A 56,659-nucleotide genomic window follows, 5' to 3' on the forward strand; every position below is an offset into this window, starting at 1 on the left:
ACGCTACTGTGCTACCCGCACCGCCGCGTCCGTCTGGCGGTCGGTGCTGCTGGATCTGGGGCTGGCTGGCGGGGGGCTGGTGGCTGGCTGCGGCCGGCGCTGGCGGCGTGGGGGCGGGTGGTGTGGTGGGGTGGCCCGGAGCGCGGGCTCGCGAATGCCGTGGTTTCGGGGGGAGGTGATTGGCGCGGGCGTACGCGCTTGCCGGCTGGGGGTCGCGCTGGCTGTGGGTCGCGCTGGCTGTGGGTCGCGCTGGCTGTGGGTCGCTCTGGCTGTGGGTCGCGCTGGTCGTGGGTCGCGCTGGTCGTGGGTCGCGCTGGCTGTGGGTCGCGCCGGCGTGGCTGTCTGGTGGGACCGCCCGGCACGGGGGAGCGGGCGGTCCCGTGCGGTACCGGCAGATCCCGGGGGACGGGGAGCGGCGCCGCGCTTCACAGTCTGGTGATCAGGCGACTACGGTCGGAAGGGTTTGGCCGCGTCGTCATAGTCGCCCTGTTTTGGGTAGCAGCGCCGCTGGCGGCCGGCTGGAGATGATCGTCGGCGAGGTGGAGGGCGGGCACGGCATGGCCGATGGACAGATGACTGCGGCGGCGTTCCTGATCGCTGAGCTGCGCCGGGCGCGGGTCCGACGCGGTTGGAGTCAGGACGAGCTGGCCAAGGCGGTCAACTACTCGGCGTCGATGGTCAGCGCCGTCGAGCTGGGTCAGCAGCCGCCCACCGCCAAGTACCTGGAACTCGTCGACCGCGCCCTGGACACCGGCGGCCTCTTCGGCCGGATGTCCACCGAACTGGTCAGCCTGGACCGGGCGCAGCCCTGGCTACGCGGCTGGCAGGCGATCTTCGAGCAGGCGCGCACACTCCGGTGGTATGAGCCCCGCTACGTGCCGGGGCTGTTCCAGACGGAGGCCTACGCGCGGGCGGTCTTCGAGGCGGGCGGCCTGCTCGCTCCCGAAGAGGTCGACCGGCGACTGACCGCCCGGATGGAGCGTCAGGAGGTGCTGCACAGCGAGCGTGCGCCGCAGATCGTGGCGGTGCTGGACGAGGCGGTGCTGCGGCGACGGGTGGGCGGGCGAAAGGTGATGCGCGACCAGACGCTGCACCTGGTCGGCATCGCGACCGGGCACCCCCGGGTCCGGTTGCACGTGGTGCCGCGATCGGCCGAGGAGTATCCAGGGCTTGGTGGACAGTTCGCGCTCGCCGTCCTGCCCGATGGCACGGAGGTGGCCTACCTGGACTGTCAGGTCCGCGGCCAGGAACTGGACCAGCCGAAGGATCTGTTGCGGTTGCAGCGGGTCTGGGAGGCTACCTTGGGCGAAGCCCTGCCCCCGCAGGCATCGATCGAGCTGATGAACGAGGTGGCCGAGTCGTGGAGTTGACCGGTGCTCAATGGCGCAAGAGCAGCCGCAGCAACCAGGACGCCAACTGTGTAGAGGTGGCGACGAATCTTGGGGACGTGGTCGGGGTGCGGGACAGTAAGGACTCGGACGGGCCCGTACTCGTTGTCGACGCGTACTCCTGGCGGCTCTTCGTGGTCGCGCCCCCGCGTTGATCCGACCGCCTCGCCCGCGACGGGGGTCGGTCCTGAGCAGGACGGATGATCCGGGGTATGGGTGACGATGGCGCGGCGGTGCCGGCGGAGACCGAGCGGCTGCGGTTGCGGCGGCTGACCATGGGCGACGTGGACGCGCTGGTCGAGTTGGACAGCGACTCCGAGGTGATGCGTTTCCTCACCGGGGGTGTCGCGACCCCGCTGTCCACAGTGCGTGACGAGCAGTTGCCGAGGCTGCTGGCCCAGTACGACAGGTTCCCCGGGTTGGGGCGGTGGGCGGCGCATGATCGGGAGTCCGGCGAGTTCCTGGGTTGGTTCGCGTTGGACCCGTCAGCGGACGGCACCGAGGCCGAGTTGGGCTATCGGCTGCGCCGCTCGACGTGGGGGCGCGGGCTGGCCACCGAGGGGTCGCTGGGGCTGGTCCGGCACGCCTTCGACGTTGTCGGGGTACGTCGGGTCTGGGCCGAGACGATGGCTGTCAACGAACGCTCCCGGCGGGTGATGGTGAAGGCCGGGCTGCGCTACGTGCGGACCTTTCACCTGCAGTGGGACGACCCGATCCCGGGCACCGAGCAGGGCGAGGTGGAGTACGAGGTGCGAGCCGAGGAGTGGGCGACCGTCGGTCAGGAGCGGCCGGCGGCCCGGCGGGCGCGGTAGGCGGTCACCGCGGCGCGGTTGCCGCAGCCGGCCTCGCAGAACCGCCGGGACCGGTTGCGGGACAGGTCGACGACGACGTTGTCGCAGTCCGGGTATTCGCAGATCCGCAAACGGCTCAGCTCGCCGGTACGGACGAGGTCGGCCATAGCCATGGCGGCTTCGACCGCGATCCGGGTGGCCAGCGGCGCATCGCGGGGAACGGCGTGCAGGTGGTACGGCTCGTCGTCGTGCTCGATGAGCTGGGGCAGCGCCTTGTGTTCCAGCAGCAGGCCGTTGACCACCGCGACGATCTCGGGTGGTTCGGCGTGCCAGATGCGGCGCAGTTGGGGACGCAGCTCCCGTACGGCGCGCAGCTCGGCCTCGGTGTGCTCGTGCCGGCCGCTGTAGGAGTGACGGTCGAAGAACGCGTCCAGCGCCGCGATGTCGGGCAGCAGCTCACCGTCCCGACCTGCGGTGTTGACCAGCGCCGCGGCGGCGATCAGCGAACACTCGGTGTCATGAGCGAATAGCAACTTGACTCCTGTCATGGCTTCCGCCTAGCGTCATCAGTACAAGGATAGTTTGCTCATGACACGGTGCCCATTGCGAGGAGCGCGACATGCACTCACGACCTGCTGCCGGCGTCGGACTTGCGCTGCTCTCCGCAGTCACCTTCGCCACCTCCGGCACCTTCGCGCGATCGCTCATCGAGGCCGGCTGGTCAGCCGAGTCCGCGGTGATCGCCCGGGTCGGGGTGGCCGCCCTGGTGCTGGCGATCCCCGCCCTGCTGTCGCTGCGGGGCAAATGGGACGTGCTGCGAGGCAACGCCGCGGCCATCGGCATGTTCGGGCTCCTCGGGGTGGCGCTGGCCCAGGTGTGCTTCTTCAACGCCGTGCGCTACCTGCCCGTCGGTGTCGCGCTGCTGCTGGAATACCTGGGCATCATCCTCGTCGTGGTCTGGATGTGGCTGCGGCACGGGCAGCCACCCCGCCGGCTCACCGTCGCCGGGTCGGTGGCCGCACTCGCCGGGTTGGCGTTCGTGCTCGACCTCGCCGGCACCGCCGACTTCCACCCGGTGGGCGTGCTCTGGGGGCTTGGCGCGGCGTTCGGCCTGGCCGGATACTTCGTGCTCGCCGGCCGGGTCGACCCCCGACTGCCCTCGGTCGCCATGGCCAGCGGTGGAATGGCCGTCGGCGCCGCCATGCTGCTCCTCGTCGGGCTGACCGGCCTGCTGCCGCTGCACGCCACCTTCGGTGAGGTCACCTTCGCCGGGCAACCCACCAGCTGGTTGGTGCCCATCGCCGGGCTGTCGTTGGTGGCCGCCGTCATCGCGTACCTCACCGGCATCGCCGGCACCCGGATCCTCGGGCCCCGCCTGTCGTCGTTCGTCGGGCTGACCGAGGTGCTCTTCGCGGTGCTGATCGCCTGGCTCATCCTGAACGAGCTGCCCACCGGCTGGCAACTGTTCGGCGGCGCGCTGATCGTCGCCGGCGTCGCCCTGGTACGCCTCGACGAACTGCGCGGGTCGCCCTCGACGCCCGCGCCGGCCACGCCCGAACCCGAACTGGCGCTTGACGGTCGGTGAGGGTTGGCCGGCGGCGTGCTCCTGATGGCTGGCGCGTGCCGGCGGGCGGCGCGCTCCGCGCGGGCGGCGCTCTCCGCGCGGGCGGCGCGCTCCGCGCGGGCGGTGAGAGAGTGGGTTTCGTGCTGACCACTGTGGTGTTCGACGCTGACGAGACGCTGTTGGACCTGCGTCCAGCGGTCACGGGCGGGCTGGTGGCGGTCCTCGACGAGATGCGGCGACGTACCTCGGCGGCGGCCGGGGTGACGCTCGCCGAGCTGGAGTCGGACTGGGGTGCCGTCTTCGGTGAACTGAGCGCCGCCCCGGTGGCGGAGATCCGGCGCGCGGCACTGGCCCGGTCGCTGGCCCGCGCCGAACTGGTCAACCACCTGGACGAGATCGCAGACCTCTTCTTCGGTCGCCGGTTCGCCCTGACCCGCCCGTTCCCGGACGTACCACCGGCGCTGGCCACGCTGCGCGGCCGGTACACGCTGGGCTTCGCCACCAACGGCAACAGCCGCGCCGAGCGGTGCGGGCTCGCCGGCGAGTTCGCCTTCGAGCTGTACGCGCACGAAAACGGCCTGCCCAAGAAGCCAGCCCCGGAGTTCTACGCCGCGGTGGTCGCGGCGGCCGGGGCGCCAGCCGACCAGATCGTGTACGTCGGCGACTCGTGGGAGCACGACGTGCTGGCGCCTCGGCGGGCCGGCCTGCGATCGGTGTGGCTGAACCGGCTCCGCCTGCCCCGCCCCCTCGGCTGCCAGCCCGACGCCGAAGTTTCCAGCATGGCCGAGCTGCCAGCCGCGCTGGCGAATCTTGGTGTCGACGCGGTAGGTGTGTAGGTCGAGGTGGCCAGTGGTGTGTCTGTGCGCCGGGTGACTGTGCGGCCTGTGTCGGTGCGGCCCGTATCGGTGCGGCTCGAACTGACGGGATTCACGGCCATAACGGGCGCTCAACTGGCGTAATCCGGATCGTTGCTGTGTGATGGCTGCCACGTCCCTCAACGAGAGGATCTGATGTGGTGAGCAAGCGCTTCACCGCCCGTACGGTCGCGACCGCGGCTGTGCTGGCACTTACGGCTACGGGGTTGGGTGTGCCGGCCAACGCCGCGCCGAGCAATGCCCGGACCTTCACCGTCGTCGCCGAGGATGGCGTCGCCACTGACACCGCCGTCGCCGCGATCCGCGCAGCTGGCGGCACTGTGGTGTCCCGGTCCGATGAGGTCGGCATGTTCCAGGTCAGCAGCGACCGGGCTGACTTCGCGGCCAGGGCGACCGCCGCACCGACGCTGATCGGGGCCGCCGAGCAGAAGGCCATCGGCCGCAAGCCGAAGCTGGACCGGGTCGAGCAGGAGCACCTGCTGGCCGCTGCCGGTGCTCGTGCCGGTGCTGCCGGTGCTGCCAAGAAGGGCACCAAGCTCGATCCGCTCGATGACAAGCTGTGGGGCTTGGAGATGATCCGGGCCGACAAGGCCCGCAAGATCGAGCCGGGCGACCGTCGGGTGACCGTCGGCGTGCTGGACACCGGCGTCGACGCCAGCAACCCGGACATCGCGCCGAACTTCAACTGGTCGCTGTCGCGCAACTTCGCGCCCGACCTGACCGATGTGGACGGCCCCTGCGAGGTGCCGAGCTGCGTCGACCCGGTCGGCACCGACGACGGCGGGCACGGCACCCACGTGGCCGGCACCATCGGCGCCGCGGCCAACGGTTTCGGTCTCTCTGGCGTCGCCCCGAACGTCTCGCTGGTCGAGCTCAAGGGCGGCCAGGACTCTGGCTACTTCTTCCTCGACCCGGTCGTCAACGCCCTGGTCTACGCCGGCCGGTCCGGGATCGACGTGGTCAACATGTCGTTCTATGTCGACCCGTGGCTCTACAACTGCACCGCCAACCCGGCCGACTCCCCCGAGGACCAGGCCGAGCAGCGGGCCGTCATCAAGGCGATGAAGCGGGCGCTGGTCTTCGCGCACAACAAGGGCGTGACCCTCGTCGGTGCGCTCGGCAACAACAACGAGGACCTGGGTGCTCCGCGCACCGACGTCACGAGCCCCGACTACGGCGCCGACCCTTACCCCCGACCGATCGACAACGAGAGCTGCTGGGACCTCCCCACCGAGGGCCCGCACGTGATCGGCGTTTCGTCGGTTGGCCCGTCCGGCAAGAAGTCGGACTTCTCCAACTACGGCACCGAGCAGATCTCGGTCGCCGCGCCGGGAGGCTGGTTCCGGGACGGCTTCGGCACCGACACCTTCCGTACCGACGCCAACATGATCCTTTCCTCGTACCCGAAGCACGTGCTTCAGGAGGAAGAATCGGTCGACGCCGACGGCAACATCGTCGCCGGCTTCGAGAATTCGGTCTTCAAGCAGTGCAAGGCCAACGGTGAGTGCGGCTACTACACCTACCTCCAGGGCACCTCGATGGCGTCCCCGCACGCCGCCGGTGTCGCCGCGCTGATCGTCAGCCGGCACGGAAAGGCGCAGGGTCGGACTGGCTTCGGGATGTCGCCGGACCAGGTCGAGCAGCACCTCTACCGCACGGCCGCCGAGCACGCGTGCCCGGAGCCGCGCCTCCAGCAGTACCGCAACGAGGGCCGGGACGAGACCTACGACGCGTACTGCGCCGGTGGGGTCAACTTCAACGGCTTCTACGGCTACGGGATCGTCGACGCCTACGCGGCGGTGAAGACCCCGCTCAAGCCGAACGCCCGCCCGTAGCGCACATCGCACTACGGAGGTGGCCCAACCGCCACCACCGTCGGGGCCCGGTCGACACCTCGTCGACCGGGCCCTGCGGTCGTCCGGACCCGTTGTCCCGGGCCGCCGCCGCCCGGCGCTCAACATGATCGACTCGGCTTACTGGAAGGCGCGGTGTTGGTGCCTGAAGGATGGCGCGGTTTCCAGGAAACCGAGGTGATCCTGGTCATTTGGACGATCCCTGTCGCCAGCCGCGGCCGACCAGCGCGTCGCGTACCTCACGAAGCACCGCCGGGAACTCGCCGTGCAGCCGCCGGCTGGTCACGTGCAGGACCAGCCACCCCGCGCCCACCAGCAGATTCAGCCGACGGCGGTCACGGTGCAGCTGCTCCACGTCGGAGTGCCACGTGCCGTCGTACTCCACAGCTACCCGATATTGCGGCCAGGCCAGGTCGGGGTGCAGAACGACGCCGGTGGGCAGGCGCACCGGATGGTGAACGGCTGGGCGCGGCAGCCCACCCAGCACCAACCGCACGCGTAGGTGTGACTCCGGCGGGGACTCGGCGCCGCCGTCGGCCAGGTCGAACACCCAACGTGCTCGTCGTGCGCCCGGCCGGTCAGCGTTACGGGCAGCCATGGCGGCCAGGGTGTCGCGATCGGCCAGCCCCTGCCCGAGCAGCGAATCGACGATGGCGACCGCCCGGACCGGGTCGAGCCAGACAGCCGTCTCCCAGGCGGCCCGGCCGGGGTCCGACCGGGGGATCGGAAGGTCCCGCTCGCTGGGACTGGTCGTCGCCCACCCATCGCCCCGGCCGGCCGCGGCCATGCCCCCTGCTCCGGCGGACACCATGGCCGGGCGGGACAGGTGCCGTGCTGGGCGTCGTGACATCCCGTCGGCAGGTGGGCGGCCTGCTCCCTGAGGCCGCGCCGCATCTCGTGGACGTCCAGCGATCGAGGGTCGTCCTGCGTCTGGTGGTCGTCCTGGGTCCGGTGGTCGTCCTGCGTCTGATTGTTGTCTCGTGCCTGCCGGTCGTCGTGTGGTCGGCACCAACCCCGGGGTCTCACTCGCCGTTACCGGGGTGATGGCGTTCACGTGCACGCGGAGGCCTCGCTGTGGGCCGATCCGCAGTGGTCGGGGCACGAGGACGTGCACATCGTCGGTGAAGCTCGCGGCGTGTTGGACGCCGTGCAGGAAGGCGGCGGACGGGCCGCCGACCACCACGCCGGGTGGGAGCCGGAGGAGGGCGGCGCGACACGCGAGGGCGTGATCACGGTCCAGCCGCGAGTCGGCGTAGATGTCGTGGCGCAACCGCACCCAGGCGGAGTTGCGCAACTGATGTTCGGTGAGCAGGCCGTCCCGGACAGCGTCGGAGCCGCGGAAGACCTGCCAGGCCAGGGCGTTGGGGCGGTGCGGACGTGGTGGCATGCCGAGCAGCCTGCCGACCGCGCACCGGGCACCGAAACCCCTGTGGACAACCCGGCGTGCGGGTGCCGCTGGACCTGTGGACAACCACGAATCCGCCTGCCGATCGTGCTATGACACCGGGCCGATCAGGCATCCGTGCCGCCGACGGGCGGTGATCCACTCGCGTTCCTGAAAGTCGGGCGGTCACCGGGCCTGGGACACCGCGACTTCCGTGAACCCGAGTGGATCAAGGCGGGGTCAGCTGAGGGCGGTGGTGATGGCTCGGGCGGCGGCCAACACCTGGGGGCCGAGCGTGTCGACGTCCAGTGGGGCGAGCGCGACCACGCCGACGCTGGCCTCCAGCCCGGGTACGCCGAGCACTGGTGCAGCCACCCCGTACGCCCCGGCCTGCAACTCACCGCTGCTACTCACCGGCTCTGCCACCCCGGCGCGACCGGCCAGGATCGCCCGGCCGGCAGCTCCCCGGTCCAGTGGATGCCGTGCCCCGGTCCGGTACGCGACGTGGAACGACGTCCAGCTCGGCTCGACCACGGCCAGGGCGACGCCCTCTCCACCTTCGACGACGGTCAGGTGCGCGGTCGCGCCGGCCTGCTCGGCGAGGCGGCGTAGCGCGGGCAGCGCACCCTCGGCGAGCAGCGGCTGGGCCCGTCGGGCCAGGTGCAGCAACCCGGCACCGAGGCGCAGTCGACCTTCTCCGTCGCGGCGCAGCATTCCGTGCCCGGTCAGCGCACTGACCAGCCGGTAGACGGCGGCCCGGCCGATGCCGAGCCGATTGGCGGCCTCGGTGACGGTCAGACCGCCGGAGGCGTCGGCGACCAGGTGCAGCAGCCGCAAGCCCCGGTCCAGCGTCTGCGACGTCTCCCCGCCCCGCCCCGCAACCCCGTCGGCCCGCCTTACGCCAGCATCGGTCGGCCCGGAAGCTCGCTCGGAGGCCGGGTCGGCGGGGGCGGTGGGGTTGGCTGTCGGGTCACCGGAGCCACCGGAGCGTGCGGTCGCATCCACGCCTGGCAGCGTACGTCCCGGCACCGGCGGACCCGGACAGGCACGGACAGCTACCCTTGTACGGTGACGCTACGCCTGTATGACACCGCCACCCGATCGGTGCGGGACTTCGTCCCGCGGGAAGCCGGCAAGGTGGGGGTCTACCTGTGTGGTCTCACCCTTCAGGCCCCGCCGCACATCGGTCACCTTCGCTCCGGCGTCAACTACGACGTGCTGCGTCGTTGGCTGATGGCCGCCGGCTACGAGGTCACCTTCATTCGCAACCTGACCGACATCGACGACAAGATCCTGGTCAAGGCGGGCGAGCAGGGTCGTCCGTTCTGGTCGATCGCGTACGCCAACGAGTTGCTGCTCGCCGAGTCGTACCGGTCGTTGAACGTGCTGGCACCCACCTACGAGCCGCGCGCCACCGGCCACATCCCTGAGATGCATGAGCTGATCACGAAGTTGATCGCCGACGGGCACGCGTACCCGGCGAGTGACGGTTCCGGCGACGTCTACTTCGACGTGGCGTCCTGGCCGGCGTACGGGTCGCTGTCGGGCCAGTCTCCGGACGCCATGCAGTCCGCCGGGGACGCCCCGGATCGGGGCAAGCGGGATCCGCGCGACTTCGCGCTGTGGAAGGGCGCCAAACCGGACGAGCCGGCGGACGCCTACTGGCCCTCACCGTGGGGGCTGGGCCGTCCGGGCTGGCACATCGAGTGCTCGGCGATGTGCTGGCGCTATCTCGGCCCGGAGTTCGACATCCACGGCGGTGGGCTGGATCTGACGTTCCCGCACCACGAGAACGAGATCGCCCAGTCCCAGGCGGCCGGCTTGCCGTTCGCCCGCTACTGGGTGCACCACGGGCTGCTGAGCATCGGCGGGGCCAAGATGGGCAAGTCCGCCGGCAACGCGCTGGGCCTGGCGTACGTGGACTCGCTCGGGGTGCGGCCGGTGGAGCTGCGCTACTACTACGCCGCCGCGCACTACCGCTCGCTGATCGACTACTCGGAGGATTCGCTGCGCGACGCGGCCACCGCGTACCGGCGGATCGAGGGTTTCGTGCAGCGGGCCGCCGAGCGGGTCGGCGCCGGGCAACTCGGGGAGCTGCCCGCCGGCTTCGTCGCGGCGATGGACGACGACCTCAACACGTCCGCCGCGCTGGCCGTGCTACAACAGCACATTCGGGACGGCAACACCGCGCTGAGCGTCGGCGACGATGTGACCGTCCGCACCACGCTGGCCGTGGTGCGGGCAATGCTGGATATTCTCGGGATCGACCCCCTCGACCCGGCCTGGACCGGTGGCGGCCGATCGGACGACCTTCGTGCCGTGGTGGACTCCCTGATCGCGCTGGCCCTGGAGCAGCGTGCGCAGGCGCGGGGCCGCAAGGACTGGACCGCCGCGGACGCCGTGCGTGACCAGCTCAAGCTGGCCGGCGTGGTGGTCGAGGACACCCCCCAGGGCCCCCGTTGGACTATTGGAGAGCAGGACTGATGGCCGGCAACTCGCAGCGCCGTGGCCGGCGACTGACGTCGAAGGCAGGCGCCCCCAAGGGCACCGGCGGCAAGAACAAGGACTCGTTGGCTGGGCGGGGTCGCACCCTGCCGGCGGACGAGCGGCCGTGGCACAAGGGCTACTCGGGCACCGAGAAGCTGCCCCAGCGCACCGCCTGGAAGCAGGACAAGGAGCGCCGCGCGGCGGCCGAGGAGGGGCGCGCCCCCAAGATCGGCCAGCCGGGCAGCAAGGACACCACCTGGGGTCGGGGTGGCGGTCGGGGCGTACCGGGCGGCCGGGGTGCCGCCACCGGCGGACGGAGTGGCAAGCCCACCGGCCGGTCCGGCCCCCGGGTCACGCCGGGGCGCAAGTCCAACCCGTCCAAGGACACCCCGGAGCTGCTGGTCGGGCGTAACCCGGTGCTGGAGGCGCTGCGCGCCAACGTGCCGGCGACGGCGCTCTACACCGCCCAGGGCATCGACATGGACGACCGGATCAACGAGATCATCCGGACCGCCGCCGACCGGGGCATCGCCAACCTGGAGATCAGCCGGGCCGAGTTGGACCGGATGACCGGCGGGGTGCTGCACCAGGGCGTCGGCTTGCAGGTGCCGCCCTTCGCGTACCAGCCGTTCGAGGACATGGTCGCCGCTGCCCTGGAGCAGCAGGCCCCGCTGCTGGTCGCGCTGGACGGTGTCACCGACCCGCGCAACCTGGGCGCCGTGATCCGGTCGGCTGCCGCGTTCGGCGCGCAGGGTGTCTTCGTACCCGAGCGTCGTGCCGCCGGGATCACCGCGACCGCCTGGCGGACCAGCGCCGGCGCGGCCGCGCGGGTGCCGGTTGCACAGGTGACCAACCTGACCCGGTCGCTGAAGGCGTGCCGCGACGCCGGTTTCATGGTCGTCGGCCTGGATGCCGACGGCGACACCGACCTCTACAACCTGGAGGCCGCTGTCGGTCCCCTGGTGGTGGTGGTCGGTTCCGAGGGGCGCGGTCTTTCCCGCCTGGTCGGCGAGACCTGTGACCTGACCGTCAGCATCCCGATGATCTCCGAGGTCGAGTCGCTCAACGCCAGCGTGGCGGCGGCGGTCGCCCTGGCCGAGGTCGCCCGCCGGCGCTCCGTCGAGCTGTAGCGCACGTCGAACGAAGGCCCCTCCCGCCGAGCGCGGGAGGGGCCTTCGTCGTCCGGCGCCCAGGCAGGATGAAGGGCCAATTTTGGTACGACGAAGGGGCGGCCCGCCGAAGCGGACCGCCCCTGTCGGTACGGCGTTACGTCAGATCCGGCCACCGGTGGCGGCGTGGAAGACGTGGCTGCGACCGGCGACCGGCTTGACGAACACGGTGTCACCCATGTTCGGCATGTTGCGCCGGTCGGTGCGGACGACGAAGCGCTCCGAGTTGCCACCCAGCGCGGCGTGGCCGTAGACGTTGGCGTCCGAGCCGAGGTCCTCGACCAGCTCGACAACGACCGGCATGCCGCCCTCGGTCGGGCTGACCAGCTCGCAGTCCTCCGGACGGAAGCCCACGGTGACCTTGCCGTCGCCACCCTCGGCGCGGGCTGCCTCGACCTGCTCGCGGGTCAGCGGAATCTGCAGCTCGGCGAACTCGGCGCCCCGCTCGTTCAGCGGAACGGTCTTGATGTTCATGGCGGGCGAGCCCATGAAGCCGGCGACGAACACGTTGGCCGGGGTGTCGTAGAGCGCCCGCGGGGTGTCCACCTGCTGCAGGACACCGTCGAGCAGCACCGCGACCCGGTGACCCATGGTCATGGCCTCGACCTGGTCGTGCGTGACGTAGACAGTGGTGACGCCCAGCTTGGCCTGCAGGGACGCGATCTGGGTACGGGTCTGCACGCGGAGCTTGGCGTCGAGGTTCGACAGCGGCTCGTCCATGAGGAAGACCTGCGGCTCGCGGACGATCGCCCGACCCATCGCGACACGCTGACGCTGACCACCGGAGAGCGCCTTCGGCTTACGGCTGAGGTACTCCTCCAACTGGAGCAGCCCGGCCGCCTCCTTGACCCGCCGGTCGATCTCCGACTTGGAGGTCTTGCGCAGCTTGAGGGCGAACGCCATGTTCTCGTACACCGTCATGTGCGGGTAGAGGGCGTAGTTCTGGAAGACCATCGCGATGTCGCGGGCCTTCGGGGGAAGGTGAGTGACGTCACGCTGGTCGATGTAGATCGAACCGGCGTCCACGTCCTCCAGGCCGGCGAGCATCCGCAGGCTGGTGGACTTACCGCAACCGGAGGGGCCGACCAGGACGAGGAACTCGCCGTCGCCGATCTCGAGGTCCAGCTCGTTGACGGCGGGACGCTCTTGGCCCGGGTAGACCCGGGACGCCTTGGAATAGGTGACCGTAGCCATGGTGAAGCGCTTCCTTTCACCGGCAGGAACGTGCCGGACGATCCGAGTGAAGGAGCAACCGGCACGTGTCCGTGCCGGTTCAGCGGACGGCGGCGCGGTCGCGGGGGCGCCCGGTCGTCGTCCGTGTCAGTGAACCGTAAACGCGTTTACCCGTGCTGCCAAGGCGGGGGGCCGCCCAGCCCACCAGGCGGGCTACGCATTCCGGTCACTCGGGCACGGTCAGACATCAATCGACACCATGGGAAACGAGTCTGCGTCGGGTTGTTGACGATTCCCGTGCTCGGGAGGCCACGCGATCGGGATATCCGGACGTCAGTCGCTATGCTGACCTCGACGCACGCGCCCCTGTAGCTCAGCTGGCCAGAGCACTCGCCTTGTAAGCGAGATGTCGCCGGTTCGATCCCGGCCGGGGGCTCCAATTACATCAGACGTATCCGAGCGGCACCGTGTGCCTCTGCCGGTCCGCCCTGAGGGGCAACCGGACGTCGACCAGGTTCGCTATCGTGCCTCCGTCCCGCCATCAGGCGGCGGTCCACGGGGGAATCACAATGAAACACCGCACCATTCTGCTCGCGTTGGGTCTGACCGGCGGTCTGTTGTTCGCCGCCGGCTGCACTCCGACGACTGAGCCCACGCGCACCGACGAACCGGTTGCGGCCACCGCCACTGCCACTGCCTCTGCCGCGCCGTCCCCGACGCCCGACGTCCGCGGTGAGCTGGCCGCGGCATTGCAGCGGTCGCAGGGGGCTGCCCACCGGTACGCGGTGCGCGGCAACCTGCCCGAAGGGCAGAAGGTCAACGGCACGGGTGCCTTCGATCCGAAGAAGCGCCGTTTCCAGACCACGATCTCGGTCACCGGTGGGAAGTACCCGTCGGCGGGGAGCCGGATCGTGATCGGCAACGACAGTTACGTGCGGCCGTCCGACGACAAGAACTGGGTGCACGTCGATCTGAAGCGAGTGAAGCGCGACGATCCCTTCCTCCGCTTCGACTGGGTCGACCCGACCGGCCTGAAGGCGTTCACCTCGTCGATCGCCTCGGTGGACCGCGTCGACCCGCGCACCTACACCGGCCGTTTCGACCCGACCGGCAAGGACGCCACGTCGTTCCTCCCCGTGGGCGCACCGAGCATCGTCTCGATCGGCATACGCCTGTCGCCGTTCACGATCACGACCGACGACAAGGGTTGGGTCACCTCGATCAAGGTCGAGCTGAGTCCCAGCGAGGGCCCGAAACTGACGCTGACCACCACCATGAAGGATCACGGAAAGCCCTTGAAGATCAACGCGCCGGCACGCGCTGGTGAGGCCGCCGACTTCTACTACCGCAAGTGACAGCTCAGCCGTACCGAGCCGGTGTCCCTCCTGGCGCACGGTGTCCCACAGGTGTGGGCACACGGGGGTTGTCGGGGTCGGAGACAATCGCCGCCAGTGCTGCAGACCCTGCCGTCCACGTACGGACCGCTGAGGGCGCTGCCGCGAGTCGAGCATTGGCGGAGGGGCGGCAATGAGATACGTCAGCCTTGAACGAACCAGAGACGGCATCTTTCATGATCCCTCGGCATACCTCGAGCAGTTGCCATCGCTTGCTGACTCGTTGCCTGAGGGGGCTCGCAGGTTCGCTATGGAACCCGGCCACTACGACTTCGTTGGCCAGCGCTGTGTCAAGAGCCTGAAGCCCGCGCGGCTGACGTCCGGTGAGACAGGCGGCAGCCGGTGGCTTGAGCTGTACCTCCAGCACAACTGTTGGAAGCACGAGGAAGACCTGACCATTCGCTACCGTGGCGTGCGGAGTCTGACGATCGAGCCGGCTGACCGAGAGTGGGATGTGGCCCAACTCCTCGACGTGATGTTGGACGAGGTGTTGCCGCACGAGCAGGGGTGCCGGCACGAGATCGCCTGTCTCGCCGGCAGGATGATCGTGACGAGTGAGGACCTCACCGCAACCTGGGCGTACGCCGACTGCCGGGAGCGCGAGGCCAACCGGTAGTCGACGCCGCCGGTGGTCCGGCGAGGAACAACGCGGAGCCGCCACCCGAGCGGGCGACGGAGCGCCCGGCGGTAACCTGAGGCCGGAGCAGCGCGGAGCGGGGCGGGGGCCGATGAGTCGGGCGGTGGAGGAGTCGAACCGGGCGATGCTGCGCGCCCGGGACGCGATGGACCGGGCGTACGCCGAGCCTCTGGACATTCCCGCGTTGGCCCGGATCGCGCACGTCTCGCAGGCGCACTTCATCCGTACCTTCCGAGCCACCTTCGGTGAGACCCCGCACCGCTACCTGCAACGCCGCCGGGTGGAGCGGGCGATGTCGTTGTTGGTGGAGACCGACCGGGACGTGACGGACATCTGCTACGCCGTCGGCTTCGGCAGCCTGGGCACGTTCAGTCGGACGTTCCGGCAGATCGTCGGCGACTCGCCCTCGGATTTCCGACGTCAGCGCGTGGCGCCGACCAACGTGCCGTCGTGCTTCACCAAATCCTGGACCCGACCCAGCAGTTTTGGATAAGCCGCAGGTCAGGGCCTACCTCTAGCGTCATGGGCATGACGATGAACGCGATCAGCCGCTCCCAGATCTACGTCCTCGACCAGGACGCCGCGCTTGACTTCTACGTCAACAAGCTCGGCATGGAGGTCAACACCGACCAGGACCTCGGCTTCATGCGGTGGCTCACTGTGAACCTGCCCGGCGACCCGGAGCGCGAGATCCTGTTGGAGAAGCCCGGTCCGCCCGCGCTGGACCCGGCCACCGCCGAGCAGGTCCGGGAGCTGCTCACCAAGGGTGCCCTCGGCGGGTACCTCTTCATGACCACTGACGACGCCCGCAAGACGCACGAGGATCTGGTCGCGAAGGGCGTCGAGATCACCGACGAGCCGACCGAGCGCCCGTACGGGATCGACTTCGGCATCCGGGACCCGTTCGGCAACCGGATCCGCATCGGCCAGATGTTCCCCGGGGCGTAGGGGGCGGGCGATGAGCCAGGCCGCGGCTTTCCCGTGGTACGACCGGCCGCCGTCGGTCGGGACCGCCTGCTGTTGATCGGCGGGGTGCTCGCCGGCCCGATCTTCGTCGGCTCGGCGATCGTGCAGGCGGTCACCTTCGCGCGGGCGGCGTCCGGTCGGACGGACTGAGCCGACGCCCGCAGGACCGGGAGGTACGGGTCGAACTCGTACCTCCCGGTGTGTTGGGGTGGGGCTCATGGTGACCCGGTTGCTGTACCTGACCCGACACGCCGAGCAGGATCTCTCCGAGCCGAGTGGGCCGGAGGCCGGCGAACCGGATACCGGCCTGTCGGAGCGCGGCCGGCGTCAGGCGACCCTGCTGGGCGAACGCCTACGGGCCCGGCGGTTCGCCGCCGTCCACCACGGGCCGCTGCGCCGGGCCGCGCAGACCGCCGCGCTGGTCGCCACGTCGCTACCCCACGTTCCGGTGTACGAGACGGAGCTGGCCGGCGACCACCTCCCACACGACACGGATCCGACCGGCCTGCCGCCCGCGTACGCCGAATTCCTGACGCAGTTCTCGGCGGCCGAGCGGGTCGACGGGCCGCGAGTGACGGCGGACGCGGTGCGGCGGTTCGCCGGCCCGGTCGCCGAGGGGCCCGCCGGCGGCGAACCGGTCCGCGAGCTGGTCGTGACGCACAGCTTCCTGATCGCCTGGCTGGTGCGGCACGCCCTCGACGCGCCGGAGTGGCGGTGGCTGGGCGTGAACACGCACAACGCGGGGCTGACAGTCATCCGGTACAGCGCGGCCGGCCCGCCGAATCTGGTCGCCGTCAACGACGTGGCCCACCTACCGCCGGAGCTGCGTGCGACCGGCCTGCCCCCGGACTATCTGGTGTGAGTGCCGGTGGCCCGTAGCAGCAGCTTGACCACGTCCTGTGTGGCCGGCGGCGGGGGCCCCTCGGCCGGGCAGTCGGCGTACCCGGTCTCGATCGTGCCGACGGTGACCCGGTAGGTGAACACGTCCGCACAGTTGGTCGGGCTTGTCGTCCGGCGCGCCTCGGCGGCCAGTCGGGGGTCGGCGGCCAGAGCTGTTAGGCGGCCGAGGTCGGCGGGGCTGAGCCGACCAAACCGCCGGCTGCCGGCCCGGTCCACGGCGGTCCACTGACCGTCCGGCTCGACGGTCACCACGTCACCGCGCCCGGCGAAGCCGCCGGAGCTTCGCAGCATCACCCGGGTGGCCGCGCCGCTGGCCTGGGGGGCGGTGGTGGGGGCGGTGGTCGGAAGCAGGGTGCCGGTCGGGCCGGGAGCGGTGGTGACCGGGGGCTGGCTCGGGGTGGTGGTGGGGGCGCGTTCGGCGCTGGTGCAGCCGGTCAGGAGGACGACCAGTAGCGCGATGGCGACGCCGGTTGTCGAGGTGGGTCTCATGGTCGTCGGACGCATCGACGGCGGCGTCGGTTCCCTTGTCAAGAGCCTCACCCGAACGGCCATTGTCGATGTCTGGAAGCGGTCCGAGGCGTCCTTCCTCCCTCCTGGTAGCTGAATGTACATGCGTGACTACCCCCGTCACACTCTTCTCCTTCCAGGAGGGCACGTGAAACGAGCTCCTGCCGCCGTCAGCGCACTGCTGCTCACCAGCGGCCTGCTGGCCTGCGTCGTCACCCCGGCGCACGCGGCTCCCCCCACCGCTCCCTCGCCGGACGCCTCCGCCGTGGCCCGAGCGGCAACCGTCCTACGGACGAACCCCGGCGCGGTCCAGGGTTCGAGCGCCGAGTCCTACCGGGTGCACAGCACCAAGCTGGATGCCAGCGGTGCCGCCCACACCCGCTACACCCGCACCTACCGGGGCCTGCGGGTGTACGGCGGTGACTTCGTCATCCACACCGCGCCGAACGGCACGTACGCCGGCAGTTCGGTCGGACTGGCCGCGCCGCTGACCCTCGCCACCTCGGCCAGGACCAGCGCGGCGGCCGCGAAGAAGGCCGCCAGCGACCAGTTCGCCGGCAGGGCCGAGGCGGTGGGCACGCCGGAGTTGTTCGTCGACGCCAGTTCCGGGCAAGGGCGGCTGGCGTGGGAGACGGTGGTCAGCGGGTGGCAGCCCGACGGGCAGACCCCGTCCCGGCTGCATGTCATCACCGATGCCACCACCGGTGCGGCGGTCGGCGCCTACGACGAGATCGAGTCGGTGTCCGGCACTGGCAACAGCCTCTACTCGGCCACGGTCAGCATCGACACGACGCTCTCCGGCAGCACCTACCAGCTGGTCGACCCCTCCCACGGCAACGGGTCGACCTGCGACATGAACAACGGCACGTCGAGCTGCACCACGTTCACCGACGCCGACAACACCTGGGGTACCGGGGCCACCTCGAACCGGCAGTCCGCCGGCGTGGACGCCCACTTCGGCGCCGCCAAGACGTTCGACTACTACAAGAACACGCACGCCCGTAACGGCATCTTCGGCAACGGCACCGGAGTGCCGAGCCGGGTGCACTACGGCAACAACTACGTCAACGCCTTCTGGGACGGCTCGCGGATGACGTACGGCGACGGCTCGGGCAACGCCCGCCCGCTGGTCGCGCTCGACGTGGCAGCCCACGAGATGAGCCACGGCGTGACCGAGAACGTGGTCCCCGGCGGTCTGACCTACTCCGGTGAGGCCGGCGGCCTGAACGAGGCGACCAGCGACATCTCCGGCAACATGGTCGAGTTCTACGCCAACACCTCGGCCGACCCGGGCGACTACCAGGTCGGCGAGAAGATCAACATCAATGGCAACGGTACGCCCCTGCGCTACATGTACAACCCGTCGCTGGACGGCTCGTCCGACAGTTGCTGGTCGAGCAGCACGAAGAACAAGGACGTGCACTACTCGTCCGGCGTCGCCAACCACTTCTACTTCAACCTCGCCGAGGGCACCGGCGCCACCGCGTACGGCACCTCACCGGTCTGCGGATCCGCCCCCGCGGTCGCCGGCATCGGCCGGGCCAAGGCCGAGAGGATCTGGTTCCGAGCGTTGGACGTCTACTTCACCTCCAACACGTCGTACGTGAACACCGCCAACCCGGCGAACACCGCCCGTGCCTACAGCCTGCGGGCGGCCACCGACCTGCACGGCAGTTGCTCCACCGAGTACAAGGCCGTGCAGGCCGCCTGGACCGCAGTGAACGTCGCCGGCAACGACGCGCCCTGCTCGACCGGCAACGACTTCTCCGTGGCACTGTCACCGACCGCCGGCTCGGTGAACCCGGGCAGCTCGGTCTCCACCACCGTCTCGACCGCCACCACCAGCGGCTCGGCGCAGACGGTGACGTTCTCCGCGTCCGGCCTGCCCAGCGGGGCGACCGCCGCGTTCAGCCCCGCCTCGGTGAACTCGGGCGGCTCCTCCACCCTCACCATCAGCACCTCGGCGAGCACACCGCCGGGCACCTACTCGGTCACTGTCAACGGCGCGGGGTCGGTCACCCGCAGCGCCACCTACCGGCTCACCGTGAACGGCACCGGAGGCGGCTGCACCGCGCCGGGGCAGAAGCTGGCCAACCCGGGCTTCGAGTCCGGTGCGACCGGCTGGTCGGCCAGCTCCGGCGTGATCACCAGCGCCAGCAGCCAGCCTGCCCGCACCGGGACGTACAAGGCATGGCTGAGCGGCTACGGCACCAGCCACACCGACACGCTCGCCCAGTCGGTGAGCCTGCCGAGCGGCTGCTCGTCGTACACGGTCAGCTTCTGGTTGCACATCGACTCGGCCGAGACCACCACCAGCGTCGCGTACGACACGCTGCGCGTGCAGGTGCTGAACTCGGGCGGAACGGTGCTGGCCACACTGGCGACCTACTCGAACCTGAACAAGGCCACCGGTTACAGCCAGAAGTCGTTCTCGCTGGCGGCGTACGTCGGCCAGACCGTCAACCTGAGGTTCACCGGCACCGAGGATTCCTCACTGCAGACGTCCTTCGTGGTCGACGACACGGCGGTCACCGTCTCCTGACCTGACCTGACCTGACCTGACCTGACGGCCCGGCGGCCACCCCTCACGGTGGTCGCCGGTCCGGTTTCCTGGCAATCTTGGACAGTTTCCGTTAGCGCATGACGGAAACTGTCCAAGATTGCTTGGCAGTCCGCGTGACCTGACCCGTCGCCGCGCCGTTATGGTCGCCGCACGCGTGCATGGCGTCGGCTCGCCAGATCGGCGCCGTCGGGCGGTGGCGCGGGAAGGGGCGGACGTGTCGGACGCGGAGTTGACAGTCGAGGTGACCGGACCGGTCGCGACTGTGGTGATCCACAACCCGGCTCGGCGCAACGCGATGACCGCCGCCATGTGGCGTCAGCTTCCCGAACTGCTCGACCGGCTGGAGCCCGACCCCGACGTACGGGCGTTGGTGCTCACCGGCGCCGGCGACGCCTTCTGCGCGGGAGCCGACCTCGGCGACCTGGCCGAGTTGCTGGACGCCGGTGACGCCAGCATCGCGGTGGCTGCCGAGGACCGGCTGGCCCGGTTCGCCAAGCCGACGATCGCGGCCGTCCGGGGTGCCTGCGTCGGCGGTGGGGCTCAACTCGCTGTCGCCTGCGATCTGCGGATCGCCGCCGCCGACGCCCGTTTCGGCGTACCGCCGGCCCGGCTCGGGCTGGTCTACCCGGCACCGACGACGCGCCGGCTGGCCCGGCTGGTCGGCCCGTCCGCCGCCAAGCTCCTGCTGTTCACCGCCGAACTGATCGACGCCGAGCGCGCCCTGCGAATCGGCCTGGTCGACGAGGTGCTGCCGGCCGACCGGCTCGCCGAACGGGTGGAGGAACTGACCGCGACGATCGCCCAGCGGTCTCCGCTGAGCATCGCCGCCGCGAAGGAGATCATCGACGAGCGGGCCGAGGCTGCGCGGATCGCCTGGTGGCACCGGAAGGTGACGAGCACCGGCGAGGCCCGGGAGGGGGTCGCGGCGATCGCCGAACGCCGGCAGCCCCGCTTCGCCTGGCGGCCACCGACCGACCACTGACCGCGTTTCAGTCCGACGCGTCGATGGGTAATGCCGGTCCACCACTGGTGATCGGGGGCCATGATGCACACGGGGACCACCAGCCCGACAGGCATCGAGCAGGGGCGACGCCGGCATCGGTGGCTGCTTCCCGTTGCCCTGTCATCCGTCATGGCCGGCGCGCTCGCGGTCGGTGTCGTGATCGGTGGTCAGGACACCGGCATCTTCGACGGAGAAGCGCCGCGCTGGGCCAGCGACCTCGGACGTGTTCTGGTGTTTCTCGGAGTCATCGTCGAGGTGGCCGCTCTCGTCTGGGTCGTACGCACCGGGCGCTACCGAGCGGCACGGCAGTCTCCGTTGCTGACCTTGAGTTGGTCGCACCGTCGGCGGCTGACGAGGCAGGTTCGACGCGGCACACCCGAGACCGACGAAGACCCGGCCCTCCTCGTGGAGACCGCCCGACAGTTCGCCGGCCAGCGCTGGTTTGTGGTGCTGGCCGCCGGGTTGGCGATGACGAGCGTTGGTCAGGCATTCGTGGGGTTCGCGCCGTTCTTCGCGGTGATCGGCGGGTTGCTGCTGGTGATCTGGGCGGTGCTGATCGTGTCGGTCTTCCGGAACGCCCACCGGGGTGAGGCCTTTCTGCGGGACCACCCGGATCTGAGCGGACGCTAGCTGCAAGCCGGTCCCACTCATCGCGAGATTTCGATCCCGGGTACCCGGATCTCAGGCCGGTACGGCAGGCTGTCCGTCGTGCAGCGTGATCAGTTGCTCGCGGGCCGCTACCGGCTCCTGGAGCGCCTCGGCAGTGGCGGCATGTCGGAGGTGTATCGGGCGTACGACGAGGTGCTCGAACGGGACGTGGCGGTGAAGGTGCTGATCGCCTCGGACACCAACGCCCGACAGCGGATCCGAGGCGAGGCCAAGGCTGCGGCCCGGCTGTCGCATCCCCACGTCACGAGCGTCTACGACTACGGCGAGTCGGCGCTGGACGGAGCGCAGGTCCCGTTCGTGGTGATGGAGTTGCTCGGCGGTCACACCCTCGAACACCGGTTGGTGGCCGGGCCGTTGCCGCCGCGCGCCGGTCTGCGGGTGTGCGCCGAGGTGGCCTCGGCCCTCACCGCCGCGCACGAGCAGGGGTTGGTGCACCGCGACATCAAGCCGGGCAACGTGATGCTCACACCGACCGGCGCGAAGGTGCTCGACTTCGGCATCGCGGCTGCCGCTGGCGCGCCGGAGATCGACTTCGAGGGCCGGCTGCTGGGTACGCCGGCGTACCTGGCGCCGGAGCGATTGCAGGCCGGCGAGGTGCTGCCGGCCAGCGACGTGTACGCCCTCGGCCTGCTGCTGTACCGGGTGCTCACCGGCCGATTGCCCTGGCCCGCCGAGGCGCAGACCGGGATGCTCCGCGCGCACACGCCCGTCGAGCCGGACCCGCTGCCCCCGATCGACTGTGTGCCGCCCGAGGTGCACCGGCTCTTTCGCTGGTGCCTGGCCGGCGACCCCGCCGACCGGCCGTCGGCCGCCGACGCCGCCCGCATATTGCTCGCCGCCGCCAGCGGGGCGGCCCCCGAGGCGGCTGCCGTTGCCGCTGCCTCCGCCGCGAATGTCGCCGAGGTGACCGGCCCCGAGCCGACCGACGCCACCACCAGGGCCACACCGACCGGCACCGAGCCGGCCGGGGCCGCGCAGACCGGGGCCGCGCAGACCGGGGCCGCGCCGACCGGGGCCGCGCCGACCGGCGATTCGGCGGCGCGGATGAGGCGCGGGCCGTGGCGTCGGGGGCGGGCCATCCTGACTGTCGGCGGAGCCGTGATCGCCGCGGTGGCGCTCGCCGGGTCGCTCGGCGACTTCAGCAATCGTCGACAGGGGCAGAGCGCCGCGCCGGCCGGCAGTGGCCCGGGCACCACCACTGTGGGGATGCCCAGCACGGAGGAGCCGACCGGCGCGGCCGAGGCCAGACCGTCCGTCGTACCGCCGACCAGGAACACCGCGCCGGCTACCCGGATCAGCCCCCCGTCCGGTCCGGGCGGGCCGGTGGTCCCGGGCCCGACGCCCGCCACTTCTGGCCCGAGCCCGACCACTGCCGCGCCGACTTCCACCGCTGCCGCCGGTGTACCCGTCGGCGCGCGTGGCGGGACGGTCACCGCTCGCTGCGTGGGGAAGTCGGTCGAGGTGCTCACTGTGGTGCTCGCGCCCGATTTCCGGGTCGAGGACTACGACAGGGGGCCCGCCAAGCAGATCGTTGTCGAGCTGACCTCCGCGGCGCACAGCAGTGAGATCCGGGTGCAGTGCCCCAGCGGCCAGCTGAAGTCGAAGGTCAAGGAACGCGCCGCCTGAACGGGGCCGGCGGGTGCCGCGCCCGGGACGTACCCGGGACGCGGCCCCCCGTTCCCGCCGGCCGGTCCGTCACCGCCCGGCCAGCGCCGCCCAGCCCGGGTTACCCGGCTCCCGGCGCAGCGGCATGCCCGCCTCCGCCGGCGTCCGATCCCCCTTGCGCTGGTTGCAGGCGTAGCAGGCGGCGGTGGTGTTCCGCCAGGTGTTCCGGCCACCGCGCGAGCGGGGCAGGATGTGGTCGATGGTGGAGGCCGGGCCGCCGCAGTACGCGCAGCACCTGTCGTCGCGGCGCAGCACACCGGCGCGCGACCAGGCCGGCCCGGAGTTGAACCTCCACCGGGTGACCACGAAGCGGACCAGCCGCACCACCCGGGGCATCGGGAAGACCCCGATCACCCGGTCCGGCTCGGCCTCGTGGATCTCGGCCACCCGACGGCAGAGCATGCGGACGGCGTGTTGGACGGTGACCCGGTGCAGCGGGCCGAGGTCGGCGTTGATGACGAGGACGGCGTCCACCGGGACTCCTTTCCAGAGGTGACGGACAGCAAGAAGCCGCCCGGTCCGGCTGTCGGACGGGGCGGCTCAGCGCGTACGGGTACGCGTCAGTCGGGCCGGCCCGCCCGGGGACCTTCCGCTCGGTAACCGTCGTCGGGCAGCGTCGACGGCACGGTGGTGACGTGCGACATCGTCATGAGCTGCTCCCGCGGTGGTGGTTGACCTTGCGCGCTCACGGTAGGTCGACGGGGGAGACAGGGGCAACGTATTTCGATCGGCCGGGCTCGTCGGGACGCCGCTGGCGACGGGTGCGGGGAGCCGCCTTGGCCGAGACCTGGGCTGTGGTCAGCGGTCGATTCAGCCGCAGCGCCATCCGAGCGGTGAGTTCGCTGTCCAGCAGCGGCCGGTTCACCTCACCGGCGACTGCTAGCGCGGGCCCGGATACCGACCGCCAGATCGCCGCCAGCCCGGCGCCGAGGCCCACCAGGGCCACTGTTGCCCTGGTGGTCGGTGAGCCGGCGGCCGCGGCGGCACTCACTCCGACGACCGCGAAGAGCACCAACAGCAGGGGTACGAGCACCGGCCAGAAGATGCCGCGCGCCGCCTGGGCCACCAGTCGGCGGTCCCGGATGATCAAGTTTCTGGCGACCACCGCGTAGTCCTCCTCGTCGAGCAGGTCGCGCGGGTGCAGGCCGCCGGTGAGCACGTCGCGCCAGAGGTCGCCCTGGCCGCGTAGCGCCCGGCTCAGGGTGGCGGGCGTCGGCTCGGTCGGGTCCCCGTGGCCGGCACTGTCGACAGCGCTCGCCCAGGCGGCCAGCGAGCGGCGCACCACCGCTGCCGAGTACGGCGGCAGCACACTGGCCAACTCGTCCAGCCACCTGCTGATCTGGACCTGCCGGCCGCCGAACTGCCGCAGCAACTGCGTGACGTCGCCGGCTCGGACGGTGTCGGCCACCGAACGGCCCAGTCGGTAGGCCAGCCCGACCCGGTGGTTGGCGGCCATCGCCCAGCGCAGCACCTCCACGTTGAGGTCGTCGAGGGCGAGCAGCAGCGGCACCGGGTCGGCGGAGTCGGGCTGGCCCAGGTCGGGGAGCAGGGCTCTGGCGGCCGACGTGTCGGGTACCGGCCCGGTGTGCCGGGTGAGGTCGGCGATCTGAGCGAGGGCGACGTCCACCCCGTCGAGGTACATCCGCATCCGACGGTGGACGGACATCTCGGTGAGGTTGGAGAGTTTGGCCGGCGGTACTGCAGGGCGAGCCTCGACGAAGGCGCGGGGCTCCGCGTGCTGCCCGTGGTGGTAGGCGTCCGCCATCCACCATCCCAGCCGGAGCGCGGTGACGATGCAGGCGCGCTCGTCGCGGATCAGCGGGTACGCGTCGTCGTGGCCGATCTCGTCGATCGGCGACTCGTTCTCCGCGCCGGCGCGGTGCAGTGGTGACATCTCCCGCTGCCCTCCCGCCCGGCCGATCGACGGTTGATCATTCGAGCGTACGGCAGCCTACGGTGGCTTATGTTGTGTTTTGTCGATTTGGCCTGCCGGCCAGCAGCCCACGCGGCCGGATCGAGCGCACCGGCTCGGCCGCGCCACCCTCGGCGCGCAGGATGTGGTTCGCGGCGATGATCCCGGTCGCGGCCGAGCGTTCCATCAACGCGCTCGGGAAGTCCGTGGCGATGCCGTCGCCGGCCAGGTAGAGGCCGTTCGCGTCGGTGCGTACCCCCGGACGCCACGCGTGGCTGCCCGGCGTGAACGCCGGCGCCTGCGCCTCCACCCGGGCCCGCAGCTCGCGGACCCGCAGGTCGCCCGCCTCCGGCCAGAGCGCGACCAGTTCGCGGCGCATCCGCTCGGCCAACTCCTCGGCCGGCACGCCGGGCTCGCAGGCGTACGCGTGCAGCTCGACGACCGACCCACCGGTCTGCTGCGCCCAGCGCCGCGGCTCGTTCTCCAGCCGGTGGTAGAGCGTCACCGAGTCCAGAGTGGGCTGGCGGGACACGCCGCTGAACACCGCCCGCTCGGCGGCCACGTCCCCGTCACACCAGTAGCGCGCCACCGCGTACGGCGGGCCGGGGACACCGAAGGCCGGCATCCGTGCCGCCAGCTCGGGTGCCTGCTCGGCCACGTCCGGGGAGGCCGCCACCAGCGCGGCGAGCGCCGGCGGGTCGACGGCGAGCACGACATGACCCGCCGGATGGCTGCCGCCGTCGGTGGTCGTCACCCGCCAGCCCTCGGCGTCGCGGTGCACCCCGGTGGCGGCGCAGTTGGTGAGGACCCGGCCGCCGTGCTTCTCCACGTGCCGGGTCAGCGGCTCCCAGATCGCCGTGGCGTAGTCCTCGTCGGGGCAGTCGAAGGCCAGACCCTCCGGGTTGCCGAGCAGATAGAAGTGGAACTGGGCGACCATCTCGGCGGCCGACATCTCCGCCTCGTGGTTGAAGAACGAGTGCGAGAAGACCTCGAACAGCATCGCCCGCGCCCGGTCCGGCAGTCGCAGCGACGCCAGCAGCTCGTCGGCGGTGCTGTCGTCCAGGTCGGCGTAGGTGCGCACCGGGTCGTAGCTGAGCAGCGGCAGCGCCGCGTCCCGGTCCATCAGCCGCAGGTCGGCCAGGCGCAGGCTGGGGCTGCGCAGCAGCAGCGCCAGCAGGTTCGCCGGCGGCGCGGGCGGCAACTTGCCGAACTCCTCGGTCGGCCACTGCTCGCTGAGAATCGGGTAGCCCGGAATCGGCTTGAGAAAGCCGAGGTCAGGATCGATCCGGCGGAGGATGGACCGCCAGTTGTAGTACTGCCGGAAGAACGCGTGGAAGCCGTGCTCGTTCTGCTGGTGGCCGTCGGCGAGCGCCTCCGGCCAGGCGCCCAGTCGACCGCCGAGGGTCGGTGCCGCCTCCAGCACCGTGACCGCCACACCCCGCTCGGCCAACACCACAGCCGCCGACATCCCGGCGATGCCGCCACCCACCACCAGCGCCGTCGTCGGTCGCGGCACCCGGTCGGCGCCACCGCCGCCCGGGTCCACCTGGTGCTGCCGTACGCCGATCAGCCGACCTACCACTTGCGACAGCGCCATGGGCCCAGTCTGCCCCACCGTGGATCAGTCGGCTGGTAAGCAACGGCGGGGACGGTCGGAGGCCGGCCAGACGTACTCCAGATCCTCCGGCACGTCGTCGCCGAACAGCGGGCGGTAGTGCGTCGGGTCCTTGCGCAGCAGCGACGAGCGGTGACTCAGGTGCAGGTCGTCGCGGCCCAGCCACGGTGGCAGCTCACCGGCTCGGGCCAGCTCGTCCTGGCTCCGAACGACGCCGGCCCCGCAGGCTGCCGCGAGGTCGACGGTCATCGTGGTGGCGCAGGTGTCGGCCCGCCCCGGTTCGGTCCAGACCGCGCACATGTCCAGCCCGTACCGGACGAGCGCCTCCTCGTACCCGGCCCACATCTTCACCGCCGGGTGGTTGCGCCAGCCGTACCCGGGTCGGGTGAGTCCACGCAGCACCTGGATGGCCTCCACCCGCTGCTTGCCGAGCCGCTTCTGATCCAGCGTGCGGGCGCTGGCCAGAAAGCCCGGGTACGGGAGGAACGTCTGCATGTCGCTGCTCTACCCGTCGCCGGGACGGACATACCTGCTCGCGGGATGATCCGGACGGGGTCGCCCACCGTGGCCGTGCTGATTACGATCCGGGCATGGCGGAGCCGTGGCGGGACCGGGCGCGACGGGCGGTCGAGTGGAACTGGCGGCTGCGGTCCGTCGGTGATCCGCGCCCGCACTACGTGATCTGTGGCAAGGACGCGCTCGCCTACTACGTGGCCCGGGCGATGCTCGAATCCGAGCTGCCGGCGGGCGGGGCCCGGGTGACAGTCGTGGTGCCGGAGCGTTACCGCAGCAACGGGCCGGACGTGGCCGGGCTGCGCGGCGTCCGGGTGGTCCGCTCGGACCGGCTGGACGTGGCCACCTTCGAGGCCGCCGGTCTGGCCGGCGCGACCGGGCTGGCCCTCTTGCACCAGGACGACGTGGGCAACCTGCACGCCGCGCTCTGCGCCCAGGCTGTCGACCAGCGGGTCCGCCAGGTGCTGCGGATGTTCAACGGCACCCTCGCCGACGGCGTACGCAAGCTGCTCAAGGCCCCGGTCGAGGTGCTCTCCGACGCCGAGATGGCCGCGCCGGCGTTCGTGGCCGCCGCGCTCAACGAGGTCGACCCGAGTTCCTTCCAGCATCGGGACAAGACACTGCGGGTGGCGCGTCGGGCCGACGTCCGACAGCAGGACGTGGTCTGCGCGTTGGCGCACCTCAGCGAGGCGCAGGGGGTGGAGCTGCTGCCGGCCGAGCAGGCCGGCGCCGACCTGGTGCTCGCCGAGGCGACCGGTCAGCCACCGGCCACCGAGGTCGCCGCCCGCCGGTTGGTCCGGGCGCGTCGGCGGCGTCGTCCGGTAGCTGTGGTGCTGGGGGCGGTACGTGGCTTCGCCACTCGCAAGATCGGCATCGCGGTGATGGCGGTGCTCGCGCTGATCGCGGTGCTGGGGGCGCTGATCTCCCGGGCCGAGGACGTCTCTCCGCTGGAGGCGCTGTACCTGACGCTGGTCACCACGCTCAGCGGCGCCGACCCGGACACCACGAAGGCGGCGGACGCCCAGATCATGCAGGTGGTGCTCAACCTGGCCGGGTTGGCGCTGATCCCACTGATCACCGCCGTCGTGGTGGACGGCATCGTCAACGCCCGGCTGGCCCTGCACACCGGCCGCCTGCAACCCGCGCGGGTCGGGCATGTGGTGGTGATCGGCCTGGGCAACGTCGGCACCCGGGTGATGGCGCAGCTGCGCGAGTACGACGTCGAGGTGGTGGCGATCGACAAGGATCCGGAGCCACGCGGCGCCGCCCTGGCCCGCCAACTGGAGGTGCCGCTGATCGTCGGCGACGCCGCGTTGCCGGAGACACTCGTCGCCGCTTCGGTGGCCGACTGTCAGGCGCTGGTGGTGGCGTCCACCGACGACGTGGCCAACCTGGAGGCGGCGCTCGCTGCCCGCGACCTCCGCGCCGACCTGCGCGTGGTGCTTCGGCTCTTCGACGGTGACTTCGCCGAACGGGTGGAGGAGACCTTCGCGCTCGGCGTGTCCCGTTCGGTCTCCTACCTGGCCGCCCCGGCCTTCATCGGGGCGCTCACCGAACGCGCCGTGATCACCACCATCCCCGTCGACCGGCACGCGTTGCCGGTCGCCGAGGTGCCGGTCGCCGCCGGCTCCGAGCTGGACGGCCGACCGCTGGGTGTGGTCAACCGGGACGGGCAGGTCCGGCTGATCGCCCGCACCCCGGCCGGTGGTGCCAAGACCATCTGGTGGAAGGACCTGGACCCCCGGCAGGTGATCTTCGCCGGCGACCGGCTGACAGTCGTCGCCCGGCGACGCGGGTTGGACTGGCTGACGCGCCAATGCGCACCGCCGGCCCACCCCGTCCCGGTCCCCCGACCGGCCGGGGCGGTCCACGGCGGGGTGCACACCCCGGCGGCGGCGTCTCCCGCGGTGCCGGGCCAGACGGACCCCGGGGTCGGCGTGGCGCACCCCGTTGCGCCAGCCGGGGGCGCTTCCTCGACAATCGCTGGCGGCCCGCCGGACGACTTCGAGCCGACCCGCCGTCATGACGAGGCCGGTGAGGTGAGCTGACACCCCCGGCGCAGCCGACCATTCGACGCGGAGGTGTTCCTTGGGCAAGGAGACTGAGCCCACTCGTCGTACTGAAGCTGGAGCAGCGTCTAACGAGAGCTTCGACGGTCAGCGGCTGCGCACGGTCCTTACCGCACTGGAACCGTGGCAGCGTGTTGCGTTCGCGGTTAGTTGCGTCGAGGTTCTGGTGCCGTCCTACACAAAGTTCAGCGAACCGGACCAGGTCGGTGACGCTGACCTCGTCCGGGCCAGCGTCGATGTTGTCTGGTCGGCCTTGGCGGGTAATCAGCCGGCCGTGCACCATTCCGAGTTGCCGGCAGGCCGAGGCTCTCACAATTCTCGGACACCCGGCCGGCGACCGGACAGCAGTCGCTGAGCTTCGCGCCGCTGCTCGACGAACTCCAGTTGGTGGTGTCCTGTAACTGCGGTGGGACGACGATGTGTTAGCGGCGATCCGACTTTGTCGGGGCGTACGTTGTGCGTACACTCGGGTGGTGAGTGCGAAGGCGGAGCGGCTGCACCTGCGGGTGGATGAGCAGCAGAAGGCGTTGCTGGAGGCGGCCAGTCAAGCCGCCGGGGACAGCGTCTCGACGTTCGTGTTGAAGGCGGCGACCGAGGCCGCGGCGGATGTGCTCGCCGACCGGCGGGCGTTCCTGCTCGACGAGGACGCCTGGCGGGTCTTCGACGAGGCGTTGCAGGGGCCAGCCCAGGACGTCGCCGGGCTGCGGGAACTGTTGACCGGCCCGACGGTGCTCGACCCGCCGACTGATGGTGCGCCACTGTGAGTTCCCGCTTCTCGGCGGTCGAGCCGCTGTCGGCCGAGTTCGCGGTGACCGGGTTCGACTGCGGATCCCGCGCGCAATCGGTGTGGCTGGTCGAGCATGCCCTGCAAGCCCATCGAGCGGGCTCGTCCCGGGTGTACGCGGTGCGGGACAACGAGCACCCCGATCAGCGAGTGGCCGGCTACTACGCCCTGGCTGCCGGCAGCGTCGCCCCCGCCGATGCCTCGCCTCGCCTGCAGCAGGGGGCCGGCCGCTACCACCAACCGGTGGTGATCCTGACTCGGCTCGGGGTCGACCGCAGCGCCCAGGGCGTCGGACTGGGCCGAGCCCTGGTGGTCGACGCACTGCGGCGGATAGCCGCCGCCTCCGAGGTCATCGGCGTACGTGCGGTGCTCATTCACTGTGAGACGGAAGCCGCCCGCGACTTCTATCAGGGGCTGGCGAAGTTTGAGGCCAGCCCTACCGACCCCATGCACCTGTTGCTGCTGATGAAGGACCTTCGCCGCGCGGTCAACGGCTGATCGGTCAGCCGGAACCGGCCGGAGCTGAGCGACAATCGACGGCATGCGTTTCCGCATCCTGGGGCCGACCCAGGTCGTGCTGGCCGACGGGCGAGAGGTCCCCGTGGGCGGTCCGCGGCTGCGCGCCCTGCTGGCGCTCCTCCTGCTCGACGCGGGTCGGGTGGTCTCCCCGGAGCGCCTGATCGACGGCCTGTACGGGGAGCATCCGCCCCGGGGTGCTGCCAACGCGCTCCAGTCCCAGGTGTCGCGGCTACGCCAGGCCCTGCCCGCCGGGCACGACCCGGTCGAGTTTCACCCGTCCGGTTACCGCCTGGCCGTGGACCCCGACGATGTCGACGCGTACCGGTTCGAACGGCTCGCCGGGGTGGGACGCCGCGCGCTCGTCGACGGCGACTGGCCCCGGGCGGCGACGGTGTTGCGCGAGGCGCTGGAGCTGTGGCGTGGTCCCGCCCTGGCCGATGCCATCGGCGCAGCCGGCGTGCCCGCCCAGGCGGCCCGGCTGGACGAACTGCGGTTGGCCGCCATCGAGGATCGGGTCGAGGCGGATCTGGCGTTGGGCGCACAGAGCGCGCTGATCGCGGAGTTGCGGGAGTTGGTCGTCGCGCATCCCCTGCGGGAGCGCTCGCGGAGCCAGCTCATGCGTGCCCTGGCGGCACTGGGTAGGCCGGCGGAGGCGCTGGCAGAGTTCGAGGACGCTCGGCACACGCTGGCCGATCAGCTCGGCGTCGACCCATCGGCGGAACTGGCTGCCGTTCACCTGGCGGTGCTGCGTGGGCAGGAACGCCTGTCGGCCGAATCGGTGCTGCCGAGTCAACTCACCACCTTCGTCGGACGCGAGGAGGAGCTCAAGCGCATCGGCGACCTGCTCGGCGAGCGACGGCTCGTCACCCTCACCGGCCCCGGGGGCGCGGGCAAGACGCGCCTGGCGATCGAGGCCGCGGGCCGGGTCGACGGGGAGGTCCGCTTCGTCGAGCTGGCCGGCCTGGCCGACGGGTCGGACGTTCCGCAGGCGGTGCTGAGCGCGCTCGGCCTGCGCGACGCGGGCCTGCGCGGTCCGGCCGAGCCGGGCTGGCAGACCGTCGACCGGTTGGTCGAGGCGCTCGTCGAGCGGCGACTGCTGCTGGTGCTCGACAACTGTGAGCACGTCCTCGTCGACGCGGCCCGGCTGGCGGCCCGGTTGCTGAGCGCGTGCCCGGCGTTGCGCGTCCTGGCCACCAGTCGGGAGCCGCTCGGGCTGGCCGGTGAGGCGCTGTGCCCGCTGTCCGGGCTCACAGTGCCACCGCTCGGCGCGTCCGCGTTGGACGCCGACGACTACGCGGCGGTCGGTCTCTTCGCCCAACGGGCCGCCGACGTCGCCCCCGACTTCACCGTCACGCCGGCCAACGTCGAGATGGTGCTGCGGATCTGTCGCGGCCTGGACGGCCTGCCGTTGGCGATCGAATTGGCCGCCGCGCGGCTGCGCGCGTTGTCCGTCGCCGAGGTGGCCGCCCGTCTCGACGATCGGTTCCGGCTGTTGTCGACGGGCAACCGGGCCGTGTCGCCGCGACACCGCACCCTGCGGGCGGTGGTCGAGTGGAGTTGGGATCTGCTCGACGACGCCGAACGGGAAGTGGCCCGACGACTGACCGTCTTCGCCGGTGGGGCCACGCTGGAGGCGGCCGAGCGGGTCTGCGGCCTGCCCACCGCCGAGTTCGTCGACGCGCTCACCGGTCTGGTCGACAAGTCCTTCGTGGAGATGACCGGCGGCCGGTACCGGATGCTCGAAACGGTGCGGGCCTTCTGCGCCGAGCGTCTCGCCGAGGCCGGCGAGGCCGACCAACTCCGTCGCGCACACACCGCGTACTTCCTGGAGTTCGCCTGGACCGCCAGCGACCACCTCCGGTGTGTCGAACAGCTGCACTGGCTACGACTGCTGGACGCGGAGCGGGACAACCTGCACGCGGCGTTGCGCCGGGCCACCGCGGCCGGTGACGCGTCCGACGCGGCCGGGATGGTCGCGGCCCTGTCGTTCTACTGGTGGCTGCGCGGCATGCGCGGGGAAGGGGCGCGGCTCGCCGGCGACGTTCTCGAACTGCTCGGCACCGAGGCGCCGCCGGGGCTGGGCGAGGAGTTCGCCCTCTGCGTCTACAACGCCTCCCTGACCGGCTCCGGCCCTCTGCCGTCCCTCGGGACGCAGCGGTCCGTGATCCGCAGCCTCGACCGGCCGCCCCGCCAGCCCTTCCTGCTGTACCTGTCGGGGATCTCGACCGGACCGCCGTCCGGCGGTGCCGAGGATGTCGACGAGCTGATGGGGGAGCTGCGCCGGCTGGTCGGCCCGGACCCGTGGATCAACGCGCTCGGCGCGATGGGCAGCGGCTCGGCGCTGATGTGGAGCGACCAACGGGACCGGGCCAGGGCCGCGCTGGCCACCGCGCTCGACGGCTTCCGCGGCACCGGGGACCGGTGGGGCACCATGATCACGCTCGGTGCGCTCGGCGAACTGGCCGCCTGGCAGGGCGATGCGGAGACCGCGGGCGCCCACATGGACGAGGCCATGGGATTGGTCGAGGCGCTCGGGTCGGCCGTCGACCAGGCCGACATGCTGCGTACCCGGGGCGAGACAAGGCTGCGCGCCGGTGACCTCGCGGCGGCGCACGACGACTTCGCCGGTGCCCTGCTCCTCGCGCAGCGCAGCGGCGCGCCCGAGTTCGTGGCCAGCGCCCGGCTCGGTCTCGCCCAGGTGGCCCGGGTGCGCGGGGACCTGGCTGCGGCGAGGCTGTACTGCGAGGAGGCGTTGGCCGGTGGGCTCACCGGCTGGTACGTCGGCGAGGCCGCCCGTGCGGAGATCATTCTCGTCCTGAAGGAGATCACCGAGGCGGAGAAGGCCGGTGCGCCGCCGTCAGCGGACGGTGCGTGATCCGTCAGCGCCCGGCCGCATCGTGGGGGCATGACGACATTCGAGGTGGTCGCCGAGGGTCTGGGCAAGCGGTACGGCCCGACCCGCGCGCTCGACACGTTCGACCTGACGGTGCCGCCCGGCACGGTCCACGGACTGCTGGGACCGAACGGCGCTGGCAAGACGACTGCCGTACGGATCCTCACCACGCTGCTGCGCTTCGACACGGGACGGGCCACAGTGGCCGGGTACGACGTGGCGCGCCGGCCGGACGAGGTGCGCGCCCGGATCGGGCTGACCGGGCAGTACGCAGCGGTCGACGAGATCCTCAGCGGCCGGCAGAACCTGGAGCTGTTCGGCCGGTTGTTCCGGCTCGGCCGACGGGAGGCCCGCCGACGCGCCGGTGAGCTGCTGGAACGGTTCGGGCTCGACGAGGCGGCGAGTCGTTCCGCCGGTGAGTACTCGGGTGGGATGCGTCGCCGACTGGACCTTGCCGCGAGCCTGATCCGTACGCCGCGGGTGCTGTTCCTGGACGAGCCGACGACCGGCCTGGACCCGCGCAGCCGCAACCAGGTGTGGGACCTGGTCCGCGGTCTCGTGGCGGACGGGACGACGGTGCTGCTCACCACGCAGTACCTGGAGGAGGCCGATCAGCTCGCCGACCGGATCTCGGTGATCGACGCCGGCCGGGTGGTGGCCGAGGGTTCGCCCGACCAGCTGAAGGCGATGACCGGTGGCGACCGGATCGAGGTGGTGGTCCGCGACGCGGCCGAGCTGAGCCAGGCGGCCCGTCTCGTCGCGCCGATCTGCGGTGCGGAGCCCGAACTCGACAGGGAGGTCCGACGCCTCAGCGCGCCGGTGCTCGATCGCGTCGCCGGCCTGGTCGACGTGGTTCGCGCGCTGGACGACGCCGGGATCGCTGTCGAGGACATCGGTCTGCGGCGCGCGACGTTGGACGAGGCGTTCCTGCACCTGACCGGGCACCGGCCGGACGACACCCGCGAGCCCGTGGCGGCCGGACGAACTGGGGAGAGGGCATGACCACCGCGATCGCTGACGGCTGGACGATGACCAGGCGGAACATGACCCACGTGGTCCGCGCTCCGGAGGAGCTGATCCTCTACTTCTCGCTGCCGATCATGTTCGTGCTGGTCTTCGGGTACGTGTTCGGCAGCGGCATGCAGGTGGCCGGTGGCGGCGACTACCGCGAGTTCCTGCTGCCCGGGGTCTTCGTGATGACGATGCTCTACGGGCTGGGGGCCACCGCGACCGGCGTGGCGCTCGACCTCAGCCGGGGCGTGGTCGACCGGTTCCGGTCGATGCCGATGGCACGGTCCGCCCTGATGACCGGTCGCAGCGCCGCCGACCTGCTGCGCGCCCTGTTGGAGATGTCCACCCTCCTGGTGTGTGGCCTGCTCGTCGGGTGGCAGTGGCGGCAGGGTGTCGGCAAGGCGATGCTCGCCGTCGGCCTCCTCCTGCTGCTGCGAATCGCGATCACCTGGGTCGGGATCTACCTGGCGTTGCTGGTCCGCAACCCGGACACGGTCGGCGTGATCGTCTTCCCGGCGGCGTTCCCGTTGAGCGCGATCTCCAACGTCTTCGTGTCGCCCGAGCTGATGCCCCCGGTCATCGGGACGATCTCGGAGTGGAATCCGTTGTCGGCCACCGTCGCGGCGATCCGTGAACTGTTCGGCAACCCGGGCCTGGGTGGCGACTCCTGGCCGGCGGAGCACGCGATGCTGTTGGCGGTGCTGTGGCCGGTGCTGCTGATCGCGACGTTCGCCCCGCTGGCCGTGCGCCGCTACCAGCGGTTGAGCCGTTGACTCCGGCCGTCGGCCTCGGTCAGCGGCGGGCCGGCAGCGCGTAGAAGGCGGCACCGACGGCGAGCACACCGAAGCCGACGAGAACGCTGCCCAGCGGCAGGTTGACCGCCAGCAGCAGACAACCGAAGAGCCCCAGACCGGCCAGCACCCGGACCGGCAACCGTCGGTCCGGGTCGCGGCCCAGTGTGAGCGCAGCGGCGTTGGTGATCGCGTAGTAGACCAGCACCGTGCAGCTGGAGAAGCCGATCGCGTCGCGTACGTCGCCGAGCAGCACCACCACGATCACCACGGCGGCGACCGCCAGTTCGGCGCGGTGCGGCACCTGGTGCACCGGGTGCACGGCGGCCAGCGCGCCGGGCAGGTCACGGCGGCGGGCCATGGCGAGGGTGGTCCGACCGACCCCGGCGACCAGGGACAGCAGCACCCCGACGACCGCGACGGTGGCACCGGCGCGGACCACCCATGCCAGGTCGGGCAGCCCGGCGGCGGTCACCACGTCGACCAGGGGCGCTGCGGAGTCGGCCAGCCGGTCGGCGCCGAGCACGCCGAGGGCGACCACGGCCAGCACCAGGTAGATCACGAGCACCACTCCGAGCGCCAGCGGCACCGCGCGCGGGATGGTCCGCTGCGGGTCGCGGACCTCCTCGCCCAGCGTGGCGATCCGGGCGTACCCGGCGAAGGCGAAGAACAGCAACCCGGCGGCGGTGAGCACGCCCCGCGCCGAACCGCCGGGCTCGCCGAGCCGGTCCAGATGCACAGGCCCACCGACCAGGCCGACGACGGCGACCAACGCCAGCACCGCCAGCACCAGCGCGACCAACGCCCTGGTCACTGTGGCGGTCTTGCCGATGCCGCGCAGGTTCACTGCGGTCACCGCGAGCACCGCGCCGACGGCTACCAGCCGGGCCTGCCCCGGCCAGAGGTACGCCCCGACGGTCAACGCCATCGCGGCGCAACTCGCCGTCTTCCCGACCACGAAGCCCCAGCCGGCCACGAATCCGGCGAACGGCCCGAGGCGCTCCCGGCCGTAGACGTAGGTGCCGCCGGACTCCGGGTAACGGGCCGCGAGCCGCGCCGAACTTGTCGCGTTGCAGAAGGCGACGAAGCCGGCCAGCACCAGCGCGGGCAGCAGACCGGCACCGCCGGCCGCCGCCACCGCCGGGCCGAAGACCACGAAGACGCCCGCACCCAGCATCGAGCCCAGCCCGATGACAACCGCATCGGGTACGCCCAGCCGCCGCGCCAGTTGATCCACGAACCAGAACCTAGGGGTACGAGGTGAACGGGCGATCCCACTCGCGTAACCGGCCGGGGAGCGGCACGCCGTCCCAGGGTGCCCGGTGCAGCAGACGGTCCAGGAGCAGGCCCAGCAGCAGCCCGGCCACCGAGTCGGTCAGCCAGTGCCAGCCGAGGTAGGTGGTGGTGGTGAGGACGACCAGCGGCGGCACGACGCGGATCACTGTGACGAGCCGGGTCGGCAGGTGGCGGCCGAAGCTGCGGGCCAGCGGGGCGAGCAGCAGCGCGATGACCCCGTACCAGACGATCGCGTTGGCGACGTGCCCCGACGGGTAGGACTGGGCGAACCGCACCGGCAGGTCGTCGTGGAACAGCGGCAGGGTCTGCTCGGGTGTCAGGAACGGCTCCTTGACGCTGGCGCTCGGTGCCGCCCGCGCGGTCCAGATCTTGAGTGGGCCGATCGTCAGGTTGGTCAGCACGAACGCGACCACCGGAGGCAGGATCGGTCGCACCGACCGCAGCCGGACGGCCAGCAGCACGCCCAGCCCGGCGGCGATCAACGTCAGTGGGGTGCCCTGGCCGAGGAAGTTCAGCACCCGGGCGACCCAGTACGCGGCGGCCGGCCGGTGCCCGTCGGCCCAGTCGGCGACCGCCCGGTCCAATCCCAAGAACTGGTCTGCGGCGAGCGCCACCGTCAACCCGACCAGACCGACAAGCAGGAGCGCGTCGAACCACCAGCCGGCCGGGCGGACGGGCCGTAGCCGCAGGTCACGTCGTACCGCTGTGGGTTTGAGCACGCGACCACGCTACCGGCCCGGCGCGAGGCCGGGGTGTGCGGCGCTGTGGGCCCAACCACGATCAGGGGCGGATGCGGGGGGCGACCAGTCATGCTTGTGCCCGTGCGGATCACGTCTGCCCTCGTGGACCCGGCGCTGCTCGACCTGCCCTGGTCGACACCGCTGGAGGAGTGGCCTGCCCAACACCTGGTGGCGCTGCCGCAGGGCATCTCCCGGCACATCGTCCGTTTTGTCCGCTTGGGCGACTACGTGTACGCGTTCAAGGAGACCCGCGAGCGGATCGCCGAGCGGGAGTACGACCTGCTCCGGGCCCTGGAGCGGATCGACTTTCCCTCGGTCGAGGCGGTGGCTGTCGTCGCCGACCGGCAGACCGAGGACGGGGAGCCGCTCGAATCGGTGCTGATCACCCGGCATCTGCAGTTCTCACTGCCGTACCGGGCGCTCTTCTCACACACCCTTCGACCGGAGACGATGAGCCGGCTGCTCGACGCGCTCGCCGCCCTGATCGTGCGGATGCACCTGACCGGCTTCTTCTGGGGCGACTGCTCGCTGTCTAACACGCTGTTCCGGCGGGACGCTGGCGCCTTCGCCGCCTACCTGGTGGACGCGGAGACGGGTGCCCTGCACAACAAGCTCTCCAACGGTCAGCGCGGCGAGGACCTGGAGATCGCCCGGGTGAACATCTTCGGTGAGGCGCTGGACCTGCAGGCCGCCGGTCTGCTGCACGAGTCCATCGACCCGGAGGTGGTCTGCGAGGAGGTCGTGCAGCGCTACGAGCGGCTCTGGCACGAGATCACCTACGAGCAGGCGATCGAGCGGGAGGCCCGGCACGACATCGAGGGCCGGATCCGCCGCCTCAACGAGTTGGGTTTCGACGTCGCCGAGGTGGCCATGTCGTCAATCGACGACGGGCGGTTCCTGGTTCGGCCGAAGGTCGTCGACGCCGGCTACCACACCCGACGGCTGCTGCGGCTGACCGGCCTGGACGCCGAGGAGAACCAGGCCCGCAAGCTGCTCAACGACCTGGACGCCTACCGCGCGGAGAGCGACCTGATGGACGAGCAGCAGGCCGCCCACCGCTGGCTCACCGAGGTCTTCGAGCCGGTGGTCCGTGCCGTCCCCGCGCACCTGCGCCGCAAGCTGGAGCCGCAGGAGCTGTTCGCCCAGATCATCGAGCACAAGTGGCTGCTCTCCGAGAAGGCGGGCCGGGACGTCGGCATGCGCCACGCCGTCCAGTCGTACCTGTCCGACGTGCTGGTGCACCGCCCCGACGAGCAGGCCATCCTCGGCGTCGAGGTCCCCGCCATCGGTTGAGCTGGGCCTCCGCCTGCTCCCCGTGGCGTTGGGAGTATGTGCTGGGGGCCTTTGGAGCTGATGTCGCAAACGAGTCGGCGCGGGGCCGCCTCACGTCCGGTCGTCGATCCTGTCGGTACGAGGCTGATGGTCGGCACGAGGCCGATGTCGTAAGCGATTCAGCTCCAAAGGCTCCGCGTCGCACCTCGGCTCGGCCGAGACGACCCGGCGGATGCGAGCGGCGACGGGTGCCCCCGTCACTCCACCCAGGAGCCGCCGCGCAGCACCCGCACCACGTTGAGGTCGTCGTCGAGCACCACCAGGTCGGCGCGGAGGCCCACCTGGAGGGACCCGACCCGGTCACCCAGGCCGATGGCCCGCGCCGGGGTGGTCGCCACCATCCGTGCGGCGTCGGCGATCGGGATTCCGGCGTTCACGGCGTGCCGCAGCGCGGCGTCCATTGTCAGCGTGCTGCCGGCGATAGCGCCGTCGCGGGCGAGTCGGGCCACCCCGTCGGCGACGGTGACGGCCTGGCCGCCCAGCTCGTACTCGCCGTCGGGCATGCCGGCGGCGGCCATCGCGTCGGTGATCAGCGCGGCGCGGTCCGGGCCGGCGGTCGCGGTGGCGAAGGTCAGCATGCCGTCGTGCAGGTGAATCCCGTCGGCGACCAGCTCGCAGATCACAGTGGGCGCGTCGAGCAGGGCCACCACCGGCCCCGGCTCACGGTGGTGCACCGGCCGCATGCCGTTGAACAGGTGGGTGCCGACGCTGGCGCCGGCGGCGACCGCGGCGCGGGTCTGCTCGTACGTGGCGTCGGTGTGGCCCACCGCCGCCACCACCCGCTGCGCGGCGAGCAGCTTGATCGCCTCCAGCGCGCCGTCGCGCTCCGGGGCGAGGGTGACCATGCGGATCGCGCCCCGGCCCAGCTTGATCAGCTCGGTCAGCTCGTCGGTCGACGGGTCGCGCAGGTACTCCGGGTTCTGCGCGCCGCAACGGGCGGCCGACAGGTACGGCCCCTCGAAGTGGACCCCCGCCAACACGCCCTCCTCGACCAACGGGGCGAACGCCTCGGTGGCCGTACGCATCAGCGGAAAGGGCGCGCTGACCAGGCTGGCCAGCAGCGTGGTGGTGCCGTGGGCGAGGTGGAAGTCGGCCGCCGCGCGGGCCTCGTCCGCGTCCCCGGTGGTGAAGGTGTGCCCGCCACCGCCGTGCGTGTGCATGTCCACGAAGCCGGGCACGATCCAGTGCCCGTCGCGCACCGACGGATATTCGGCCACCGCTGTGATCCGATCACCGTCCCACTCGACACAGCCCTGCCGGACGACTCCGGTCGGGGTCACCACTCGGCCGTTCACCCGTACGGTCATCGCTTCTCCCGATTGTCACGGACACCCACGGCGTCCAGGGCGAGCAGGGCGGCACCGAGGCAACCGGCCTCGTCGCCGAGGGCTGCCGCGACCAGTCGCGGCTCCCGGTGGAAGGTCATCCGTTCGTGCAGCGCGGCCCGCAGCGGGGTCAGCAGCCGGTCCCCGGCCTGGGCCAGGCCGCCGCCCAGCACGATCGTCGCCACGTCGAACAGCGCCTGCCCGCTGGCGAGGCCGTCGGCGAGCGCCTCGACCGCCTCCTGCCAGACCTGGCCGGCGAGCTGTTCGCCGGCTGCGGCCCGCTCGGCCACCTCGGCCGCGGTCACCGGGGCGTCCGCGGTGTCGCCGGCCAGTTCGGCGTAGCGGCGGCCGATGGCGGCGGCCGACGCGACCGCCTCCAGGCAGCCGGGGCGGCCGCAGCCGCAGCGCGGACCGTCGGGCCGAACCAAAATGTGGCCGATCTCCCCGGCGGCGCCGTGGGCCCCCACCGCGGCCGTGCCGTCCACGACGTGCGCGGCGGCGATGCCGGTGCCGATGGCCACGAACAGCACGTGCCCGGTGCCGCGTCCGGCGCCGAGCCGGGCCTCGGCGAGACCACCGACACGCACGTCGTGGCCGAGCGCCGCCGGCAGGCCGAGCCGTCGCACCGTCAGGTCCCGCAGGGGTACGTCCCGGAAGCCCACGTTCGCCGACCACACCGCGACGCCGCGTGACTCGTCCACGACCCCGGGCACGGCGATGCCGACAGCGATCGGGGTGAGCCCGTCGGCGCGGGCCTTGTCGGCCAGCCCGCCGGCCACGTCCAGGATGGTGCCGACCACGGCGGCCGGGCCACGCGCGGCCTCGGTGGGGTGTCGTTCGGTGCGCACCACGACGCCGTCCGGTCGGACCAGGGCGCACTTCATGCCGGTGCCGCCGACGTCCAGCGCAACGACCACGCGGTCGCTCACGGCGCCAGCTCGGTTCGCGACCGCGGGGCTCGCAACCCCGGCTCACTCCTCGCGCTCACGCCAACACCACGGACCGGGTCAGGTGGCGGGGCGCGTCCGGGTCGAGGCCCCGGCTGGTGGCCAGCGCGACAGCGAAGCGCTGCGCCAGGATCAGGTCGGCCATCGGGTCGACCGGGGTTCGGCCGGCGGACCAGCTGCCCAGCACCGTGCGCCAGCCGTGCGTGCGGCTGTGCACGAAGGCCGCGCCGGTGGCCGCCACGTCCTCGGGCAGCCCGTCGGGCAGCTCACCGAACGCCCAGACCAGCCGGCCCGGCGCGGCGACCGAGATGGGCCCGTGCCGGTAGTCCATCGCCGGGTACGCCTCGGCCCAGAAGGTGGCCGCCTCGCGGCACTTCAGCGCCGCCTCCTGGGCCAGCCCGATCGTCCACCCCCGACCGAGGAAGGTGACCTGCTCGATGGTGGCCGGGTCGATCGGCAGCGGAGATCGCACCGCCACCTCGGCGTCGGCGGCGAGCGCTGTCACCGGGTCGCCGAGCTGGGCCCGGAGCAGTGCCAGCGCGGTGGTCGCGAAGCGGGTCTGCACCACCGACCGTTCGTCGGCGAAGGGCAGGGCCACGGTGGCGGCGGCCAGCTCGACCGCCGGGGACGTGGGGTCGCCGACGATGACTGTGGTGGGTGTCCGTCCGCGCAGCGCGGCGAGCAGTTCCAGCACCTCTGTGGTGGTGCCGGAACGGGTGATCGCGATCAGCCGGTCGTAGCGGCGGTCGGCGGGAAACTCGGACGCCTGGAACGCGTCGGTCTCACCCTGGCCGGCCTGCTCGCGGCGGGCCGCGTACGCCATCGCCATGAACCACGACGTGCCGCAACCGACGACGGCGACCCGTTCCCCGGGGCGTGGCAGGTCACCGCGTACGACCTCGGCCAGCCCGGCCGCCTCCCGCCAGCAGTCGGGTTGGCTCGCGATCTCCGCGTCCACGTACGCCATGGGAAACTCCTCGCAGGGCCGACCGGTGCGCAATACGGCTCGTTAGACCCGCATTTCGCGCGTTATTCTGCGCGAACGTGGGTGACCATGGCAACCGGCCGGCCGATCGCGCAGGTCAGTCTTTTGCGCCAGCCTAGTTTCGCGCACTAGTGTGCACGCAATCAATCACCGTCCGTGCAGTTGCTGGGAGGGCCCCCGCAGTGGACCGGTACGCCAGATGGAACGCCCTGCTCGAAATGCTGACCGACAACGGCCGGGTCAGCGTCGAGGCGGCAGCCGAGCGGCTGGACGTCTCCCAGGCCACCATCCGGCGTGACTTCGACCAGCTCGCGCAGCAGCAAATGATCACGAGGACCCGGGGTGGCGCGGTCGCCAACGGCGTGTCGTACGACCTGCCGCTGCGCTACAAGACGGCCAAGCACTCGGCCGAGAAGCAGCGGATCGGGGCGGCCGCCGCCGCGCTCGTCACGCCGGGCACCGTGGTCGGCCTGAACGGCGGCACCACCAGCACCGAGGTGGCGAGGGCTCTCGCCGTCCGACCGGATCTGAACACCAGCGCCGAGGGTGCCCAGCTCACAGTGGTGACAAATGCGCTGAACATCGCCAACGAGCTGCTGGTCCGATCCCGGATGAAGGTGGTCGTGGCCGGCGGCGTGGTGCGCCCGAAGTCGTTCGAGCTGGTCGGCCCGCTGGGTGGGGCGCTGCTGCGCGAGGTCACCCTGGACGTCGCCCTACTCGGCGTGGACGCGATCGACCCGCAGCTCGGCGCCGCCGCCCACCACGAGGGGGAGGCGGCGATGAACAACCTGATGGTGGCCCGCGCCAAGCGTGTCGTGATCATCGCGGACTCGTCCAAGCTGGGCGGTCACGCCTTCGCCCGGATCTGCCCGGTCGAGCGGGTGGAGACGCTGGTGACCGACTCCGGTGCCGCGCCGGAGGTGGTTGACGCGTTCCGCGCCGCCGGCGTACAGGTCATCTGCGCCTGAGGGGTCACGCTGCGTCGATGAACTAGCCTGATCGGCGCGTCGATGCATACCGCGTATTGCGCGCTTCTGCATACCGCGTATGGTGTCGGCTGTCACGCCCACCCATCGGGGGAGGTGCAGCTTGCCAGCTGTCCTGGAGATCGAAGGTCTACGTAAGACGTACAAGAGTCGTCGACGCGGCACCCGCAATGCGCTCGACGGCTTCGACATGCGGGTCGACGCGGGGCAGGTGCACGGCTTCCTGGGTCCCAACGGGTCCGGCAAGACCACCACGCTGCGTACGCTGCTCGGCCTGATCCGGCCCGACGGTGGCCGGATGGCGCTGCTCGGGCACGAGGTTCCCGACGCGCTGCCCACTGTCGCCGGCCAGGTCGGCGCGATCGTGGAGAGCCCGCAGTTCTTCCCGCACTTCACGGCCCGGGACACGCTGTCCCTGCTCGCGGGGGCAGGCGAGGTGCCGGCGGTCAGGGTCGACGAGGTGCTGGAACTCGTCGGGCTGCGCGACCGGTCCGGCGAGCGGGTCAAGACGTACTCGTTGGGCATGAAACAGCGGCTCGCCGTGGCCTCGGCCCTGCTGAAGAACCCGAAGCTGCTCATCCTCGACGAGCCGGCCAACGGCCTCGACCCGGGCGGCATCCGGGAGATGCGCACGCTGATGCGTACCCTCGCCGAGTCCGGAATGACAGTGGTGCTGTCCAGTCACATCCTCGGTGAGATCCAGCTGATCTGCGACTCGGTCACCATCATCTCGCTGGGCCGGCGGGTCGCGTTCGGCCCGGTCGACGAGGTGCTCGCGCAGCACTCTTCAGGTGCGGTCCGGATCCGGCTGGAGGCGGTCAGCGACCTGCCGGTGGCCACCGAGGCGCTCACCCAGGCCGGGATCCGGGTCACCGGTCACCCGGACCACCTGATGCTGGCCGGCGTCGACAAGCCGGCGTCGGTGACCCGGCTGCTCGCCGAGAAGAACCTCTACGTCAGTGAGTTGGCGCCGATCGCCGTCGACCTGGAGAGCGTCTTCCTCGAACTGACCGCCACCGCGCCGGTACCCGGCCAGCACCGGCAGGTCGACGAGTCCATGAAGGTCGGTGGGACGGGTCAGCCCGGTCCCGCCGGGGGAGGGTGGGGCGCGTGAGCCTCTTTCGTACCGAGCTGCGCCGGCTCAGCAAGCGGCGTTTCACCCGCTACATGACACTGCTCGGCCTGCTGGTGCTGGCCGCGGTGGTGGTCGGGGTGTTCTTCACCAACCAGAAGATCGACGCCGGCCAGCTCGCCAGGGCCGAGCGTCAGGCCGACCAGCAGTACCAGGAGCAGGTGCGCTGGAGCGAGCAGGAGCGCGTCGCGTGTGCGCAGGCCAAGGCCTCCGGCACGGCGACCGAAGGCCGCTACCCGGACGACTGCTCGGTGATCACTCCGCCGCCCCGGGAGGAGATCAAGGCTGAGTGGTTCCTGCCGTCGACGTTCGACTTCAAGGAGACGTTCGACGAGACACTGATCCCGTTCGCGGCGATCCTCGCCCTGGTCGGGTTCGTCATCGGCGCGTCCTTCGTCGGTGCCGAGTGGAGCACCGGCGGCATGATGAACCTGTTGCTCTGGCGGCCGAAGCGGCTCACCGTACTGCTCACCAAGCTGGCCGCCCTGCTCACCGGCATCCTGGCGGTGACGCTGCCTGCCGCGGTGCTGTGGTTTGCCGGGTTCTGGGCGATCGCCAACCTCCGGGGCAGCACCGAGAAGATGACCTCGGGGGTCTGGCAGTCGTTCATGCTGACCGGCGTACGCGGTGTGGTGCTGGTGTTGGTGCTCACCACCATCGGCTTCGCCCTCGCCTCGCTCGGTCGGCACACAGCGATGGCCCTCGGTGGCGTGGTGGCGGTGATGGTGGTCGGCCAGTTCGGCCTGGGCATCCTGCTCTCCATGGCCGGCGTGCGGTTCGCCGAGGCGTGGCTGCTGCCCACCTACGCGGTGGCCTGGATGACGAAGACGGTCAAGCTGGAGGACTGGAACGCCTGCAACGCGACCTACTACGGGGAGTGCAAGCCGGCCACGATGGAGATCACCTGGCAGCAGTCCTCCGTCCTGCTCTCGGTCGGGGTGGTGGTGATCCTCGGGGCGGCGCTCTGGGCGATGCGTCGCCGCGACATCTCCTGACCTGACCGAAGTGACGCGGCGCGGTCGGCCCGGCCGTCGGGGTTCCCGGCGGTGAGGACCGGCCGCGCCGCCTGCTGCGTCCCTGGTCGCCGCTGACTAGGCTGAACGACATGTCCGCCGACACCACCCCGGCCGCCCCCGAGCCGTCCATCGACGCTCGTCCGGGTGAGGTCGCGGGTGCTGCCGGGCCGACAGTCCCGAACCCCCGACCGGCGCCGCCCATCGAGACCACCGACGAGCTGGCACCACCCGCCGACGAGTCGGCGCAGCCCACTGATCCCGCTGATCCGGCGGCGGGGCTGACCGAGCGGGAGCGCGCCATCCTCGCCTTCGAGCAGCAGTGGTGGCGGCACGCCGGCGCCAAGGAGCAGGCCGTCCGGGACACCTTCGGGATCTCGTCGACCCGGTACTACCAACTGCTCAACGGCCTGCTGGACAATCCGGCAGCCCTGGCCGCCGACCCCGTGCTGATCAGCCGACTCCGCCGGTTGCGCTCGTCGCGCGCCCGTAACCGCCGCCGTTAACCGCGCGCTCCGCGCTCCGCGCGCTCCCGCGCGCTCCCGCGCGCTCCCGCGCAATCCCGCGATCTTGCACTTACTGTCGTCGATTCGCGTCTTTTGTGCGTCTTTGTCGGGACACAAAGTGCAAGATCGCAGCGTTTGTCGCCTGCAGGAATGTCGCCAGGCCCAAGGGGTACGCGGGGAGCGCTCCGGGGCGCCGGCAGGTGGCCGGAGGCGACGGAGGGAGCGACAAATGACCGCCACCAACCGCAGGTGGGAGCACCGGTGATGCAGGTACGCTCCGCGTCCGCGCCGTCCCCGGGTCGGCCGGTCAACGAGGATCTGGTCTTCCGGTTCGGCCCGCTGGTCGGTGTCCTGGACGGCGCGACGGTGCCGGACGGCTTCGACACCGGTTGCGTGCACGGGCCCGAGTGGTACGTCCGGCACCTGGCGGCCCGGATCGGCGTCGCCGAGGCGGTACGCCCGGCCGCCCGGCTGACCAGCAATCTGGCCGCGGCGATCCTCGCGGTGCGCGCCGACCACGGCGGGCAGTGCGACCTCGACCACCCGGGCACCCCGTCCAGCACTGTCTGCCTCCTGCGGGACTGCGGCGACCAGGTGGACTACCTGGTGCTCTGCGACAGCCCGCTCGTCCTCGACGCCGGCGGGCAGGTCAGCGTGGTCACCGACAACCGGCTGGACGCGGCGATGGCGGAGCTGCGGGAGACAGTGGCCGTCGTGCCGGGCGGCGCGGCGGACCCGGTCACCCGGTTCCGGCACGCCGTGAGCGTCCAGCGGGAGCGGATGAACCGCACCCACGGCTACTGGGTGGCGGCCTCCGACCCGGACGCGGCCTTCCACGCGGTCACCGGGACCGCGCCCCGACACGGTCCGGGGGCACTACGGCGGGCGGCGCTGCTCAGTGACGGCGCGTCCAGCGCGGTGGAGCAGTTCGCGTTGACCGACTGGACCGGTCTGCTGGACCTGCTGAGCGCCGACGGTCCGGGCGCGTTGATCGACAGGGTGCGGGACGCCGAGCGCGACCATCCCGATCGGCTTCGCCGGCACAAGCCCACCGACGACGCGTCGGTGGTGTTCTGCGAGTTCGGGTAGGCGTTTCGGGCCGGTGACACCCGGTCGGGTGACAACAGAGCGTGATGTGGAACACCCGGGCCGCCCGACCGGCCGGTACCGCTGTCCGGACCGCCAGTGGATGGCCAATGGGGTGGACTTCGGCCGATGAGGGCGGCAGACTGCGGCACGTGGCGGGTGCGGTCCGGCTGGAGCCGGTGGACGAACGGAACCTGGAGCCGTTGCTCTCCGTAGCGGCTGCGGAGGCGGAGCCGGGTGATGTGATGCCCCCGGTCGAGGCACCCGCCGGCTGGTCGCTCGCCCGTCGCGAGGCGTTCCGCGAATTCCATCGGGCAAGCTTCGGCGGGCTGGACGGCCCAACCGGCTCGCAGATGTACGCCATCCTCGTCGGCGGCGAGGTGATGGGCATGGTCCGGATGACGCGCTGTGATGAGCCGCGCACCGTGGATACCGGGATGTGGCTCGGCCGGTCGGCACGGGGGCAGGGGATCGGCGCGGCCGCCCTACGGGAGCTGCTGAACGCCGCCGCTCGGGCGGGCATGCGGGCCGTGGTGGCCGAGACGACCCCGGACAACATCGGCGCGGTCGCCGTCTTGGAGAAGTGTGGCGCGAAACTCCGCGAGGACGACGGCACGGTACGCGCCGAAATCTGCCTCGATTCGACGCCGCCCGCCTTCTGAGCTGCCCGTCGGGGCCGACGAAAGGTTGTGCTGGTCTGATCACTCCCGGTTGGCGGCGTACGCGGCCAGGCCGGCGACCTGCGCCGGGTCCAGCGACGGTCGAACCCGGGCCCGCGCTGTCGACACGTGCTCGGCGGTGACAGTGGCGGCGGCGAGCGACTCCCGCATCGCGGCCAGCGCCGCCTCGCGAATCAGCGCCGCACAGTCCGCGGCGGAGAAGCCGGTCAGCTCGTCACCGAGAGCCGGCAGGTCGACGTCCGGTGCCAGCGGCACCTGCCGGGACGCGGCCCGCAGGATCTCCGCACGGGCGGGCCCGTCCGGCGGCGGCACGTAGACCAGCCGCTCCAACCGGCCCGGCCGCAGCAACGCCGGGTCGACCAGGTCCGGCCGGTTCGTCGCACCGACCACCACCACGTTGCGCAGCGTCTCCACCCCGTCCAACTCGGTGAGCAGGGCGGCGACCACCCGGTCCGTGGTGCCCCCGTCGGTGGCCTGGCCGCGTACCGGCGCCAGCGCGTCCACCTCGTCCAGGAAGATCAGCGTGGGGGCCGCTTCCCGGGCCCGACGGAACAGCTCGCGAACCGCGCGTTCGCTCTCACCGACCCACTTGGAGAGCAGTTCCGCCCCCTTGACCGACAGCACGTTGGCCCGCCCCGACCCGGCCAGCGCGGTGACCAGGTAGGTCTTGCCGCAGCCCGGCGGCCCGTAGAGCAGCACGCCGCGCGGCGGCTGCACGCCGAGCCGGGCAAAGGTGTCCGGGTAGGTCAGCGGCCACAGCACCGACTCGGTCAGCGTCTGTTTGACCTCGTCCAGGCCACCCACGTCGTCCAGTGTCACCGAGGCCAGATCCAGCGTGGACGCCGCCATCGTGGTGGGCCGGACCACCTCCCGGGCGGCGGTGAAGTCGGCCATCGACACCGTCGGGGTCTCGGCGGACTTCTGCCGCAGCGCCGCGCGTACCCCGGCCTCCCGGACCAGTGCGGCCAGGTCCGCAGCGACGAACCCGGGGGTACGCGCGGCCACCTCGTCGAGCCGGACGTCGTCGGCCAACGGCACCTGCCGGGTCAGCACTGTGAGCTGCTCGCGGCGCAGCGCCTGATCCGGGAGCGGGACGCTGATCCGCAGCGACAGCAGGTCGGGCGCGCGAAGCGCGGAGTCGACCGCCTCCGGTCGGCCGGTCGTGCAGACCACTGCGACGCCGGCCCGAATGCTCTCCGCGAGCACCTGACGGAACACCGTCGCCACCGGACCGGGGTCGTCAGCGGGTGCGAGCGCCTCGACGTCGGTGACCAGCAGTACCGCCGGGCCTTCGGCCCGTGCCGCCGATGCCGCGACGCGCAACCGCTCGGCGGCGGCCTGACTGGTCAACGCGGCCACCTCCGGCGCCCAGAGCGGGTGAACGCGTGCACCGACCCGGGCGGCCACGGCCCGGACCAGCGCCGACTTCCCGGAGCCCGCCGGGCCGACGAGCAACACCCCCAACGAGATGGTGGTGCCCAGTCGACCCAGCACCTCCCGGTGGTGGAAGCCGAGGTCCAGCAGTTCGGTCAGTTCCTCGGCCTGGGCCCGCAGCCCGGGCAACTCGTCCACGTCGGGCGCGTCCTCCGCCGCAACGGTGTCGGCGCTCGTACCCGGCCGGGTCGACGTGGCGCCGGCCGGGGCGGGCCCGCCGTGGGTCGTCGCACCGTGCTCCCAGGCAACAGACGTGTCCATGGTGACCATGGCGCCGGTCGCCGGCTCGACAGTGACCACGCTGAGCAGCGTGCTGGTCCAGGCGAAACCGACGGTGTTGGCGAGGCTGCGTCGTGCCGCCTCGACCAGGCTGCGGACCGAGGCGTCCGGCAGCACGTCCTGCGGCAGCAGCGACACGTCGTCCCCGGCGGTGAGCACCTTGCCCAGCAGGGCCAGCCGGAGCATCTCCGGGCTGACCGCCGCGACGACCCCCGCCGGCCCGGCCAGGACGACCCGGCTCGCCGAGACCAACGGCACCGGGCTCACCCGCACCTGACCGCCGTCGCGCAGACCCAGGTTGCCCAACGTCAGGTCGTCGGCGTACAGCAGGGCGCTGCTCGCGCCCGGCCCGGCCGCCGCGGCGATCCCGGCCGTCTCGCGGCGGCCGACAAGGCGGACCGGGTCGCCGGGGCGCAGCCCCAGCGCTGTCAGCGCCTCCGGGTGCAGGCGCACGATGCCCCGTCGGGCGTCGAGCGCCGCCGGCCGCAGGCTCGCCGTCAGGGTCAGGTCGGGTTGCGCCACTGCCCGACCGTAGCCGCCGTCAGCCAGCCCCGCCGGTCAGCGCCGCGGATCCAGCTCGTCCAACAGCGTCGGGTCGCTTCGGATCAGCTCGGCCAACCGGGCCGCCGGGTCCGGCGTCAACCCGTCCGGACCGGGTGCCCAGGCGGGCACCGTCCGGCCGGACAGCGGCCAGGCCGGCGGGGGTTCCACGGGCGTCGGCGGGGCAACGGGTCCGACAGTGACGGCAGGCCCGTCCCAGGAGACCCGCATCGCGTACGTCCGCCCGGCGTGCTCCACCTGCACTGTCACCGCCAGCCCGGGGTACGCCCCGACGACCTGGCGGACCGCCTCGGCCACCTCCTCGACCGGCCCCCAGCCGGCCACCTCGCTCGGAGTCTCCACCCCCGCGTGCCGGCCCGACCGGGCGTTGCGGGTGTCACCGCCGAGGCCGGGCGGGCTCGACGGTGCTGTGGTGTCGTCACGGTCGGCGGCCCGACGGCGTGACGCCTCCACACGTCGGGCCAGCCGGGCCAGCGTCTCGTCCAGGTCGCCCCTCACCAGATCACCTCTTCCCGCCACGGCCGGAGCTGGTCGGCTCAGGCCCTCCTGTCCCGGGTAGCGCGGTCCAGCGCGCGGTCCAGGACGACAAGTAGTGCGTCCCGCACCGAGAGCCGGTCGCGGGCATCGAACTGCACCAGGGGCACATGGTCACCGATGGCCAGCGCCCAACGGATCTCGCCGAGTTCCAGGGCCAGCCGCCCGTCGAAGGCGTTGACCCCGACGACGAACGGCAGCCCGGCCCGCTCGAAGAAGTCGATGGCCGGGAAGCAGTCGTCCAGTCGGGCGCTGTCCACCACCACCAGCGCGCCGAGCGCTCCCCGGGCCAGGTCGTCCCACATGAAGCCGAACCGGGTCTGCCCCGGCGTGCCGAACAGGTAGAGCTTCAGGCTGCGGTCGATCGTCACGCAGCCGAAGTCCATCGCCACAGTGGTGGTGGTCTTGGTGGACCGGGCACCCGGGTCGTCCACGCCGATCCCGGCGGTGGTCATCTCGGCCTCAGTGGTCAGTGGCGCGATCTCGGAGATCGCACCCACTGTGGTGGTCTTGCCCACCCCGAACCCACCGGCCACCAGGATCTTGACCGGGATCGGCGGTGCGGCCGGCTTACCGGACGGAGGTGACGTCGACCCCGCGCCGGCCGGGGGCCGGTACGGAGGCGGCGCGGTCGGCGGGGGACCGGCCCGCCCGACTATCGGCCCGGTGCCCGGGGACATGCCGTAACGGGCGGCGGCGCTGTTCGCGGCGACCCCGCCGAGCGGGGCGACCGGCCATTCAGGAGATCGCACGGAGTCCATCAATCACTCGCAGGATGAGATCGGGGTCGACAGCGTCGTCGGTGTCGGTCACGTGCACGTCCAGGTGCCCGGCGGCGCGTAGATCGCCGACCAGGACCCGCGTCACGCCGAAGTGCAGTCGGGCGCGGGCCGAGATCTCGGCCACCGAGATCGGCTCGAGGCAGAGCGCGATGATGGTCTGAAGTTCCGGTGCCAGCAGCGCGCCGGGTGGGCCGGCCCACCAGCCGCTGTCCATGCGGGCGGTCACCTGGGTCTCCAGCCCGATCGCCGGGTCGGCGCCCGCGACCCGCCCGGAGGTGAGCACGAACGGGCGGGGACCGGTGGGTTGGTCCCCGTCCGGCTCCGGCTCGGGCAGCGCCGGTGTCGCCGCCGCGCCCACCCCGGTCGGGGGTGACGTGCGCAGGTACGGTCGGATCCGAACCCTCGGGTCCGGATCCGGATCCTCGCCGGCGACGTCGGGGGTCACTGCTGAACGGCGTTCTTCAACTCGACGATCAGTCGCGGGGTCAGGGCGCCACCGGCCCGCCCGGCGAAGAGCGTCATCTCGTACGCGACGGTGCCCAGGTTCGCCGAACGGTCGGCGACCACCCCGAGCACGGAACCACTGCTGATCGCGCTGATCAGCAGGTAGCCGTCGGCCATGTCGACGATCACCCGGTTCAGGCCGCCGAGGGCGTACCAACTGGCGGCCCCACCGGCGAGGCTGGTCATTCCGGACACGACGGCGGCCAACCGCTCCGCGTTGGACCGATCCTTGATCGCCGACATGGCCATCAGCAGACCGTCCGAGGAGACCGCGATCGCCTCCAGGACCCCGGCGGTGCTGGAGGTGAAGGAGTCCAGCAGCCAGTTGAACGTACGGGCCTCCGGGCTGAGGTCCCCATTGGCGCTGGGCTGACTCTGGTCGACATTGTCGTGCAGGAAGGGGCTGGTCACCGTGATGATCCTTCTTCGTTCCGGTGGTCGGGGCTGACTTCGCGGAGAGCGCGGGCGACGCCCGCCTCGAACTCGCTGATGAGGTCGCGGACCTCGTTCGGGTCACCGAGGTTGGTGCTGGGCGGTTGGCAGACCGGGATGGCGGTGAGGTTCGCTCCCGGCACCCGTCGGCTCAACCGGGGCCGCTCCGGTGCGGCATCGGTCGAGCCACCACCACGCGGCACCGTGGGGCCGGCGCCTCCCGGGGTGCTGGGTAGGTCGACGGTCGTGCCCAAGTCCACCACGGCCGCCCCGGCCCCGGCCGACGGGTCGCTGGCCGTCCGCGCCGACGCGCCGTCGAGGCCCGGCGCCACGTGCAGTTCGGCGCGGCGTACACCGGCTTGGAAGGCCTCGACCAGCGCGCGGGCCGCGGCGGGGTCCGCGCTGGTGGCGTCCACCGGCCGGGTCGTCGGGGCGGTGGCGTGCAGTGTGGCCCCGGGCACCCGCTGCCGCACCCGTGGCCCGCCCGGCTTGCCCACCGGTTCCGGGTTCTGGGGTTCGGGAACGGCCTGCTCCGGCTGGCCCCTACCGAACGCGTTCCAGGACGGGCCGGCGTCCAGGCTGAGGGTGGCCCGGCTCAGCAGATCCGAGTCGAAGCGGGCCGGCGCGGCGACGGCCACCGCGCTGGGCCGCGCTTCGTGCTCGGGGTGGGGCGTCGCCGTCGTACGCCGGTCCCGATCCGGCACCGCGGCGCGGGCCACTGTGGCCCCGGCACGGTCGGCGCGGCGTAGCACCAGCGACGTCGAAGGGATCTCCAGCTGCGCGGTCACCCCTCCGCCGCCGGTGGCGGCCAGGGCGACCTGCCAGCCGTGCCGGCGGGCCAACCGGCCCACCACGAAGAGACCGAGCACCTCGGTCGGGGCCAGGTCGAGCCGTTCCCGGCGGGTGAGCCGGGCGTTCTCCTCGGCCATGCGTTGCTCGCTCATGCCGATGCCGTGGTCCACCACCGTGAGCCGTGCGCCGAGGCCGGACGTCTCGGCGGCCACCAGTACCCGGGTGTGCGGCGGAGAGAAGACCGTGGCGTTCTCCATCAGCTCGGCCAGCGCCAGGACGAGGTCACCGACCACCGCCGGAGCGGCCGAGACACCCGCCGGCACCTGCACCTCCACCCGGGTGTAGTCCTCGATCTCACCGAGCGCCAACCGGACCACGTCGGCCAGCGGCACCGGCGCGGTGTGCGCGTCGGCCCCGGCCGAGCCGGAGAGCACCACGAGGCTGCCGGCGTTGCGCCGCAACCGGCTGGAGATGTGGTCGAGTCGGTACAGGTGCTCCAGGCGGCCCGGGTCGGCCTCCTGCTGCTCCAGCCGGTCGATCAGCGCGATCTGCCGACCCACCAGGTTCTGGGTACGCCGTCCGACGTGGCCGAACATCTGCGCCACGTTGCGTCGGCCGGCGACCTGCCGTTCGACCAGTTGCGCCGCGGTGTTCTGCACCCTGTCGAAGGCCCGCGCCAGGTCGCCGATCTCGTCGTTGGCGCGGATGTCCACCGGCTCCAGCCGGACCGCATGGTGTCTTTCCGCCTCGTCGTCGGTGACCCGGACCAGCTCCGCCTCGGCGACCCGGGCGACCCGGTCGGCCGAGCGGGTGAGTCGGGTCAGCGGTCGGGCCACCGTCCGCGCCACCGCCACGCTGAGCAGCACGACCAGCGTCAGGATCAACGCCGCCGCGGCGCCGACCAGGTACGCGGCGGTCAGCGCGCGCCGCTGCTCGGCCGTCACCTCGGCGAGCACGTCGGCGATCAGCTTCTTCTCGACGAACTGGCCGAGCCGGATCATCGTGCGGACGGCCGGGAACAGGGCCTCGATCGTCACATCGCTGACCGCGGCCGCCGGATCGCGGGCGCTCCTGATCAGGAAGTCGGGTTGGGTACGCGCGGCCACGGCGGCGTCGTTGAGCTGGGCCACCTTGAGCTGCTCGGGCGTGATCAGGCTGCGGAAGCGCGAGTTGTCGACCATGAGCGCGGCGATGCACGCCACGTACCCGGCGGTGGTTTCCGGTGTGCCGATCGCCTTGACCAACAGGCTCAGGGTGGCGCAGGTCCCCAGGCCCTCGTCGGCGCGGAGCAGCCCGTCGAGGGCGAGCACCTGACGGCCCGGCAACGTGTCGGTGTCCACCCCGACCACCAGCCGCAGCGACTCGATGATCCCCTTGTTGACCGGGCCGAACGCGTCCATCACCTGACCCGGTTTGGCGGCTCGGGCCAGGACTGCCGTGCGCAGCTCGACGAGGCTGGACACGCCGTCGAGGGCGCTGTCGACCTCGTCGGTCAGCGCGTCGCTCCGCGCCGCCCGCAGGTCGGCCACCCGGTCGTCCACGTCGGCGGACTTACGGACCAGCTCACCGCGTTCGACCCGGCCGAGCAGGAAGCCGACGGAGAGGATGCGTTCCTGCTGCAGGTCCTGGACCAGGCTGCCGACCCGGCTGGCGAGCCGGACGCGTTCGGCGGTGTCGCCGGCCCGCTGTGCCGCGGTGATCCGGTCGAGCATCACCGGCACGGCCAGGCCGACCATGCTGAGCAGCGGAATCACCACGAGCAGCGCGAGCTTGCCGCGGATCCGGAGCCTACCGAGCAGCATCGAACGCCCCCCACTGTGCGGTCTCCGGGTCACGGGCCACGCCGACCGGTTGCAGCGCACGCGGTTCGTCGGTCGGCGGTTGCCACGGGTCGCGCTGCGGCGGGGTGTCGGGACTCTCCGCGTGGGTAGCGGCCAGGGCGGCCCGCCGTTGTGCCCGGCGACCGGCGGCGACCAGCATCGCCGCGAGCCAGCCCAGCAGCAGGACGGCGATGACACCCGCCCCGGCGGTCAGCCAGCGGTCCCGGTCGAGCCGGTCGATGCGCTCGGCCAGCAGGGAGTCCAGCTCGGTGAGGATGACCGGCTGAAGTTGGCGGGCGGAGCGGTGCGAGCTGACCGCTGCGGCACTCAACTGGCCCGGGTCGACCACGCCGGTCTCCTTGGCTGGCAGGGAGTACCCGGCGAGCGCCTCCACCGAACGCTGGTAGGTGTCCAGCGGGGTCAGCACGTTGGCGCCGAGGTCGGTGCTCTCCGAACCGTCCACGGCCGAGCGCAGGTTGTCGACGAGGTCCGCGGCAGGGGTCAGGGCGGACACCCGCAGGCCGGTCAGCTCCAGCAGGCCGCGCGGTCGCTCGGCGGCCGGCCGACGGCTGACGAGCGTGGCCAGGTCGGCCAGCCGACCGGCGCCGACCACCGCCTCGGGCAGCTCCTGGCCGGCGCTGTCCTGGAGGAAGAACGAGTCGGCTTCGGGGTCACGGACCAGCCCGGAGCTCTCCCGGACCTTCCGGTGCAGGGCCAGCAGCAGGTCGGAGACCTCGCCGTACGCGGTGTAGGCGGCCTCGGGATCGGTGGCGCTGCGGCCGCGCAGTGCCTCCAGCTTGGCCCGTACGCCGGCCCAGCGTTCCTGGCTGAGCAGTTCCCCGCCGATGCGGGCGTCCACAGCGGCGGCCTTCTCGACAGCCCCGTTCAACGCCTCCCGGGCCACAGGGCGGCCGTTCACCGCGTTGGACTGGGCCTCCACGAGGGCGTCGGTGACCGCCGCCAGCGCGGTGAGGTACTGCACGCCGAGCCGTTCCCGGGCGGCGAGGTCCCGGTCGTCGGTGACCTGCCGCCAGTTCGACGTGACGAGCAGGCCCAACGGCGCCAGCAGTGCTCCGATGAGCAGCAGGGGCAGCAGCCGGCCCAGCGTGGACGGCCGTCGACGGGCCCGCGGCGCGGGGACTGTCATGTGTGTCTCCTCCGGCGTGGGGCGCTGATCGGCGCGGCGTCGGGCTGGCCGACAAGTCCCGTGCACCGGACCGGAAAACTAATCGAACCCCCGCCTGGTCAGACCTCACTCGGCGAGTCAGGTTCGCGTCACTTCGAGCCATGTCACCATTTGTCCGCGTTACCGCCACGCTCTGTGTCCGCTGTGGGTGTGACATGGAGGGATCGAGGTGGATATCCGTGGAAGATCGGAATTCACGGGATCCGAACTCAACTCGCTGTGCCGCGTCGGACGTTGCGCGCTCGCACCCCACCGCGCACCGATCGGGGCAACCGGACGGACGTACGGCGGATCTCAGCCAACGCTCAGGCTGCGGGCCGTACCGTGTGCCGCATGACATCGCCGTCGCCGGCCGCGTGGTTCCGGCGTGCCCTGCCCACCCGCCGCCGGGCGATCGCCGCCGCGGTGGTCGTCGTGCTGTTGGCCGCCGCCGTGACCTGGGCGGTGTGGCCACAGGGACCGGGCGTACGCACCGAGAGCGCGATGCTCACCGTCCGCTCCGGACCGTCCGGTGACCAACCGGTGAACCTGGACACCACCCTCTACCTGCCGGACGACGCCTCGTCCGGTCGGAAGGTGCCGGCGGTGCTGCTGGCGCACGGCTTCGGCGGCACGAAGGAGTCGGTGCGCTCCGACGCGGAGGAGTTCGCCGGGCGCGGCTACGCGGTGCTGACCTGGACCGCGCGGGGTTTCGGCCGCAGCGGCGGTGAGATCCACCTGGACAACCCGGACTACGAGGTACGCGACGCCGAGCGGCTGCTGGACTGGCTGGCCGCGCGGCCGGAGGTGCGCACCGACGCCGCCGGCGACCCGAAGGTCGGTGTGGTCGGTGGCTCGTACGGCGGTGGGTTGGCGTTGCTGTTGGCCGCCCAGGACCGCCGGGTCGACGCGATCGTGCCCATGATCACTTGGAACGATCTTTCCCGTGCGTTCCTGCCGGAGAGCACCGGCGCAGCGCCGACCGAGGGTGTGTTCAAGAAGGGCTGGGCCGGCCTCTTCTTCGGCGGGGGCGGCAACGTGGGCTCCGGCCCGGCCGGGCTCTCCGGCGCGACCGCCGCCCAGCCGCAGGGCGCACCGGCCTCGGCCGGCCCGCCCAGCCCCGGGCCGGGCGCCGGCCCCGGCACCGGTCCCGGTGGCGCCCCGGCCGGTGCCGCCGACCCGTCCTGCGGTCGGTTCGCCGCCGACGTCTGCGCCGCGTACCTGCGGATCGCC

General features: G+C 71.8%; 55 protein-coding genes and 1 tRNA gene (1 of these 56 cut by a window edge). 35 read left to right on the forward strand and 21 right to left on the reverse strand.

Going from position 1 to position 56,659, the window contains the following annotated elements; all coding sequences use genetic code 11:
* Window positions 1–557: 557 nt before the first annotated feature.
* From NIE111_RS03675 to NIE111_RS03685, 3 genes are read left to right on the forward strand one after another with little or no spacing between them, the layout of a single operon-like run.
* Entirely contained in the window at window positions 558–1,370 is an 813-nt protein-coding gene (locus NIE111_RS03675) for a helix-turn-helix domain-containing protein (protein ID WP_238683139.1), read from the forward strand.
* Window positions 1,361–1,543, forward strand: a complete 183-nt coding sequence (locus tag NIE111_RS03680) for a DUF397 domain-containing protein (RefSeq protein WP_238683033.1) — start codon at window positions 1,361–1,363, stop codon at window positions 1,541–1,543. The genes NIE111_RS03675 and NIE111_RS03680 overlap by 10 nt, the downstream gene beginning before the upstream one ends.
* Window positions 1,544–1,600: 57 nt before the next feature.
* Window positions 1,601–2,200 carry a GNAT family N-acetyltransferase gene (locus NIE111_RS03685; protein WP_238683034.1) on the forward strand — a complete coding sequence of 200 codons (600 nt, stop codon included), beginning with the start codon at window positions 1,601–1,603 and terminating at the stop codon, window positions 2,198–2,200.
* Here the strand turns inward: NIE111_RS03685 and NIE111_RS03690 are convergent.
* Window positions 2,167–2,712, reverse strand: a complete 546-nt coding sequence (locus NIE111_RS03690) for a CGNR zinc finger domain-containing protein (RefSeq protein WP_238683035.1) — start codon at window positions 2,710–2,712, stop codon at window positions 2,167–2,169. The two genes, NIE111_RS03685 and NIE111_RS03690, sit on opposite strands and share 34 nt — an antisense overlap.
* A gap of 86 nt (window positions 2,713–2,798) precedes the next feature.
* Between NIE111_RS03690 and NIE111_RS03695 the strand changes: the two genes are divergently transcribed.
* From NIE111_RS03695 to NIE111_RS03705, 3 genes are all read left to right on the forward strand, one after another.
* Window positions 2,799–3,764 carry an EamA family transporter gene (locus NIE111_RS03695; RefSeq protein WP_238683036.1) on the forward strand — a complete coding sequence of 322 codons (966 nt, stop codon included), beginning with the start codon at window positions 2,799–2,801 and terminating at the stop codon, window positions 3,762–3,764.
* Window positions 3,765–3,883: 119 nt separating this feature from the next.
* Window positions 3,884–4,579 (forward strand): HAD family hydrolase, encoded by a 696-nt coding sequence (locus tag NIE111_RS03700; RefSeq protein ID WP_238683037.1) that lies wholly within the window; start codon window positions 3,884–3,886, stop codon window positions 4,577–4,579.
* A gap of 179 nt (window positions 4,580–4,758) precedes the next feature.
* The gene (locus tag NIE111_RS03705) at window positions 4,759–6,453 is read left to right on the forward strand and encodes a S8 family serine peptidase (RefSeq protein ID WP_238683038.1); all 1,695 of its coding nucleotides are present in this window, start codon (window positions 4,759–4,761) and stop codon (window positions 6,451–6,453) included.
* A gap of 205 nt (window positions 6,454–6,658) precedes the next feature.
* Here the strand turns inward: NIE111_RS03705 and NIE111_RS03710 are convergent, their stop codons facing one another.
* On the reverse strand, window positions 6,659–7,258 hold the full coding sequence (locus NIE111_RS03710) for an endonuclease domain-containing protein (protein WP_238683039.1): 600 nt from the start codon (window positions 7,256–7,258) through the stop codon (window positions 6,659–6,661).
* 267 nt (window positions 7,259–7,525) lie between these two features.
* Between NIE111_RS03710 and NIE111_RS03715 the strand changes: the two genes are divergently transcribed.
* The gene (locus NIE111_RS03715; RefSeq protein WP_238683040.1) at window positions 7,526–7,972 is read left to right on the forward strand and encodes a hypothetical protein; all 447 of its coding nucleotides are present in this window, start codon (window positions 7,526–7,528) and stop codon (window positions 7,970–7,972) included.
* A 123-nt stretch (window positions 7,973–8,095) separates the two neighbouring features.
* Here the strand turns inward: NIE111_RS03715 and NIE111_RS03720 are convergent, their stop codons facing one another.
* A complete protein-coding gene (locus tag NIE111_RS03720) occupies window positions 8,096–8,704 on the reverse strand; it encodes an IclR family transcriptional regulator (protein ID WP_238683140.1) in 609 nt (202 codons plus the stop codon).
* Between the two features lie 219 nt (window positions 8,705–8,923).
* Between NIE111_RS03720 and cysS the strand changes: the two genes are divergently transcribed.
* Window positions 8,924–10,339: a cysteine--tRNA ligase gene (cysS, locus tag NIE111_RS03725; protein ID WP_238683041.1), complete on the forward strand. Its 1,416-nt coding sequence runs from the start codon at window positions 8,924–8,926 to the stop codon at window positions 10,337–10,339.
* Window positions 10,339–11,472, forward strand: a complete 1,134-nt coding sequence (rlmB, locus tag NIE111_RS03730) for a 23S rRNA (guanosine(2251)-2'-O)-methyltransferase RlmB (protein WP_238683042.1) — start codon at window positions 10,339–10,341, stop codon at window positions 11,470–11,472. The genes cysS and rlmB overlap by 1 nt, the downstream gene beginning before the upstream one ends.
* Window positions 11,473–11,613: 141 nt before the next feature.
* Here rlmB and NIE111_RS03735 read toward each other — a convergent pair whose 3' ends face one another.
* Window positions 11,614–12,705, reverse strand: a complete 1,092-nt coding sequence (locus NIE111_RS03735; protein ID WP_091403085.1) for an ABC transporter ATP-binding protein — start codon at window positions 12,703–12,705, stop codon at window positions 11,614–11,616.
* 341 nt (window positions 12,706–13,046) lie between these two features.
* Here NIE111_RS03735 and NIE111_RS03740 point away from each other — a divergent pair.
* The 7 genes from NIE111_RS03740 (at window position 13,047) to NIE111_RS03765 (ending at window position 16,543) form a co-directional block, all read left to right on the forward strand.
* A tRNA-Thr gene (locus tag NIE111_RS03740) sits at window positions 13,047–13,123 on the forward strand.
* Between the two features lie 130 nt (window positions 13,124–13,253).
* A complete protein-coding gene (locus NIE111_RS03745) occupies window positions 13,254–14,039 on the forward strand; it encodes a hypothetical protein (protein ID WP_238683043.1) in 786 nt (261 codons plus the stop codon).
* A 172-nt stretch (window positions 14,040–14,211) separates the two neighbouring features.
* Window positions 14,212–14,694 carry a hypothetical protein gene (locus NIE111_RS03750; protein ID WP_238683044.1) on the forward strand — a complete coding sequence of 161 codons (483 nt, stop codon included), beginning with the start codon at window positions 14,212–14,214 and terminating at the stop codon, window positions 14,692–14,694.
* Window positions 14,695–14,806: 112 nt separating this feature from the next.
* The gene (locus tag NIE111_RS03755) at window positions 14,807–15,208 is read left to right on the forward strand and encodes a helix-turn-helix domain-containing protein (protein WP_238683045.1); all 402 of its coding nucleotides are present in this window, start codon (window positions 14,807–14,809) and stop codon (window positions 15,206–15,208) included.
* Window positions 15,209–15,243: 35 nt separating this feature from the next.
* Window positions 15,244–15,663, forward strand: a complete 420-nt coding sequence (locus NIE111_RS03760) for a VOC family protein (RefSeq protein WP_210780869.1) — start codon at window positions 15,244–15,246, stop codon at window positions 15,661–15,663.
* Window positions 15,664–15,696: 33 nt separating this feature from the next.
* On the forward strand, window positions 15,697–15,831 hold the full coding sequence (locus tag NIE111_RS31890; protein WP_274530622.1) for a hypothetical protein: 135 nt from the start codon (window positions 15,697–15,699) through the stop codon (window positions 15,829–15,831).
* Window positions 15,832–15,898: 67 nt separating this feature from the next.
* Window positions 15,899–16,543, forward strand: a complete 645-nt coding sequence (locus NIE111_RS03765; protein ID WP_238683046.1) for a histidine phosphatase family protein — start codon at window positions 15,899–15,901, stop codon at window positions 16,541–16,543.
* Here NIE111_RS03765 and NIE111_RS03770 read toward each other — a convergent pair.
* A complete protein-coding gene (locus NIE111_RS03770; RefSeq protein ID WP_238683047.1) occupies window positions 16,531–17,085 on the reverse strand; it encodes a hypothetical protein in 555 nt (184 codons plus the stop codon). The two genes, NIE111_RS03765 and NIE111_RS03770, sit on opposite strands and share 13 nt — an antisense overlap.
* A 151-nt stretch (window positions 17,086–17,236) precedes the next feature.
* Between NIE111_RS03770 and NIE111_RS03775 the strand changes: the two genes are divergently transcribed.
* From NIE111_RS03775 to NIE111_RS03790, 4 genes are all read left to right on the forward strand, one after another.
* Window positions 17,237–19,630, forward strand: coding sequence for a M4 family metallopeptidase (locus tag NIE111_RS03775; protein ID WP_238683048.1), 2,394 nt, complete (start codon window positions 17,237–17,239; stop codon window positions 19,628–19,630).
* A 235-nt stretch (window positions 19,631–19,865) separates the two neighbouring features.
* Window positions 19,866–20,633, forward strand: coding sequence for an enoyl-CoA hydratase/isomerase family protein (locus NIE111_RS03780; protein ID WP_238683049.1), 768 nt, complete (start codon window positions 19,866–19,868; stop codon window positions 20,631–20,633).
* A 150-nt stretch (window positions 20,634–20,783) separates the two neighbouring features.
* Entirely contained in the window at window positions 20,784–21,284 is a 501-nt protein-coding gene (locus tag NIE111_RS03785) for a hypothetical protein (RefSeq protein ID WP_238683050.1), read from the forward strand.
* A 78-nt stretch (window positions 21,285–21,362) separates the two neighbouring features.
* Window positions 21,363–22,949, forward strand: coding sequence for a serine/threonine-protein kinase (locus NIE111_RS03790; protein ID WP_238683051.1), 1,587 nt, complete (start codon window positions 21,363–21,365; stop codon window positions 22,947–22,949).
* 69 nt (window positions 22,950–23,018) lie between these two features.
* Here the strand turns inward: NIE111_RS03790 and NIE111_RS03795 are convergent, their stop codons facing one another.
* The 4 genes from NIE111_RS03795 to NIE111_RS03810 form a co-directional block, all read right to left on the reverse strand.
* Window positions 23,019–23,462: an HNH endonuclease gene (locus NIE111_RS03795; protein WP_238683052.1), complete on the reverse strand. Its 444-nt coding sequence runs from the start codon at window positions 23,460–23,462 to the stop codon at window positions 23,019–23,021.
* 211 nt (window positions 23,463–23,673) lie between these two features.
* A complete protein-coding gene (locus NIE111_RS03800) occupies window positions 23,674–24,882 on the reverse strand; it encodes a hypothetical protein (RefSeq protein WP_238683053.1) in 1,209 nt (402 codons plus the stop codon).
* A 67-nt stretch (window positions 24,883–24,949) separates the two neighbouring features.
* Window positions 24,950–26,497 carry an FAD-dependent oxidoreductase gene (locus tag NIE111_RS03805; RefSeq protein WP_238683054.1) on the reverse strand — a complete coding sequence of 516 codons (1,548 nt, stop codon included), beginning with the start codon at window positions 26,495–26,497 and terminating at the stop codon, window positions 24,950–24,952.
* Between the two features lie 24 nt (window positions 26,498–26,521).
* Window positions 26,522–27,010, reverse strand: coding sequence for an MSMEG_6728 family protein (locus tag NIE111_RS03810; RefSeq protein ID WP_238683055.1), 489 nt, complete (start codon window positions 27,008–27,010; stop codon window positions 26,522–26,524).
* 95 nt (window positions 27,011–27,105) lie between these two features.
* Between NIE111_RS03810 and NIE111_RS03815 the strand changes: the two genes are divergently transcribed.
* From NIE111_RS03815 to NIE111_RS03840, 7 genes are all read left to right on the forward strand, one after another.
* Complete coding sequence (locus NIE111_RS03815) at window positions 27,106–29,076, forward strand: potassium channel family protein (RefSeq protein WP_238683056.1); 1,971 nt, start codon at window positions 27,106–27,108, stop codon at window positions 29,074–29,076.
* Window positions 29,077–29,116: 40 nt separating this feature from the next.
* Entirely contained in the window at window positions 29,117–29,452 is a 336-nt protein-coding gene (locus tag NIE111_RS32375; RefSeq protein ID WP_372488276.1) for a DUF416 family protein, read from the forward strand.
* A 118-nt stretch (window positions 29,453–29,570) separates the two neighbouring features.
* Window positions 29,571–29,861 (forward strand): type II toxin-antitoxin system TacA family antitoxin, encoded by a 291-nt coding sequence (locus NIE111_RS03820; protein ID WP_238683057.1) that lies wholly within the window; start codon window positions 29,571–29,573, stop codon window positions 29,859–29,861.
* A complete protein-coding gene (locus NIE111_RS03825; protein WP_238683058.1) occupies window positions 29,858–30,379 on the forward strand; it encodes a GNAT family N-acetyltransferase in 522 nt (173 codons plus the stop codon). The genes NIE111_RS03820 and NIE111_RS03825 overlap by 4 nt, the downstream gene beginning before the upstream one ends.
* A gap of 43 nt (window positions 30,380–30,422) precedes the next feature.
* Window positions 30,423–33,275: an AfsR/SARP family transcriptional regulator gene (locus tag NIE111_RS03830; RefSeq protein WP_238683059.1), complete on the forward strand. Its 2,853-nt coding sequence runs from the start codon at window positions 30,423–30,425 to the stop codon at window positions 33,273–33,275.
* A gap of 30 nt (window positions 33,276–33,305) precedes the next feature.
* Window positions 33,306–34,295: an ATP-binding cassette domain-containing protein gene (locus NIE111_RS03835; protein WP_238683060.1), complete on the forward strand. Its 990-nt coding sequence runs from the start codon at window positions 33,306–33,308 to the stop codon at window positions 34,293–34,295.
* Window positions 34,292–35,077 (forward strand): ABC transporter permease, encoded by a 786-nt coding sequence (locus NIE111_RS03840; protein WP_238683061.1) that lies wholly within the window; start codon window positions 34,292–34,294, stop codon window positions 35,075–35,077. Before NIE111_RS03835 ends, NIE111_RS03840 begins: the two co-directional genes overlap by 4 nt.
* Window positions 35,078–35,096: 19 nt before the next feature.
* On the opposite strand, the gene NIE111_RS03845 is transcribed toward NIE111_RS03840, so the two are convergent.
* Complete coding sequence (locus NIE111_RS03845) at window positions 35,097–36,332, reverse strand: APC family permease (RefSeq protein ID WP_238683062.1); 1,236 nt, start codon at window positions 36,330–36,332, stop codon at window positions 35,097–35,099.
* Between the two features lie 10 nt (window positions 36,333–36,342).
* Complete coding sequence (locus NIE111_RS03850) at window positions 36,343–37,080, reverse strand: phosphatase PAP2 family protein (protein ID WP_238683141.1); 738 nt, start codon at window positions 37,078–37,080, stop codon at window positions 36,343–36,345.
* Window positions 37,081–37,200: 120 nt separating this feature from the next.
* Here NIE111_RS03850 and NIE111_RS03855 point away from each other — a divergent pair, with 120 nt between their 5' ends.
* Window positions 37,201–38,424, forward strand: a complete 1,224-nt coding sequence (locus tag NIE111_RS03855; protein WP_238683063.1) for a DUF4032 domain-containing protein — start codon at window positions 37,201–37,203, stop codon at window positions 38,422–38,424.
* 236 nt (window positions 38,425–38,660) lie between these two features.
* Here the strand turns inward: NIE111_RS03855 and nagA are convergent, their stop codons facing one another.
* Genes nagA through NIE111_RS03870 form a run of 3 tightly spaced genes read right to left on the reverse strand, consistent with a single transcriptional unit; the run spans window position 38,661 to window position 41,702 of the window.
* Window positions 38,661–39,770, reverse strand: coding sequence for an N-acetylglucosamine-6-phosphate deacetylase (gene nagA, locus NIE111_RS03860; protein ID WP_238683064.1), 1,110 nt, complete (start codon window positions 39,768–39,770; stop codon window positions 38,661–38,663).
* Complete coding sequence (locus tag NIE111_RS03865) at window positions 39,767–40,717, reverse strand: ROK family protein (protein WP_308193622.1); 951 nt, start codon at window positions 40,715–40,717, stop codon at window positions 39,767–39,769. Before NIE111_RS03865 ends, nagA begins: the two co-directional genes overlap by 4 nt.
* A 55-nt stretch (window positions 40,718–40,772) precedes the next feature.
* On the reverse strand, window positions 40,773–41,702 hold the full coding sequence (locus NIE111_RS03870) for an SIS domain-containing protein (RefSeq protein WP_238683065.1): 930 nt from the start codon (window positions 41,700–41,702) through the stop codon (window positions 40,773–40,775).
* A gap of 200 nt (window positions 41,703–41,902) precedes the next feature.
* Between NIE111_RS03870 and NIE111_RS03875 the strand changes: the two genes are divergently transcribed.
* The 6 genes from NIE111_RS03875 (at window position 41,903) to NIE111_RS03900 (ending at window position 47,105) form a co-directional block, all read left to right on the forward strand.
* Window positions 41,903–42,688: a DeoR/GlpR family DNA-binding transcription regulator gene (locus NIE111_RS03875; protein WP_091403015.1), complete on the forward strand. Its 786-nt coding sequence runs from the start codon at window positions 41,903–41,905 to the stop codon at window positions 42,686–42,688.
* A gap of 121 nt (window positions 42,689–42,809) precedes the next feature.
* On the forward strand, window positions 42,810–43,820 hold the full coding sequence (locus NIE111_RS03880) for an ABC transporter ATP-binding protein (protein WP_091403013.1): 1,011 nt from the start codon (window positions 42,810–42,812) through the stop codon (window positions 43,818–43,820).
* The gene (locus NIE111_RS03885; RefSeq protein WP_238683066.1) at window positions 43,817–44,833 is read left to right on the forward strand and encodes an ABC transporter permease subunit; all 1,017 of its coding nucleotides are present in this window, start codon (window positions 43,817–43,819) and stop codon (window positions 44,831–44,833) included. The genes NIE111_RS03880 and NIE111_RS03885 overlap by 4 nt, the downstream gene beginning before the upstream one ends.
* Before the next feature lie 110 nt (window positions 44,834–44,943).
* Entirely contained in the window at window positions 44,944–45,357 is a 414-nt protein-coding gene (locus NIE111_RS03890; protein ID WP_238683067.1) for a DUF3263 domain-containing protein, read from the forward strand.
* Between the two features lie 264 nt (window positions 45,358–45,621).
* Entirely contained in the window at window positions 45,622–46,446 is an 825-nt protein-coding gene (locus tag NIE111_RS03895; RefSeq protein ID WP_238683068.1) for a hypothetical protein, read from the forward strand.
* Window positions 46,447–46,595: 149 nt separating this feature from the next.
* Entirely contained in the window at window positions 46,596–47,105 is a 510-nt protein-coding gene (locus tag NIE111_RS03900; RefSeq protein WP_238683069.1) for a GNAT family N-acetyltransferase, read from the forward strand.
* A gap of 39 nt (window positions 47,106–47,144) precedes the next feature.
* Here the strand turns inward: NIE111_RS03900 and NIE111_RS03905 are convergent, their stop codons facing one another.
* From NIE111_RS03905 to NIE111_RS03935, 7 genes are read right to left on the reverse strand one after another with little or no spacing between them, the layout of a single operon-like run.
* The gene (locus tag NIE111_RS03905; RefSeq protein WP_238683070.1) at window positions 47,145–49,358 is read right to left on the reverse strand and encodes an AAA family ATPase; all 2,214 of its coding nucleotides are present in this window, start codon (window positions 49,356–49,358) and stop codon (window positions 47,145–47,147) included.
* Window positions 49,359–49,394: 36 nt separating this feature from the next.
* Window positions 49,395–49,895: a hypothetical protein gene (locus NIE111_RS03910; RefSeq protein ID WP_238683071.1), complete on the reverse strand. Its 501-nt coding sequence runs from the start codon at window positions 49,893–49,895 to the stop codon at window positions 49,395–49,397.
* Between the two features lie 38 nt (window positions 49,896–49,933).
* Window positions 49,934–50,692 (reverse strand): GTP-binding protein, encoded by a 759-nt coding sequence (locus NIE111_RS03915; protein WP_238683072.1) that lies wholly within the window; start codon window positions 50,690–50,692, stop codon window positions 49,934–49,936.
* Window positions 50,670–51,158: a DUF742 domain-containing protein gene (locus tag NIE111_RS03920; RefSeq protein WP_238683073.1), complete on the reverse strand. Its 489-nt coding sequence runs from the start codon at window positions 51,156–51,158 to the stop codon at window positions 50,670–50,672. The genes NIE111_RS03915 and NIE111_RS03920 overlap by 23 nt, the downstream gene beginning before the upstream one ends.
* Entirely contained in the window at window positions 51,155–51,628 is a 474-nt protein-coding gene (locus NIE111_RS03925; protein WP_091402960.1) for a roadblock/LC7 domain-containing protein, read from the reverse strand. Before NIE111_RS03925 ends, NIE111_RS03920 begins: the two co-directional genes overlap by 4 nt.
* Window positions 51,625–54,243: a sensor histidine kinase gene (locus NIE111_RS03930; RefSeq protein WP_238683074.1), complete on the reverse strand. Its 2,619-nt coding sequence runs from the start codon at window positions 54,241–54,243 to the stop codon at window positions 51,625–51,627. The genes NIE111_RS03925 and NIE111_RS03930 overlap by 4 nt, the downstream gene beginning before the upstream one ends.
* Window positions 54,230–55,408 (reverse strand): hypothetical protein, encoded by a 1,179-nt coding sequence (locus NIE111_RS03935; RefSeq protein WP_238683075.1) that lies wholly within the window; start codon window positions 55,406–55,408, stop codon window positions 54,230–54,232. Before NIE111_RS03935 ends, NIE111_RS03930 begins: the two co-directional genes overlap by 14 nt.
* Window positions 55,409–55,780: 372 nt before the next feature.
* Between NIE111_RS03935 and NIE111_RS03940 the strand changes: the two genes are divergently transcribed.
* Window positions 55,781–56,659 carry the 5' portion of an alpha/beta fold hydrolase gene (locus tag NIE111_RS03940; RefSeq protein ID WP_238683076.1) on the forward strand. It continues 1,986 nt past the right edge of the window, so only the first 879 of its 2,865 coding nucleotides appear in the window; its start codon is at window positions 55,781–55,783; its stop codon lies beyond the right edge, outside the window.

Source organism: Micromonospora hortensis, from assembly GCF_022230935.1.
Lineage (GTDB): Bacteria > Actinomycetota > Actinomycetes > Mycobacteriales > Micromonosporaceae > Micromonospora > Micromonospora hortensis.

What these genes read in the sequence shown, in the direction of transcription:
- NIE111_RS03675 (WP_238683139.1), top strand. Translation starts at nt 558, where the DNA reads ATGGCCGATGGACAGATGACTGCGGCGGCGTTCCTGATCGCTGAGCTG.
- NIE111_RS03685 (WP_238683034.1), top strand. Translation starts at nt 1,601, where the DNA reads ATGGGTGACGATGGCGCGGCGGTGCCGGCGGAGACCGAGCGGCTGCGG.
- NIE111_RS03695 (WP_238683036.1), top strand. Translation starts at nt 2,799, where the DNA reads ATGCACTCACGACCTGCTGCCGGCGTCGGACTTGCGCTGCTCTCCGCA.
- NIE111_RS03710 (WP_238683039.1), bottom strand. Translation starts at nt 7,258, where the DNA reads ATGGCCGCGGCCGGCCGGGGCGATGGGTGGGCGACGACCAGTCCCAGC.
- rlmB (WP_238683042.1), top strand. Translation starts at nt 10,339, where the DNA reads ATGGCCGGCAACTCGCAGCGCCGTGGCCGGCGACTGACGTCGAAGGCA.
- NIE111_RS03735 (WP_091403085.1), bottom strand. Translation starts at nt 12,705, where the DNA reads ATGGCTACGGTCACCTATTCCAAGGCGTCCCGGGTCTACCCGGGCCAA.
- NIE111_RS03745 (WP_238683043.1), top strand. Translation starts at nt 13,254, where the DNA reads ATGAAACACCGCACCATTCTGCTCGCGTTGGGTCTGACCGGCGGTCTG.
- NIE111_RS03750 (WP_238683044.1), top strand. Translation starts at nt 14,212, where the DNA reads ATGAGATACGTCAGCCTTGAACGAACCAGAGACGGCATCTTTCATGAT.
- NIE111_RS03755 (WP_238683045.1), top strand. Translation starts at nt 14,807, where the DNA reads ATGAGTCGGGCGGTGGAGGAGTCGAACCGGGCGATGCTGCGCGCCCGG.
- NIE111_RS03760 (WP_210780869.1), top strand. Translation starts at nt 15,244, where the DNA reads ATGACGATGAACGCGATCAGCCGCTCCCAGATCTACGTCCTCGACCAG.
- NIE111_RS03765 (WP_238683046.1), top strand. Translation starts at nt 15,899, where the DNA reads ATGGTGACCCGGTTGCTGTACCTGACCCGACACGCCGAGCAGGATCTC.
- NIE111_RS03770 (WP_238683047.1), bottom strand. Translation starts at nt 17,085, where the DNA reads ATGCGTCCGACGACCATGAGACCCACCTCGACAACCGGCGTCGCCATC.
- NIE111_RS03785 (WP_238683050.1), top strand. Translation starts at nt 20,784, where the DNA reads ATGGCCGGCGCGCTCGCGGTCGGTGTCGTGATCGGTGGTCAGGACACC.
- NIE111_RS03800 (WP_238683053.1), bottom strand. Translation starts at nt 24,882, where the DNA reads ATGTCACCACTGCACCGCGCCGGCGCGGAGAACGAGTCGCCGATCGAC.
- NIE111_RS03805 (WP_238683054.1), bottom strand. Translation starts at nt 26,497, where the DNA reads ATGGCGCTGTCGCAAGTGGTAGGTCGGCTGATCGGCGTACGGCAGCAC.
- NIE111_RS03810 (WP_238683055.1), bottom strand. Translation starts at nt 27,010, where the DNA reads ATGCAGACGTTCCTCCCGTACCCGGGCTTTCTGGCCAGCGCCCGCACG.
- NIE111_RS03815 (WP_238683056.1), top strand. Translation starts at nt 27,106, where the DNA reads ATGGCGGAGCCGTGGCGGGACCGGGCGCGACGGGCGGTCGAGTGGAAC.
- NIE111_RS03830 (WP_238683059.1), top strand. Translation starts at nt 30,423, where the DNA reads ATGCGTTTCCGCATCCTGGGGCCGACCCAGGTCGTGCTGGCCGACGGG.
- NIE111_RS03835 (WP_238683060.1), top strand. Translation starts at nt 33,306, where the DNA reads ATGACGACATTCGAGGTGGTCGCCGAGGGTCTGGGCAAGCGGTACGGC.
- NIE111_RS03840 (WP_238683061.1), top strand. Translation starts at nt 34,292, where the DNA reads ATGACCACCGCGATCGCTGACGGCTGGACGATGACCAGGCGGAACATG.
- NIE111_RS03855 (WP_238683063.1), top strand. Translation starts at nt 37,201, where the DNA reads ATGCTTGTGCCCGTGCGGATCACGTCTGCCCTCGTGGACCCGGCGCTG.
- nagA (WP_238683064.1), bottom strand. Translation starts at nt 39,770, where the DNA reads ATGACCGTACGGGTGAACGGCCGAGTGGTGACCCCGACCGGAGTCGTC.
- NIE111_RS03870 (WP_238683065.1), bottom strand. Translation starts at nt 41,702, where the DNA reads ATGGCGTACGTGGACGCGGAGATCGCGAGCCAACCCGACTGCTGGCGG.
- NIE111_RS03890 (WP_238683067.1), top strand. Translation starts at nt 44,944, where the DNA reads ATGTCCGCCGACACCACCCCGGCCGCCCCCGAGCCGTCCATCGACGCT.
- NIE111_RS03895 (WP_238683068.1), top strand. Translation starts at nt 45,622, where the DNA reads ATGCAGGTACGCTCCGCGTCCGCGCCGTCCCCGGGTCGGCCGGTCAAC.
- NIE111_RS03915 (WP_238683072.1), bottom strand. Translation starts at nt 50,692, where the DNA reads ATGGACTCCGTGCGATCTCCTGAATGGCCGGTCGCCCCGCTCGGCGGG.
- NIE111_RS03930 (WP_238683074.1), bottom strand. Translation starts at nt 54,243, where the DNA reads ATGCTGCTCGGTAGGCTCCGGATCCGCGGCAAGCTCGCGCTGCTCGTG.
- NIE111_RS03935 (WP_238683075.1), bottom strand. Translation starts at nt 55,408, where the DNA reads ATGACAGTCCCCGCGCCGCGGGCCCGTCGACGGCCGTCCACGCTGGGC.